Genomic DNA, 57,671 nt, shown 5'->3' on the forward strand with positions numbered 1-57,671 from the left:
CTTAATAAAAAGAGGCGCCTTGATCATGAATCGCTCAGGTATCCTGAAACACGCATTTTGAGGTATCATGGGTATATGTATTGACCATGTACCTATGATAAAAGTATTTATGGTTAATGTTTATCAATTTTCCCTTTAGGCAATTCACCTACTCGAGTAATCAGAACTAATGGCATCATCTGCAAAAACAAGCGCCTTACCTTCAACTATTGCACCAAGCACGGCCACTACTTGGCAAAACTTCAAACGTCTGGTTAGTTACGCGAAACCCTACAAAAGCGGTTTTGTTGCGGCGATTATTGGTATGCTTGCTTACGCCTCTATTGACGTCTATTTTTTATCAAAATTACAACCCCTAGTGGATGAAGGTCTTGCGGGGGCAAATGCTGATTTTATGAAGTGGGCGCCTTTATTTATCGTCTGCGCTTTTATTATTCGTGGTATCGCCCATTTTATTGCTAACTATTGCCTTGCTTGGGTGGGTAATCATGTCGTTGCCGATTTAAGGCAAAACCTTTTTGAACATATCATGTCAATGCCGGTGGCTTTTCATGATCAACAATCAACCGGCGCACTTATTTCAAAAATAACCTTCGATACCGAGCAAGTTTTAAATTCGGTCAGTAAGTCTATTTTAGTTATGGTGCAACAAAGCGCTTTTGTCCTGGGTTTATTGGGCTTGATGTTTTATATGAGCTGGCAATTATCATTGATATTTTTATTAATAACCCCCGCTATTGCCGTGATTGTTAGTGTGGTATCAAAACGTTTTCGTAAAGTCAGTAAAAATATACAAGGCGCCATGGGGGAGGTTACCACGGTGGCCGAGCAAACCTTTAATGGCCATAAAGTGGTCTTAACTTTTGGTGGTCAGCAACGGGAGTTTGCTCGCTTTGCCAAAATCAATAAACATAATCGTCAGCAACGCATGAAAATGCAAGCAACAAAATCGGCTAGTGTGCCCATTATTCAGGTTATCGCTTCTTTTGCTTTAGCTTTTGTCTTTTATGCCATCACTTCTGATAGCTTAAGTGACACTATCTCGCCAGGTACTTTTGTCAGCGTTATTACCTATATGACTATGTTGTTAAGACCCTTGAAAATGCTCACTAATGTCAATAGCGAATTTCAACAAGGCATGGCCGCTTGTGTCAGTATTTTTTCGATACTCGATCAGGAAAAAGAAAAAGACCATGGTGAAAAAACGCTGATAAGAGCGTCAGGCTCCTTGTCTTTTAGCCATGTTGATTTTTCTTATGACAATAACCACAGTATAAGTGGTGGTGAAAAAGGCCAACAGAGTAAACTCGCCTTAAGTGATCTTACTTTCGACCTAGCTCCAGGTGAAACCTTAGCCTTAGTTGGTCGTTCAGGCAGTGGAAAATCAACCGCTAGTGCATTATTATTACGCTTCTATGATGCCACTAGTGGTGAGATTTTAATAGATAATACCAATATTGAACAGTTTAAATTAAAGGACTTACGTAAACAGTTTTCCTATGTATCTCAACAGGTTGTCTTGTTTAATGATACCTTGGCCAATAATATTGCTTATGGTAAACCTGAGGCAAGTACCGCTGAAATCATTGCCGCTGCAAAAAGTGCTCATGTGATGGAATTTGCTGACCATATGGCACATGGCCTTGATACCAATATTGGTGAAAATGGTGCCTTACTGTCTGGGGGGCAAAGACAACGTGTAGCCATTGCCCGTGCTTTGTTGTGTGATGCACCCTTTTTAATCTTAGATGAAGCGACCAGTGCCCTCGATACCGAATCAGAACGTCATATCCAAGATGCCTTACAAGCCTTACAGAAAAACCGAACCTCAATAGTGATTGCCCATCGTTTATCGACCATTGAAAATGCCGATAAAATTATTGTCATGGAGCAAGGTAAAATTGTTGAACAAGGTAATCATCAAAGCTTAATAGCGAAAAAAGGTGCCTATGCGAAATTGCATAGTTTTCAGTTTGAGTAGGGCCGGTATGTTATGCGTTTAATTGAAAAGGTTTGGTTTAACAGCCATCCCGCCAAGTACTTGCTGGTACCGCTATTACTGCCTTTATCCGGACTTTTTTGGCTACTCAGTACCCTAAGACGACTTAGCTTTAAAGTCGGCTTAGCCCGGTCGGTTAAATTAACAAAACCTGTCATTGTCGTCGGTAATATCGGTGTTGGTGGTAATGGTAAAACCCCAGTGGTTATTTACTTGGTTGAACTTAGCCGTTCATTGGGTTTAACTCCAGGGGTTATCTCACGTGGTTATGGCGGGCAGGCACCACATTATCCTTATTTAGTTACCGCCGAGTCAACCGCTGTAGAGGCCGGTGATGAGCCCGTACTTATTCAACAACGTTGTCAGGTCGCTGTGGCTGTGGGTAGTGATCGTATTGCCAGTGCTGAGCTGCTTATTGCTCAAGGCTGCGACATTATTATTAGTGATGATGGCCTGCAGCATTATCGCTTAGAGCGTGACCTTGAATTAATTGTTGTTGATGGCCAACGCTTATTTGGTAATGGTTTATTATTGCCCGCTGGTCCTTTACGAGAAGGACAGTGGCGCTTATCAACAAGCGATTTAGTTATTTACAATGGTAAGAAGGCAAAGAAAAATGCTAATCAACCTTTAACAATGACTTTGGCCGCCACTGAAGTTGCTAACGTGCAATCGGGCCAGTGCATTAAGTTGCTAGATTTTATTAAGCTAAATCCAAGCGTCAATGCTATTGCTGGCATTGGCGCGCCGCAACGTTTTTTTGATACCCTAAAAACAAACAAGTTTAACGTGAAAAAGCAGCAAAGTTTTGTTGACCATCATAGTTTCACTCTAGCTGATTTTAGTGACTTTGATGATACTATAGCGCTAATAATGACTGAAAAAGATGCGGTTAAGTGCCAAGGTTTTTGTCAGAGTCATTGGTGGTATTTACCTGTTGACGCCACCTTTAGTGACGTCGACCGAGCTTTGCTCACTGATAAAATTAAAGCGTTACTATAAGCGTTGTTCATCTATTAAATAATTAACCAAAGAGAAATTAACATGGCTTTTGATACTAAATTAATGGAAATTCTTGCCTGTCCAGTATGTAAAGGTAAGTTGGATTATGATAAAGCAGCGCAAGAGCTTATTTGTCATTTTGACCGACTTGCTTATCGCATCGATAAAGATATCCCGGTGCTACTGGAAGGCGAAGCCCGCGAAATTAAAACCGACCAGCAAACAGAGCAAGGTAATTAGCCATGTCTGTTTGTGACGGTTCACCGCACAATACGCCAACCAAGGTTGACTTTATCGTGGTCATTCCAGCCAGATACCAATCTTCGCGTTTACCGGGCAAGGTGTTAGCGGATATTCATGGTAAACCTATGATCCAGTGGGTTGTGGAAAAAGCAAAATTAAGTGGTGCCAGCAAGGTAATTGTTGCTACGGACAATGATGAAGTTGCTGCCGTCGTGCGCAGCTTTGGTGGTGAAGTGTGTAAAACACGTGCCGATCATCAATCGGGCACTGAGCGCCTGGCTGAAGTTATGCAGCAATACCAGTTTAGTGATGATGAAATCATCGTCAATGTGCAAGGTGATGAACCTTTTATTCCCCCAGAAAATATTGCCCAAGTAGCCAATAACTTAGCAAACCAGCAACAAAATCGTCATGTTGCTCGTATGTCGACTTTGGCTATTAAGATTGACAGCGTTGAGGAAGCGTTTAACCCCAATGCGGTTAAAGTACTAGTTGATAAAGACGGCTATGCCTTATACTTTTCGCGGGCAACTATCCCTTATGATAGAGAGCGCTTTTTAACGGCTAATGCCAGCACCGAGGAAAACATTCGTGCCATCGGCGATTTTTATCTAAGACATGTCGGTATCTATGCTTATCGTGCCGGTTTTATTAAGGATTATGTTAATTGGCCAACCAGTGAATTGGAGCAAGTTGAAGCCCTTGAGCAACTTAGAGTGCTTTATCAAGGGGAGAAAATTCACGTGGCGGTAGCCAATAGCCATGTACCGGTTGAAGGTGTTGATACCCCAGATGATTTAGCCAAAGCCCGGGCATATGCCGCCAGCTTAGGCTGATTTTAGCAGTGCACTTGGCCAATATGGCCAAAGACTTCTGTCATGTCGGTGGCCTAACATCAGCGTGCGCTACTACCGCTAAAATAACTAACAGAGAAAAATGAGAACACTATGTATAGCTTAAACTTGCAGCAAATGACTCAACAAGAATTCCTCGATCAATACTGGCAAAAAAAGCCCGTGGTCATTCGCCAAGGGTTTAAAGACTTTGTCGACCCGATTACTGCGGACGAATTGGCCGGCCTTGCCATGGAAGAACAAATAGAGTCGCGTTTGGTTCATAAAAAAGACGGCCAATGGCAAGCGGATTTTGGTCCCTTTGAAAGCTATGAACACTTAGGCAAGGAAAACTGGTCACTAGTAGTACAAGCCCTGGATAACTTCTCTGAAGAAGCGGCTGAAATGCTGGAAGCATTCCGTTTTCTGCCCCATTGGCGCCTAGATGATTTAATGGCAAGTTTTGCTATGCCAGGCGGCAGTGTTGGTCCACACATGGATAACTATGATACTTTTATTTGCCAAGGCTCAGGTAAACGTCACTGGCGCGTTGGCGATAGTGGTGACCATGTAGAGTTTGCTGCTCATGAATCCTTATTACATGTCGAGCCCTTTGAGGCTATTATCGATGTAGAACTCAACCCTGGCGATATCTTGTATATTCCGCCAGGCTTTCCTCATGAAGGCATATCCCTTGACACCTCGATGAGCTTTTCTATTGGTTTCCGCGCTAATTCAGCGGTAAGTGTGCTCAGCGCTTTTGCTGATCATTTAATTGATAATGAAAAAGGTAGCCAGTTATTAACCGATCCTAATAGACAGGTTGTTAGCCATAGTGGTGAAGTAAGTAACGAGGATTACGCCAGTATTAAAGGCCAAATTCAGCAGTTACTTGATGACGATGCTAGCTTTAAAAGCTTTACCGGCCAGTTTTTAACCACGGCTAAACATGATCTCGATGTGTTATTACCCGATGAACCCTTTGAGCTGACTGAAGTGAGTAACTTACTTAATAGCCATGCTATTAAACGTTTAGGCGGCTTACGTGCCTTTTATTTTGAAGATACCATTGAGCAAGGCTTGTGTTATATCAATGGCACAGAATTGGCTTTTTCGGCCGAAATAGCCAATGGCGTGAAACTGCTTTGCGATAAGGTGATGCTATTGCCTGACGATCTCAGTGAATGGAGTCATAATGCCGCCTTTGTTGAACTTGCCACTGAACTGCTTAACCAAGGTTATTGGTATTTGGCCGAAGTCGAGTAAAACCGCAGTTAAAGGCGCCATATTTTCCCCAGTTAACAACAAAGTGATATTAGTTATTGCTTGTTGAGCAACATTGCGGATAATGGCGCTTTTCTTTATTATTTTAATAGCCTGATTCAGATTATGCGCCTAGATAAATTTATTTGTAAAAGTACTGAACTGACCCGAACCGAAGCTAAAAAAGTACTAAAAAGCGGGGAAGTGCGGGTTAATGGTGACGTTGCTAAAAATGCCGCTATGCAAGTCCATGAAAATAATACTGTTACCATTGATGGCCAACAGCTCACTGCACGTGGCTCACGCTATTATATTCTACATAAAGTTGTCGACAGCATTTGCTCAAATGTTGATGAAGGCTATCCATCGGTGCTCAATTTTATTGAGGTCGATAAGGCCTTTGATTTGCATATCGCCGGGCGTTTAGATGCCGATACCACAGGTTTAGTCTTGCTCACCGATGATGGCCGTTGGTCGCATAATGTTATCTCGCCGAAAAAACAATGCCAAAAGACTTACCGGGTATGGTTACGAAATGCTATTGACGATGATAAATTAGCGGTTTTAGTGACTAAGTTTGCGCAAGGCTTGCAGCTACAAGGCGAAGACTCACTAACTCGACCGGCTATCTTAACGCGGGTCGCCGAAGAGGACTTACTTGATGAACAGTGTTATAAAAGTGAAGTATTACTGACCATTACCGAGGGTAAATATCATCAAGTTAAGCGTATGTTTGCCGCGGTCGGTAATAGGGTAGTGGGTCTACACCGAGAGCAAATAGGGGCCATAGTACTGGGTGATTTAGCGCCAGGTGAGTGGCGCGCATTAAGCCCAGATGAAATAGCCCTGTTTTCATAACCCAGCAGCTGGTGTTTTTTCTTCAGATAAGATGTTGGGCAATAAACAGGGATAACGTGCTGGGAAACTAGCTCGGTGATTTAGCCACTCACTTTGTTAGCAGCTAATGACTATTTTTTATTTAGCTCATTAAACTTAGCCATTTGCTCGTCCGTTGCCGGCAATTGATGTTTCTCTTTCCATTCACTGTAAGGCATGCCGTAAACCTGTTCACGGGCCGTATCTAGATCAACATCAACACCTAACTTCTCAGCTTCACTTACCGTCCATTTGCTAAAACAATTACGGCAAAAGCCCGCTAAGTTCATTAACTCAATATTTTGTACGTCTTTTCGTGCATCTAAATGGGCAAGTAAACGGCGAAATACCGCTGCTTGAACTTCTATTTCTTTATCCATGTTGCTAACCTTCTTATGGTAATTGTTGGTTTGATATTGTTGTTGCTTATCTTTATTTTTTCGATTGCGTCACTGCTTGTTTAGCAGGTTTACTTGGATCAAAGCGTCTGATCTGCACTATCATACCTATGTATGGGTGGTCAAAATAATGGATTTCGCCGGTGATCACTCGACGACTTTGCTTAAAAGAGATGATCTTATCTTTAGCATTTTTATCAGTGTTGCCCGCTATCATTGATGGCTGATTTGACGTCTCGACCATATTAAATTCACTATTAATATAAAGGTAATGCTCTAGGTGTACTTTAAATAGCCCATCAAGATACCAAGGTTGCAGTGGTGGTGTTGCTACTGGCTTTTCTTGCTCGTCCTTGGCGGTCAATTGTCTGCGTTGTTGCTGGTTAATGTCAGCAGAGAGTTGGGCTACAATAGTTTTAATTACTTCTTCAGTGTCAGTAGCTTTAGCACCATTGACACTCGTATCGCTAGCTTCGGCCTTATTTAACAAAGACGCGTTTAACAAGGCCGAGTCTAATGCGGCAAACTGCTGATAGATACTGTCAAGTTGTTGCTGCTTGGCTTGTTGGCGTAGTTGCTCTGTGATTGAAAGTTCATCTAAGCTTGCCAGCTTGATTAAGGTACTGCCAGACGCATCTAAGTTGCTTTCTATATTGGGGTTTGTGTCGGCATTGATAAGTGTCTTATTCAGCGCAGTTGTGGCGTTAGCTCGCACTAGCATACTTTCGCTGTCACTCTCAACCATCAGCATTTGGCTGTTAATAAGTGCTTGTTGTCGTTGCGCTAAAATAGCTTGTAACTGCAGGGTATTTTGCTCCCCTTGCTGTTGAGTGAGTGCTTGTTGGTAGCCAAGCTCTAAATGCTCACCAGCGAATAACTGCATCGCTTGTGCTTGTCTTCTATTGGCGCCAATTTGGCGCCAGCCCAGATGTAATAACGGTTTATAATCACGAGAGCGCTTGATGCGGTTAGCGATAGATTTTAACCGTAGCGAATCTTGGCTAATTAAGTAGGGCTTATCACTGGCCCAAATGATGGCACCATTTTCATCGTCTCGCCATTGTTCAATGCCATTGATTGTGGTTGCTAATTTCTCTACCTCAAAGCCATCGATACTAAAGTGTGCAAGTTGCTCAGCGCTTAGGTGCTGTTGGAAAAAATCGGCTGGAATGACACAAAAGGCGGCCTGACTAGAGCTCGGATATTGAGTATAAACAGGCAGTTCCATGTGAACATATTGCCCTTGTTCACTCCGTTCGGCCAAGTTGGCTGCTGTTTCTGCCGCAAGCCCAACTGCTGCACTATCATGGCTGGCATCGGCCAGCACAATTACCGACATATTCGCTGATGAAAATACTGCTGCATTATTTTCTTTGTTAGCTTGAGTGTTATTTTGTTCACTTGCTGTGTCGACACTCTGCTCATCAGTAATTTTTTCATTACTCACTTGTTTATCAGCAACAGTTGGCCATAAGTGATATGGGGTCAGAGTAATGTTATAGGGTAACTTGCTCTGTGGTTGTTCACAGTTGGGCAGTAATTGCTTTAATGAGGCAATGTTAGGTTGTAGGTAGGGTGTTAATAAATCAAAGGCGACACGTTTTTTAGCGCTGAGATCTCTGGCGGTAAATTGCTCTTTATTGTCGGAGTTTTTTGCGAGGTGTTTAAACAGAATGACTTCAATCTCAAACCAGCGTGCTGGCTTTTCTGCAGGTACTTTAGTGCTGTTAGCCGCTAGTGCTGTGTTACTGCTTAACAAGCATAATGAAGTTAATGCTGAGGTAAGAAGAAAGTGGTATTTCATTAAAAGTCCGTATTTTAAGGCAAAATTATAGCTATCGAGCAAGGCTGGTGACCTTTATTGCTATCAATAAAGGTCACTTGTAAAGCGCGTGAACAAGGTAAGCCTGCTAAAACATTACTGGTTCAAGTTTACCATTATAAGTCTTTATTTGGCTAAGTCATTTAAGATATTGGCAATTAAGGTAAAGCGAGCTTGCGCATCTTCGGTTGCTTTGACAAACTTTAATTTACTAGCGCCAGCCATACTATAAACCGCCGGATGTTTTTGAATTAAGCCAATAATTAACCTAGGGTCAACGTTGGTTTTATCACTAAACTCAATGGAGCCACCTGTGGTGCTTGCTTCAATACGTGATATGCCAATGGTTTGCGCTTTAAGGCGAATTTTGGCTATTTGCACTAAATTTTTACTTGGCTGTGGCAGTAAACCAAAACGGTCAATTAGTTCCACCTGTATATCATCCAACTCTCTTTTGTTTTTACAACTGGCAATACGTTTATATAAACTTAAGCGTAAGCTAACATCAAAAATATAATCATCGGGCAGTAGTGCGGGTACCCTTAATTCTATTTCGGTTTGGGTAGACATCACTTGATTCAGTGATAATTCTTTACCTTCTTTTAGTGCTGCTACGGCATGATCGAGCATCTCCATATACAAACTAAAGCCAATTTGACTCATTGAGCCTGTTTGATCTTCACCGAGTAATTCTCCAGCACCACGAATTTCTAAATCATGGGTAGCAAGGGTAAAACCCGCGCCTAAATCTTGCAGTGAGGCAATAGCGTCTAAGCGTTTTTTTGCATCTTTACTCATGATTTTTTCATCGGGCGTTAATAAATAGGCGTACGCTTGATGGTGTGAACGACCAACTCGACCACGCAGTTGATGCAGTTGTGCTAAACCAAGACGGTCGGCTCTGTCCATGATTATGGTATTAGCACTGGGCACATCAATACCGGTTTCAATAATGGTGGTACAGACGATGACGTTAAATCGTTGATGGTAAAAGTCACTCATAATACGCTCAAGATCACGCTCACGCATCTGTCCATGAGCCGTGACTACACGTGCCTCAGGGACTAAAGCTTGAATATCAGCGGCGGTTTTTTCTATGGTGTCGACATGGTTATGTAAGAAATACACCTGACCACCACGTAAGGTTTCCCTTAGAATAGCCTCGCGAATCAAAGCGACATCGTATGGGCGCACAAAAGTTTTTATCGCCAAACGTTTTGCTGGTGGTGTGGCAATAATAGATAAATCACGCATACCGCCCATGGCCATGTTTAAGGTCCGTGGGATAGGTGTTGCCGTGAGCGTTAAAATATCTACATTGCTGCGTAATAGTTTGATTTTCTCTTTTTGTTTAACACCAAATCGATGTTCTTCATCGACAACAAGTAAGCCTAAATCTTTATATTTAATGCTATTTTGTAGTAATTTATGAGTACCGATAAGAATGTCAATTTCCCCGGACTCTACTCGAGCGATGATTTCTTTTTGTTCTTTAGCCGTTTTAAAGCGTGATAATACCTCTGTCACTACCGGCCAGTTGGCAAATCTATCTCTAAAAGTTTCGTAATGTTGTTGTGCCAATAGGGTGGTCGGCACCAAAATAGCGACTTGCTTGCCATCATTGACTGCGACAAAAGCCGCGCGCATGGCTACCTCGGTTTTACCAAAACCGACATCACCACAAACCAGTCTGTCCATGCTTTTGGGGGAGAGCATATCGCTGACTACCGCATTAATCGCTTGTTTTTGGTCGAAGGTTTCTTCAAAAGCAAAGCTGTCACTAAACGCTTGATAGTCTTGCTTGTCACGTTTAAAGGCGTGACCGTGATTACTGGCACGTTTGGCGTAAATATCCAGTAATTCTACCGCGACATCACGGACCTTTTCCGCCGCTTTTTGTTTGGCTTTACTCCAAGTATCAGTGCCTAATTTGTGTAACGGTGCATGTTCACTGTCTGCGCCTGAGTAGCGACCAATAAGGTGCAGTGAGGCAACTGGGACATAAAGTTTGGCTTCATTGGCATAACTCAGAACTAAAAACTCAGTGGTAATGCCACCATTTTCTATGGTTTGCAGACCTTGATAACGGCCAATGCCATGCTCAATATGTACTACGGCTTGGCCAATACTGAGTTCAGCCAGGTTTTTAAAGATGGCATCTGCTTGTATATCTTGTGCTTTGCTTCTCCGCCTGGCTTGGGCAACATGATCGCCCAATAACTCTGCCTCGGTAATTAAAGCAATGGCGTTTTTGGCACTCGTGCCTTTCGCTTGAAAGGTAAAACCCTGGCTTAAACTATTTACCGTTATGCCTATGGCGTCGCTGGCATTGATAAAGTCATCGAGGCAGGCAAATTGTGTCAGTTTAATATTATCGCGTTCCAGTAACTCCAACACGCTTTCTCGTCGGCCTTGGCTTTCGGCGATAAAGAGTATTTTGCTTGGGGTTTCTTTACTGCTAATAAACTGGTTAATTAACTCAAAGGGCTGTTTTAATTTATGATTGATGGTTAAATCTGGCAGGGGCTTAACATCAAAGTATATTTGACTGGTTTTACTTTTAGCTTTAGCGGCCAGTTCAACACTGTCTTCAGCGCTGGTTTGGTCGTCACTTTTGTTAAGGTCTGGCTCGACAGCAACAGTTTTTGCAATGGTGATACGGTCAAAAGGTTTAAGCGCACTGTATAGACCCGCTTCCGTTAAAAAAAGTTGCTCGGGTGGCAATAAAGGCCGCGTTGGATCATAGCGTCTGTTTTCATAGCGAGTATCAATATCAAGCCAATATTGTGCTAAAGAGTGTTCTATATCACCACTGATAACGATAAGGGTATTATCGGTTAAATAATCGCACAGGGTATTGTTAAGGCCAATATTATTAGGCTTAGCTTTGACGGTATTAGCACCTTGCTTGGCAGTTTTTTTATTATCAAGCTCTTTATTATCGAACTCTTTATTATCGAAGAAAAGCGGCAGATAATATTCAATGCCTGGGGGTAAAATGCCATTGCTGACTTGATGATAAATGGACTCTTTATGAATGTTGCCACTAAATTGCTCACGGTATTGGCGACGAAATAAATTAATCCCGGCTTCATCGGTGGGGAATTCATGAGCGGGTAGTAAGTTAATTGCCGATATTTTATCTTTTGAACGTTGGCTCTCGGGATCAAAAAGTCTTATTTCATCAATTTCGTCATCAAAAAAGTCTAAACGAAACGGGGTTTTACTGCCCATGGGAAATATATCGAGAATGGCGCCACGGGCAGAGAATTCACCGTGTTCCATTACTTGCTCAACATGGCGATAACCATTCGCTTCAAGTGTACGCCGCATTTGCTGCAAATCTTTTTTCTCACCCTTTTTTATCACTAAGCTATTTGCTTCAATGTATTGCTTGGGGGCTAATTTTTGTACTAACGTGGTCACTGGCACAATAATAATGCCAGACTCCATCCGTGATAGTTGATAAAGCGTGGCCAGGCGCTGCGAAATAATGTCTTGATGAGGGGAAAAATTATCATAAGGCAGGGTTTCCCAATCGGGAAATAAGCTGATGCTGGCCTTATTTTGCTTAGAACTGAGATTAGAACTTTGACTAGCACTTTTGGCTAAACTGAGTAATTCTTGCTCTATTCTTAGCGCTTCTGGGGTATTACTGGTAATCACTAAAATAGGCGTTTGCGCGGTTTGCGCTGCTTGGTATAAGGCTAAACTACTACTGCTACCATGTAAATTATGCCAGCTTTTCTTATCGGGGTTCTTGCCACGGCGCTTGGCCAATACAGGGGTCAATAGACTGCTTGCTTTACTCATGATTTCCTTACACTAATTAACAGGCGAAACAATAATGACCGCTATTCTAAGGCTAAAGCGCTAGTAGATAAATGCTTTAGTTGTATTTTATTACTTTTCATTCGTTACAGTCATTAGTGGCGGTCATTGTTAATGGTCAATAGGTAGTACTGAATAGCGTTGCTCATTCATTGTCGTCATTGTTTAACGGTAAAATCTATTGTATGATAATGAGAATCATTTGCAATGGGGTTTATGTGTGATTTTTACCTACTTCGAAATACAAACAACGGCGATTAACAGTGTTCGTCAAAAGGTCCGTTATGCTGAGGATGAAGATAACCCACAATTACTTTCTTTTTGGCTCATGGCAGAGCAAACACTGTTTACTGCTAGTAATATCAATGTTAGTGAAGACGCCCGTTGGCAGTTGTATCAAGGACAATTCCGCCTACTGCTTGATGCTATTTGCGATAATTTATTATCTGAGCACTGGCGGCAACTTTGTTTAGATAATATTTACCGCCCTCTAACTGACTTAAATCGTATTAGCCAATGTGAAGCAAGTAAGAAGCGTTTACGGCATTTATGGCTAGAATTAAATATAACCAGTCAATACTTTCATTGTTAACAGCCACTGTTAATGGCTATTACTAACAATCATTTTTAAGACCATGTCTTATTCTTTCACTAAAGCATTTATTCAAGGAGTATTTTATGAAAACACGCATCGAAAAAGATAGCATGGGTGAGCTAGCGGTACCTGCTGAAGCCTTTTATGGCGCGCAAACCCAACGAGCCATTAACAACTTTCCCATCAGTGGTCAGACTATGCCGGAAGAGTTTATCCGGGCATTATTAATGGTGAAAGCAGCTGCGGCCGCGGCTAATATCAAATTAGGTTTGATTTCTAAAGAGCTTGGCCAAGGAATTATTGCTGCAGTGCATGACTTACTTAATTCCGTAAACGTATTACAGCACTTCCCGGTTGATATTTATCAAACGGGCTCTGGTACTAGCTCGAATATGAATGCCAACGAAGTGATTGCTCATTTAGCGACTTTAAAGCTGGGCGAGCCGGTCAGTGCGAATGATCACGTTAATTGTGGTCAAAGTAGTAATGATGTCATTCCGAGTACTATCCATATCAGTGCCGCCATTGCGCTTGAGCGAAAATTGTTGCCCGCTTTAGTGCTATTACAACAAACTATTGAAGTGAAAGCGCAAGATCTGGACAGTTATGTTAAAACTGGCCGTACCCATTTAATGGATGCTATGCCAGTGCGTTTTAGTCAAAGTTTACTGAGTTGGGCTAGTCAGATTGAGCAAAATATTCATTTATTGCGTAGTCTTCAGCCAAAATTACAATTACTTGCTCAAGGAGGCACCGCGGTGGGTACCGGCATAAATGCCCATGTGGATTTTGCCGATGAATTTGCTCGCCAACTGAGTGGCACTACCGGTTTAACCTTTAAAGCAGGTGATAACTTTTTTTTCCTGATAGGCACTCAAGATACCGTTGTGGCTTTATCTGGGCAATTAAAAACCCTTGCTGTTTCTATTATGAAAATTGCCAATGATTTACGCTGGATGAACTCTGGTCCCTTAGCTGGCTTAGGGGAGATAGAGTTAGAGGCGCTACAACCAGGCTCGTCAATTATGCCCGGTAAGGTTAACCCCGTTATTCCTGAGGCGGCAGCTATGGTCGCCGCGCAAGTGATAGGGAATGATGCGGCTATCACCATTGGTGGTCAGTCAGGTAATTTTGAGTTGAATGTTATGTTACCCATGGTGGCGCATAACTTACTTAATAGCATCAAGTTACTCAGTAATGTCAGCAAACTTTTGGCGGAAAAGGCCATTGCCAGCTTTACCGTTCGTACCGATAACTTAAATAAGGCCTTAGCCCGAAATCCTATTTTAGTCACCGCCCTTAACCCGTTAATTGGCTATACCAAGGCGGCCGAAATCGCAAAATTGGCCTATAAAGAAAATCGTCCAATCATTGAGGTAGCTGAAGAACATACCGAACTGTCTCGCACCGAGTTAGAACGATTACTTGAGCCAACCAAACTGACTTATGGTGGCTTATAAATACGGTAGTTATCCGTACTAATTGATGAAAAAACGCTGCGGCGTTTTTTTTATGCCAACAACTTATCACTTGAGCATAATTTGCGGTACTATTTTACCGCATTAACAACGATTAAAGCCATAACAACGACTACATAGGGATTTTACATGTTAAAACAGCTCATTAATAACACCATTAAATTAAGCACACTTGCCTGTTTATGGTTAGTCCTGTCGGCATGTCAAAGCCCAGGTGTATTGGTCAATACTGAGCCCAAGACATTCCCTGAATATATTACTAGCGGGGATATATTACCCATTCATTCGATTACCACCATTGATGGTGTTGAAATGAATTTACATCGCCGAGATAAGAAAAAGTTAATTGTGCTCTTTGCCACCTGGTGTACGGATTCTAACCGCTTACTGGCTGCGTTAAATAACTCGCCTTTACTCGAAGATAACAGCATAGAAATTGTTGCTATTGCTAGAGAAGAAGATGCAGCAACGGTTAAAGCTTGGCGAGATAAACATGGTATTAACGTTGCACTAGCGATTGATGAAGACCGTAGTATTTATAAAAGGTTTGCTGGTGGCGGCATACCGCGATTAATCAGTGTTGATGAAGATAATAAAGTGATACAAATGACTTTAGCTGAAGGGCAAGCGCAATTAAGTAAAATAATTTGGCACTAGGTTGCTGATAAGTTGGCACTGACTGGCGGATGACATCAGCTTACCATGCGGACGTTTTTGTGCTGGTGTCACTGTTTGACCTTGCTTGCCTCTTCATCATGGCGCTGTTAATTTGTTGGTAACTAAACACCAGAATAAAAAGCACTGCCATCAGCAATATTATCGTTGGCGCGGGTGCACTATCAATAAAGAAACTCAGATAAACACCAGTGACTGAACAGCACACTGAAATAAGCACAGCTAACCAGAGCATATGGCTAAATTTATTGCTTAATAAAAAAGCAATAGCACCTGGCGCTATCAATAAAGAGATCACCAAGATCATGCCAACCACTTTTAATGATGCGACGATTGTTAAAGATAAGGTGACCAGTAAGCTGTAATGTAAAAACTTTACCGATAAACCAATGGCTTTTGCATGCTGGTGATCAAAGACATAAACCACTAAGTCTTTACCTTTAATCACGATAAAGCCAATCACAGCTATTGAGATGACGGCTGATTCAATAATGTTTTCCCAACTCAGTCCTAAAAGATCACCAAATAAAATATGGTCCAGATGCACACCCGTTTCAATTTTACTCATCATTACTAGACCTAAGGCAAACAGGCTAGAAAAAACCACCCCCATTACGGTATCTTCTTTTAAACGCGAATTATCCTTAATATAACCAGTGGCTAGCGCACAAAAAATGCCTGCGATAAAGGCTCCTATGGCATAGGGGATTGCCATGATATAAGCGATAACTACCCCAGGTAAGATTGAATGTGAAATGGCGTCGCCCATTAACGACCAGCCTTTGAGTACTAAAAAGCAAGACAATAGGGCGGTTGGTATCGCTATCAGTATCACTAGGATGAAGGCTTGCACCATAAAGGTAAATTGCAGAGGCTCCAATAATAAAGCTAAGTAACTATTGGTTAATAGAGGTTCAAACAATGACATTTTCCACCTCTTGCTCTGGCTTATTATTGTTTAACGCACTTTGGCTCAAGTTCTGACGCTTTTTTTTCTTACTGGCGAGCAAACCATATTTAGGGGCAAAAACGAAAGCTAGCAGAAATATACTTGCCTGTAATAACACGATAACGCCGCCGGTGGCACCATCAATAAAGTAACTTAAATAAGTGCCAAAAAAAGCACTGCTAGTACCGATAGCAACACTCAGTTTAAGTACATTGACAAACCGGTCGCTGAGTAAGTAGGCGGTTGCCCCAGGAGTGACCACCATGGCGATCACTAAAAAAGCACCGACCGTTTGCAACGCCGCCACAGTCGAGGCACTGAGTAAAGTAAAGAACAGTATTTTAAGTGCCCCAGGGTTTAAACCTATGCTACGGGCGTGGTATTCGTCAAAAAAAACCACCATTAGGTCCTTCCACTTTACTAATAAAATTGCTAAAGAAATACCACCGATTAGTACTAATTGCACCGTATCTTGTGGGGTGATTGCTAGGATATTGCCTAGCACTATGGTCTGAATATTGACTGAGCTTGGTGAGAGGGACACCATAAATAGCCCTAAGCCAAAAAAGGAGGTGAAAATCAAACCGATAATGGCATCTACTTTTAGTTTTGATTTTTGTTGCAAAAATAACATGGTGGTTGCCGCTAAACCACCAGAAAAAAAGGCACCAAGGGCAAAAGGTAGCCCTAACATATAGGCACCAGCCACACCGGGTACGATAGAATGAGAGAGAGCATCTCCTATCAGCGACCAACCTTTTAACATTAAATACACCGATAAAAAGGCGCAAACACCGCCAATTAGGGCACTGACCAGCATAGCGGTAACCATGTAATCATAGCTAAAGGGGCTAAGTAGCTCGGCAATCATTGTTCAATAACCTCACTGGCGCTATCAGCATGGCGGCGCAATTTACTGTTATCTTGCTCTCCGTACAGCACTACCGGACGTTCATCATCGGATAAAATAGTCACTTGCCTAGCATCATCATCTTTATGAAGCGTATCACCCGCCAAAACAAAGTGACGTAGGACGCCGCCAAAGGTTTTTTGTAGGTTTTCTTGGGTAAAAACCTGCTTGGTTTCACCTTGCGCCAAAATGGTTTTGTTTATGAATACCGTTCTATCGCAAAACTCAGGCACACTGCCTAAATTATGAGTGGATACCAACATGATTTTTCCTTCGTCACGAAGGCCCCTGAGTAAGGCCATTATTTGCTCTTCTGTTTGTACATCTATGCCGGTGAAGGGTTCATCGAGTAAAATAACCTGGCTTTCTTGCGCGAGTGCTCTGGCAAGGAAAATGCGTTTTTTCTGGCCACCAGAAAGCTCGTTGATTTGACGGTAGCGATATTGACTCATATTAACGCGAGCTAAGGCTTGCTCCACTTGTACATGATCATTTTCTTTCGCTTGCCTAAACATGTTCATATGACCGTAGCGACCCATCATAACCACGTCTTCAACCAAGATAGGAAAATGCCAATCAATTTCTTCACTTTGTGGCACATAAGCGACTAGATTGCTTTTTAACGCTTTTTTAACCGTTAGCCCCAATATTTCGACATGACCCTGGCTAAGAGAGACAAAACCCATAATCGCTTTGAACATGGTTGATTTACCGCTACCATTAATACCGACTAAGGCGGTAATTGAGCCCATTGGTAAGGTGAAACTGGCATTAACTAATGCGCAATGACCATTGTTGTAGCTGACACTAATATTGTTAACTTCTAAACCTTTCATTGCTGGAGTAACCCTTGATGTATAGTCGTTAAAGTCACTTTGAGCAGTTCGATATAACTGGGCACAGGACCTTGTTTATTACTTAAAGAGTCGACATAAAGTACGCCGCCGTAGTGTATGTTAGTAGCCCGAGCAACTTGCTGAGCAGGTTTCGCCGACACGGTACTTTCACTAAATATTGTGTTGATGTTATTCGCGTTGATTTTATCTATGACGTGTCTTATTTGCTGTGGTGTACCTTGAGCATCGGCATTAATCGGCCATAAATACAGCTCTTTTAATTGATAATCTCGGGCCAAGTAACTAAAGGCGCCTTCACTGGTCACTAACCAGCGCTGCTCTGCTGGAATACGGCTAAGTTGCTGCTTTAATGGCGCTAACTCTGCTTGTAACTTAGCGGTGTAGATCTTGGCATTGTTATTATAAGTGGCAGTATTTTTAGGGTCATGTTTCACCAAGGCTGCCCGGACATTGTCAATATAAATAATGGCATTGTCAGCAGACATCCAAGCATGGGGATTCGGTTTGCCTTTATAAGGCCCTAAACCAATGCCTAAGGGAATAATGTTTTTGCTGATCACTTCTCTAGGAACACCCGCTAGGTTATTAAGAAACTTGTCAAACCAACGTTCTAAATTTAAGCCATTGTATAACAGCAAATCAGCATCAACGGCTCGGCGGATATCACTCGGCGTTACCTGATAATTATGAATTTCGGCATTGACTTTAGTCAACGACTCAACTTGAGCTACGTCACCGGCGATGTTTTTTGCTATATCGGCAATAATGGTAAAGCTAGTGAGTACTTTAAACTTTTTAGTCGGCTCGGCCATTGCCATCGTGGTACTCGTTAGTAATATCATCAATGAAAGCAGGTAAAAAATTCGCGCCATATATCTTTCCTTTTTAAGGGGCGTAAAGAGATAAATGAATGCTAGCAGTTAACCATGAAGTTAGCAATGATAATGATTATCATTTGCAATTGTTGTTTGGCTTAGCTATCAAGTCAATGGGGGCGTGCTGATCAGGGCAGGGACGTTTTTAGTGATAAAACGTGCATTTTTTAGTGTTGTTAGCGCTAAATTATTTTTGACTTTAGCAAGCATGACAACTAAACCTAGTGAGTGACTAGCTAAGCTAGCGACTTATTAGTTATACAGTTTAAGGGTTAAATTTTAACTGGCATTCACCCCTATAATCCATATCAAGGAAGAACTATATGAAGAAATCAAATGTACTTACTAGAGCGTTATTTACTGCATCATTAGCTTTACTCTTGTCAATAAGCACGGTCGTCAGCCATGCTAAAGATGTTCCCTCCGTATCAGCGAGTAAAACCGAGGTCAGGCAACAGCAAAGCATGGTTAATATTAATAAGTCAACTTTCGAGCAGTTGCTCAGTCTAAAAGGTATAGGGCATACCAAAGCTCAAGCCATTATTGTTTATCGCCAGCAGTTTGGTAGGTTTAAATCGATAAATGAACTAACTAAGGTCAGTGGTATTGGTGAAAAGATAGTGAAAGCCAATAAATCGCGCTTAAGTATTTAATAGCAGTGGCGATATTATCTTTAAAAGTCAGCCTAGGCTGACTTTTTTTGTACTTTTAAAGGGCAAAAAATTAGCGGCTATAAATGATGAACAGCGGCTTGCAGGACACCTGGTAATAAAAACCTAAGCTAATTATTTCCTTTAGTTATTACTTTTAGTTATTACTTTTAGTTATATTTAATGCGTTTGTTATATAGAAGTTAACTCTATTTATGTCATTATAGCTTTATTGATTTCTCATAGAGTTTGTATTAGCAGATGAATTTAACCCATTTAAAAAAACTTGAAGCCGAGTCTATCCATATTTTTCGTGAGGTAGCGGCTGAATTTGATAACCCAGTAATGCTCTATTCTGTTGGTAAAGACTCCGCGGTATTATTGCACCTTGCCCGTAAGGCCTTTGCGCCAGGTAAAATTCCTTTCCCATTATTACACGTTGATACCAACTGGAAATTTAAAGAGATGATAGTCTTTCGCGATAAAATAGCGAAAGAGTATGGCTTTGAATTGCTTGTTCATCAAAACCCCGAAGGCATGGCTATGGGCATGGGGCCATTTACCCACGGTAGTGCTACCCATACTGACGTCATGAAAACGCAGGGCTTGAAACAAGCGCTTAATAAATACGGTTTTGATGCCGCTTTTGGTGGCGCCCGTCGTGATGAAGAAAAATCACGTGCGAAAGAACGTGTTTATTCTTTTCGTGATGAAAACCATCGCTGGGATCCAAAAAATCAACGGCCTGAATTGTGGAATATCTACAATGGTAAAGTCCATAAAGGCGAAAGCATCCGTGTTTTCCCGTTATCTAACTGGACTGAACTTGATATTTGGCAGTACATCTATTTAGAAAGTATTCCTATTGTGTCGCTTTATTTAGCCAAGGTACGTCCAGTGGTTGAGCGTGACGGTACCTTGATCATGGTGGATGATGATCGTATGCCCATTGGTGAAGATGAAGAAATTCAAATGAAGAGTGTGCGTTTTAGAACGCTAGGTTGTTACCCACTAACGGGCGCGGTTGAGTCAACTGCGGATACGTTACCTGCCATTATTCAAGAAATGTTATTAACCAAGACCTCTGAACGTCAAGGGCGCGTGATAGATAACGATAGCTCTAGTTCGATGGAGAAGAAAAAAATGGAAGGGTATTTTTAAATATTAACAGCTAAGCCTGCATTTACTTTTTAGCACCATTTTTTGACGAGAATTGATAAAAAATTTCCCAAGGACAACTTATGAGTCACCAATCAGACTTAATCGAAGAAGATATTCAAGCTTATTTAAAGCAACATGAAAACAAAGAGTTAGTACGTTTTTTGACCTGTGGTAGTGTCGATGATGGCAAAAGTACCTTAATTGGTCGTTTATTGCATGATTCAAAGTTGATCTTTGAAGATCAGCTTGCTGCCATTGCAAAAGATTCAAAAAAATCAGGTACTACCGGTGATAATATAGATTTAGCGTTATTAGTGGATGGTTTACAGTCTGAGCGTGAGCAGGGCATTACCATAGACGTTGCTTATCGTTATTTCTCTACCGATAAACGTAAGTTTATTATCGCTGATACCCCAGGTCATGAGCAATATACCCGCAATATGGCGACTGGTGCATCAACCTGTGATATCGCCATTATCTTGATTGATGCTCGCTATGGTGTGCAAATTCAAACTCGTCGTCATTCCTTTATTTGTTCATTATTAGGTATTAAACACATTATTGTTGCCGTTAATAAAATGGATTTGGTTGATTATTCACAAGAGCGCTACCAAGCGATTAAAAAAGAGTACCGTGAATTTACTGAGTCGCTTGAATTTTCTGATATCCGTTTTATTCCTATGTCAGCGTTAAATGGCGACAATGTGGTTGACGAAAGTAAAAATATGCCTTGGTATCCGGGCGCAACCTTAATGAAATTGCTTAATACCATAGATATTAAGACCAAAGAAGAGTTCACTCAATTTCGTTTCCAAGTACAATTAGTTAGCCGTCCTAATCTCGACTTTCGCGGTTTTGCCGGTACTGTGGCTTCAGGTCATGTCCTCGTTGGCGATACCATAGTGGCATTACCATCAGGTAAAGAAAGTGTGATAAAAGAAATTGTCACCTTTGATGGTAATTTAGAACGTGCGGATAAAGGCATGGCGGTAACGTTAACCCTTGAAGATGAAATTGATATCAGTCGCGGTGAAAGCATTGTTAAAAAAGGCAGCTTGCCTATTTCAGCGAAAGAGTTTAGTGCCACGGTCGTCTGGATGCATGAAAATGAACTTGAGCCCGGTCGTGAATACTATATCAAGCACGGCAGTAAAATGACGACCGGTCATGCTAAAAGTATTGCTAGCAAGTATGACATTAATACCATGGAAAAATTGCCTAGCTCACAATTAGCGATTAATGACATAGGTATCGTTAACTTTGTTACCAGTGAAACCTTACATTTTGATGCTTATGAAGACAATCGAGCTACGGGCGCTTTTATCATCATCGATAGATTAAGTAACGTCACTGTTGGTGCCGGTATGATTAATCATGCTATTGATGAACAAACTCATGAGTACTCAAGCTTTGAATTAGAGTTGAATGCACTAGTTCGCAAGCAGTTCCCACACTGGGGTGCACGCGACATCACTAAATAACTCAAAGCGCGATTAAAATCCCGCCTACAAGCCTAAAGCGCGATTAAAATCCCGCCGACAAGTTAAATGATTTGTCAGCGGGAACTTGTTCGCGCTACTTTGTTATTTTATGAGGTTTAACAATGACAATAGAGCAGTGGTTGATGATAGCTGTCTTTTTCGGCACCTTTATCAGCTTAGTTAAATACAGCCAAGTACCAGAGCGAGTTTTCTCCGTGACTATACTCGTGTGTTTGGCTTTGTCTTTTGTCAGTGTTGATGACATCCTGAGTAATGCGGTTAACCCGGGTCTAGTGACGCTGGTTTTATTGGTGATATGTTCTTTCGCTTTTGAACGCACCAGTATTTTACGGCGCTTATCTGCCGGGGTTTTTAACGGCTCTGAAACGAAATCCACCTTACGTTTATTACTCGGTACCGCCTTGGCATCGGCTATCATGAGTAACACGGCTGTGGTCGCCACACTCATTAATACTGTGAAAAAAAATAAGCTCATTAACGCCGGTAAGTTATTATTACCACTTTCTTATGCTGCAATTCTTGGCGGAACACTGACCTTAGTTGGCACATCCACCAACCTTATAGTCAATAGTTTATTAATTAAGCAAGGCCATCAAGGTTTTAATTTTTTTGATTTTACCTTAATTGGTTTAGCGGCTTTTGTATTATGTTTGGCGGTTATTTTACTGCGCAGTAGCTCTTTACCCAACATGGTTGATGATGAATTAGTCACCAATGATTATTTACTCGAAGCCGAGGTCGCGCAGACCTCAAGCTTAATAGGTAAAAGCATTGAAGAGAATGGCCTGAGAAATTTAGACGCTTTGTTTTTAGTTGAAATAGTCCGTCAGGGACGATTAATCTCACCAGTGAAGCCAGAAGAAAACCTGCAAGCACAGGATAAACTAATTTTCAGTGGTGATATCTCTAAAGTACTGACCTTACAGCAGTTTGATGGCTTAAATTTATATGCCGAGCAAGGTAATTTACTGCGGGATAACTTATTGCGTGATAATCTAACGGAAGTACTGGTTAAAGCCGATTCCACTATTGCTGGAAAAACCTTAAAAAGTGCCGGTTTCCGTGCTCGCTTTGATGCTGCCGTAGTGGCCGTGCGCCGAGAAGGTTGTGCTTTATCGGGCAAGTTGGGTGATATAGTGCTGCAACCAGGTGATTTTCTGGTATTAGCCGTTGGTCAAGATTTTTCTACTCGAGCGAATCTATCGAAAAACTTTTACATATTATCGGGTCATCAAGCCGATAATATGCTCAATGGCTGGCGTGATCACACCACAGTTTGGGGCTTTATCGCCAGTATCCTAATATCCGTATGTACCCCGTTACCGCTACTTAGCTGCTTATTTGTTTATTTAGCTTTTTTGATTTTTAGTGGCTCGCTTTCGGTCAATGAAATAAAGCGTCGTTTCCCCTTAGAGATATGGATGATAGTTTTAGGGGCGTTAACCTTGGCATCGGCGGTGGAAAATACCGGTATAGCCGCCATGTTTGCGCAAAACATTGAGGCCTTGTTATTCGGCCACAGTACCTACCTGGCTTTTGTGGTTATATTTATCTTGACCCTTATCATGACCGAGCTGATCACTAACAGTGCCGCAGCAGCGTTAGCCTTTCCTATTGCTTACAATATTGCCTTAGGGCTTGGTGTTGATCCTACCCCCTTTGTTATGGCGGTGGCCTTCGCTGCTAGTGGCAGCTTTATTAGCCCTTACGGATATCAAACCAATGTCATGGTATATAATGCCGGTAACTATCAATTAAAAGACTTTGTCAGTTTTGGCTTACCGATTTCCATTATTTATTCTATTACCGTGATCTTGATGATCCCGTTAGTTTTCCCTTTTTAAGCCATTGCAGTACCGCTTGAACGTGTACTTAATGCCGTCAATTACCTAACAAGAGTTTCATAATGAAAACAGAAAACACCGTTTGGCATAACCAACACATCAGTAAAGGGCAACGCGCCGCGTTGAAAAAACAAAAGCCAGCGTTACTCTGGTATACCGGTTTAAGTGGCTCAGGTAAGTCTACCGTGGCTAATGCCGTTGATGCTTTATTGTATAAATATTCCTGTCATAGTTATTTACTCGATGGCGACAATGTCCGCCATGGTCTTAATGGCGATTTAGGTTTTAGTGATGAAGCGCGCATTGAAAATATTCGCAGAATTTCTGAAGTCGCCAAGTTATTTCTTGATGCCGGCCTTATTGTCTCAACCGCGTTTATTTCACCATTTGCCAGTGATAGAGCACTAGCAAAAGCGAAACTTGCCGCCGGAGAATTTATTGAAATTTATATTGATACGCCAATAAGTGTTTGTGAGCAGCGTGATCCTAAAGGTTTATATAAAAAGGCACGAGCTGGGGAGATCAAGGACTTTACTGGCATTGATTCAAACTATGATGTACCTGCTGCACCGCAAATTCATATCAAAACAGCAGAAAACTCAATTGAGCAGTGCGCCGAGCAAATTGTCGCTTACTTAATCGAGCATAATTTTATTAGCGTTGATAACTTGAATTAAGCTGCACTAAAACGGAAAATCACCTCCATGCATTATAATGTTTTTAATGGTGATGCCGATGGCATCATTGCTTTATTACAGCTTCATTTAGCTCAAGGTCATGAGCAAGCACCTTATCAGCTGATCACGGGTGTTAAGCGTGATATTAACTTATTGCAACAAGTCGATAGCAGCAAAGCCACTTCGGTAACCGTATTAGACATCTCTTTAGAAAAAAACAGTCAGGCGTTACAACATTTACTTTCGGCACAAGTGCCGGTATTTTATGTTGATCATCATCGTACCGGTGATATTCCACAATCACCTTTATTCACCAGCATACTTGATACGGATGCCAATACTTGTACTAGTTTATTAATCAATGACTACCTTAACGGTAAATATGTCTACTGGGCAATAGCGGCAGCGTATGGTGATAATATGCATGCTAGTGCCAGAGCTTTAGCAAAAAAAGTTGCTTTATCTGAGTTACAGCAAGGACAACTTAATGAGCTCGGCACGTATATCAATTACAACGGCTATGGACAGGCGCTCAGTGATTTACATTTTCATCCAGCAGAGTTATTTAAGCTATTAACCCACTACCCAGACCCCTTTGAATTAATTGCGCAACAAGACTCTATTTTTAGCCAATTGAAAACAGCCTATTTAGCTGATATGGAAAAGGCTGAAGCGGCTAAAGTACTGAGTGATAATGACTTGGTGCAGACTATTGTCCTTGAAGATGCCCCTTGGGCTCGACGAGTCAGTGGCGTTTTTGGTAACGCCTTGGCTAATCAAGCACCCGATAAAGCTCATATCGTTATCACCCTCAATCCGCCGAAAACACCCCAGAGTGAAGAACGCGAGCAAAGTTATACGGTAAGTTTACGTGCACCGTTAAATAATAAACAAGGCGCCGGTGAACTTTGTGCTCAGTTTCCAACTGGCGGCGGTAGAGCCGCAGCCGCGGGGGTTAATGCTTTACCCAAAAGTCGCTTAGATGAATTTATTAACCAAGTTAGCAGTTATTATCAACAGTGAAACAAATAGCAAGTACCAAGGTCAGAAACTACTATCAAAGTGAAAAACTAAGCGTTAAAATAGTGCTATTAGGTTGCACGGCTTTATTAGCTTTTAACAAGTAAATGATAAGAGTAAGGAATACCATGAGTTTATTAATCACAGGCGGCACCGGTTATATTGGTAGTCATACCATAGTAGAATTACTACAAAGCAGTAATGAGCAAGATATAATTATTGTCGATAATTTATCAAATTCGTCCACTAAAGTGCTTGAGCGTATGGAAACTATCACCAATAAAACCGTGACTTTCATAAAAGCAGATATCTGTGATGTCGATGCCTTAGAGCAAATATTTACCCAGCATGATATAGTTGCAGTTATTCACTTTGCTGGTTTTAAAGCGGTAGGTGAGTCCAATCAAATCCCCTTGGCTTATTATCAAAATAATGTCGCCGGTACCTTAACTTTATTGCAAGTGATGGCCGAGCATAATGTTAAAAACTTAGTGTTTAGCTCTTCAGCGACAGTCTATGGCAATAACGTTTCTCCTTTAACTGAAACCATGGCAACTTCAGCGACTAACCCTTATGGTCAAACTAAGTTAATGGTGGAAAATATCCTCTTTGATTTAGCCAAAAGTGATCCCGCGTGGTCCATTGCTTGTTTACGCTATTTTAATCCGATTGGCGCCCATCAATCGGGCTTAATTGGTGAAAATCCAAACGGTATCCCTAATAATTTATTACCTTATGTTGCCCAAGTTGCCGTGGGGCGTTTAGCGCAATTGCAAGTTTTTGGCGATGATTATGATACCCCAGATGGTACTGGCGTGCGTGACTATATTCATGTGGTTGATTTAGCGCAAGGTCATGTCAAAGCGTTAGAAAGTCTTGGTCATGCGAAAGGCACGGTAACAGGTTGTCAGGCAATTAACCTAGGCACGGGTAACGGTACCTCAGTATTAGAAATTGTTAATACCTTTAAAGACATCAGTAAAAAGCCTATTCCTTATCAAGTCGTGCCGCGTAGAGCTGGCGATTTAGCGACCGTGTATGCTGATGTTTCATTAGCCCATGAACTATTAGGTTGGCAAGCCAAGCTAGACTTAACCGCTATGATCCAAGATACCTGGCGCTGGCAGTCAGAAAATCCTAATGGTTTTTAAAGCTAATAGGCTATCAGCCAGTTAACAATATATATACCCGTTGCCATCATAACGAAAGACTAACAGCTAACTGCTCTTGGTCTTTTTTTTACTCTTTAAATGATAAAGAAAATACATACCGCTAAATATTAAACCCCCGACTGCGCCCCATAAATGCGCATCAATTGCCACACTAGCATCAATCAAGGCCGACACGTCTTCACTGGCCCCGTAAAACTGCTCATGGGCTATTTTCAACCAGACGCCGATGAATAACAGGTAGCCAGTTTTATCTTTATGATGGATATCCATCATGGCACCAAAAATAAAAATTCCGTGTAATACCCCTGAGAGGCCGACATATTGACGGATATCAGGGGAAAAAAAGTACAAGCCGGCACTGCACGTTAAAGCCGAACTGATAAATAACAGGCTGTAATTTTTTAAGCTGTAAAATTGGCCATGCAATGCCCATAACAGTATTAATGCCGCCAAATTCAATAGCAGATGAAAGCCATTAGTGTGCAAGAAATGGCCAGTAAAAATACGCCATAGTTCACCTTGGCTGATTAATTGCTGTTGGTAAACTAAAGGTGTACTCAGGGCGGTATCGAACAAAAAAGCCAGAATAGCCAAAAAGGCAACGGTTAACACGAGCAGGCTGTGTTGCTTGGCAAAAGGTAAGTTTTTAACGGTAAATTTCATGTATTTAATGGCTATTAGTTAATTTTATCAATTGCTTATAAATCACATATCAATTTATAGTCAGCGGTTGGTCGAGTGTTTATTTGGTATTTATAAGATATGGATTTATAAAAAATTAATGAAAGTATACAATGACTGCTTTATTAATAGTGCTTTAATTTATTTACCTATGTCTCGAACGCTTTGCCCTAGCTGTCATCGGCCTAAAATTGCTTGTATTTGTGCTTTTACTACTGATATAGCAAATGATACCCACCTTGTGGTTTTACAACACCCGAGTGAAGAATGCCACACTAAAGGTACGGTTACTTTATTAGCGAAATCGCTACGCAAGTGCCAGGTACTGGTTGGTGAAATTGTTGATACTATGCCTAGTTTTTTATCCGTGATGGCGCAGTATCAGCCAGTCTTGCTCTATCCCGGTGAGCAAGCACATGTTCTGGATATTAACTTACTGGCGCAATTGACTAATCATCGGTCTAGTGCAGAAAAAAATCAGTATATTATTGCAGATAATACTAAGCCTATTTGTCTCGTTATTCTCGATGCAACTTGGAAAAAAGCCTATCGTATGTTTATGTTGTCAACCACCTTGCAACATTTACCGCAAGTGTGCCTGCCTGAGCATTTGGCCAATGCAGGGCAATACCATATTCGAAAAGTCGCGAAAAAAAATGCCTTATCTAGTTTAGAAGCAAGCTGTTATGCTTTAGCCCTTCTTGAACAGGGTAATGAAGATTTGCCAGTGAGCCCGAAACATGCCGGTAAATATCAGCCTTTACTGGAAAAATTTCAACAATTTAACCAATTTCAGTTATCTTTTAGACCTGAGCATAAAACCCCTGAGGAAACTTGATGATACATCATGCATTTTTAAAACGTTTTTATACGCTAACATTGATTGTTGCTCAGCTTCTTCTTAGCCAAGCAGCGCAAGCACAAGGTGAAATTCGTGAACCCGAAGCTGCAACCGGCTTTAATCAAAAAAAAGCGGTTTCTGCCAAGCAATATATGGTCGTTGCTGCTAACCCTTATGCAAGTCAAGCCGGTGTGGACATGCTTGCACAAGGTGGTAGTGCTGTGGATGCCGCTATTGCCGCGCAACTGGTGCTGAGTTTAGTTGAGCCACAATCATCAGGCCTTGGTGGTGGTACTTTTATCTTGCATTGGCATAATAAAAAACAACAATTAACCACGTTTGATGGCCGAGAAACGGCGCCGCAACAAGCAAGCAGTGCCTTGTTTTTAAATAAACAGGGTAAACCCTTAAATTGGGTAGATGCTGTTGTTGGTGGTAAATCGGTTGGTGTACCGGGTTTACTTGCCGCGCTTAATCAAGCTCATCAACAATTTGGTGTGCTGCCTTGGTCGGTGCTATTTCAGCCAGCGATTGACTTAGCCGATAACGGTTTTATTGTCTCGAAGCGTTTAGAAAAATTACTAGGGATGAATTTCAATCCAGGCATACATACCTTGCCAGAAATTAAGCAGTATTTTTCACCCAATGGTATTGGCATAAAAACCGGTGATACTTTGAAGAACCCTCAGCTTGCCAAAGCCTTGCGCAGTATTGCTAAAGAGGGTGTTGAGGTTTTCTATCAGGGCTGGCTAGCGAAAAAAATTGTCGAAAAAGTGCAACATGCAATCATTTCTCCTGGACTGTTAAGTCTTGATGATATGAAAAAATATCAAGCGATAGAGCGAGCTGCTGTTTGTGCACCTTATCATCAATATAAGGTGTGTGGCATGGCGCCGCCAAGCTCTGGTGGTATTACCGTTATTCAAATATTAGCGCAATTGCAATCCTTTGAACTTGCGCAATATCCGCCTAACTCATTACAGGCGGTGCACTTATTAACGCAAAGTGCGCGGTTAGCTTTTGCCGATAGGAATAAATATATTGCCGATAGTGATTTTGTTAGTGTGCCCATTGCCGGTTTACTCGCCGCTGATTACTTAGCGAAACGTGGCGCTTTAATTGATGAAAACAGAGATATGGGCCAGGCCGTTGCGGGTAGTCCACAAAATAGTTTAGAGTTTGCCGATGATAACGCTATTGAAAGACCCTCTACTACGCATTTGGTCGTTGTTGATAAGCAAGGTAACGCCATTTCCATGACCAGCAGTATTGAAAATGGTTTTGGCTCGGCTTTAATGGTACAGGGTTTTATTTTAAATAATCAACTAACCGACTTTTCCTTCGCGCCAAAGCGTGATGGTCAGTGGGTTGCTAATCGTGTTGAACCGTTAAAAAGACCACGCAGCTCGATGGCACCTACTATGGTCTTTAATGAAGATAATTCATTACGTTTGGTGATCGGTGCCCCCGGTGGTAGCCGTATTATTAATTATGTCGCGCAAACCATTGTCGGTGTTTTAGATTGGCAGCTCAATGTACAACAAGCGATTAACTTACCTAAAGTGACTAACCGCAACTATGTCACCACGTTAGAGCAAAATACCGCTATAGCCAAGTTAAAGCCAGCCTTGGAAGCAAGAGGACATAGGGTGAACGTTAGGCCACTAAATAGTGGTTTACACGGCATTGAAGTGACCAAAGACGGACTTGTCGGTGGTGCAGATCCGCGCCGTGAAGGACTGGCGTTAGGGCGTTAAACCTAGCGTTGAAATAATATCAATATGCCGACGCACTAGGCTACTTTGTTAACCGCAGGGGAATATACGCGCCCAGCGTATGGTCATAGCCCCGAAACCATGATTAATTCTAACAGCGCACCTTATTTTGGTGCGATTTTTGCTTAACTCTATTTATATGTTGTACCTCTAATACCGACAAATTGTTGGCAGGAGTAAAATAGTAATGGCGAAAAACCTTCAGTATATCGCACAACTGTTGTGCCTTTTTATGGTCATCTTTCATGGCAATAGTCATGCACTTGAAAGTTCAGTGCAATTGCATAAAGTCGATCAAGAGACCAGTTTTGGTTATAGCCTTTCAATTGGCGATGAATTTTTTCAGCAAAAGGCGTTTAATTGGCAGGTAAGTTACCACCGTTTTGAACATGTAACGATTGCCGATTTAGATGATATCAGTGATGTTTGGGATAAAGCCGGTTTTGAATTTAGCTTGCAAACAATCGACTTAGCTTTAGGTTATCGTTATTACCCAAGATCTTACGACAAACTCATTAATAGTCTGATGTTTGAGTTGCAACTAGGTGCTTCGGTTAACCTCAGCGAACATAAACTTGTCTTTAGACCCGACTTTGACCGGGATGATATTTTCTTTGCTAAGCAAGGTGATATCAATCCGGTGCTCTCTATCTCTTTACAAAAAAGCTTCAGCAAAAACTCTGCTATGCACATCGGCTTTAAGCATTACCCAAGTTTTTCTGACTTCGGCAGTATCAGTACCTTATTCATTGGTTTTAATTATCGCTTTGGTCGCCAGATAGGCTATTAGTTGGCAATTCACTGTCAGTAAAGGGCAGTACTTTACCAGTATAATTTAAATTTTAATAATTCAAGTCAGTTTTTTGCAGCTAAACTTAGCGCTATATCCTTACATACTCAGGATACTTAAAGATGCGATTTTCAGTCATTCCAGCTGAAAGTTGTATCTAAGGTTAATTGACATAAATACCTAGAGTTACTCTAGGTGCCACTTTTTTTGGAGAAGCGTGTGTTGAAGTATAAAATACGTTGCTTTAAATTTTTAAGCATAGTTTTACTTATCATCAGTAGTAGTGCCTTTGCTATTGATACCGATGGTGATGGCTATGATGATGCCATCGATCTATTTCCTAATGACCCACTTGAATGGTTTGATACCGATCTCGATGGTATTGGTAATAACAGCGATCCTGATATTGATGGTGATGGCCTTGATAATGGTTATAGTTTTCCTTTTGGCCCCGACAATAACGATGATGGCGATCTTGTTATTAATTTTTATGATCCTTTTCCGAAAAACCATCATGAATGGTTAGACACAGACAATGATGGTCTAGGTAATAATGAAGACACCGATGACGATAATGATGGTGTGCCTGATTTGCTCGACGTATTTCCCCTAAATCCCCTTGAAAGTATCGACACAGACAATGATTCTATCGGCAACAATGCTGATAGTGATGATGACAATGATGGTGTTATTGATGTTTATGATGTCTTTCCCCTAGACCCTTTAGAAACTATTGATACAGATTTTGATGGTATTGGTAATAACGCTGATTTAGATGATGATGGTGATGGCGTTTTAGATGTCGATGATGCCTTTCCCCTAGATGCGAGTGAATCACTTGATATTGATGGTGATGGCGTGGGTAATAATGCCGACGCCGATAGAGATGGCGATGGCGTTATCAATGGTAATGATGTTTGGCCCGATGACCCTAGTGAATGGTATGACACCGATGGTGATGGTATAGGTAATAATGCCGACCTTGATGATGATGGTGATGGCGTTTTAGATGTCGATGATGCCTTTCCCCTAGATGCTGCTGAAAGTGTAGATACCGATAATGATGGCATAGGGAATAATGCCGATGCTGATGATGACGGTGATGGTGTATCCGATGCTTTAGATAAATGCCCACTTGATCCACTAGAGCGCCTTGATACCGATAATGATGGTATATGTGATGGTCCAGATCTTGACGCTGATGGTGATGGCACCCTTGATATCAATGACGCGTTCCCTTTGGATGCTTTAGAGCAATTTGATACCGACAATGACGGACTAGGTGACAATAGCGATAATGATATTGATGGCGATGGTGTCGATAATGCGACTGATTTTGCGCCGTTTGATGCCACAGAATTTATTGATACTGACGGTGATGGCATTGGTAATAATGCCGATTTAGATGATGACGGTGATGGTGTACCAGATGTAAGTGATGTATTTCCATTAGACAATAGCGAAGATACTGACACCGATGGCGATGGTATTGGTGATAATAGTGATGCTGATATTGACGGTGATGGCATTGCTAATGGCAGCGATGCTTTTCCTTTTGATATGTTAGCAACAACAGATACCGATGGTGATGGTATCCCTAATGTTACCGATACCGATGATGACGGTGATGGTGTACTCGATGTTAATGATCTATTTCCATTAAATCCAGCTGAATGGTTAGATACCGATGGTGATGGCATAGGCAACAACAGTGATGCTGATGATGACAATGATGGCATTGTTGATGGCAGCGATGCTTTTCCGCTAGATGTTAGTGAGTACCTAGATACTGATGGTGATGGTATCGGTAATAACAGTGATACCGATGATGATGGTGATGGTGTACTTGATAGCCAAGACGCTTTTAGGTTAGATGCAAGTGAGTGGTTAGATACCGACGGTGATGGTGTTGGCAATAATACTGACAGTGATGACGACAATGACGGTTATCCTGATAGTAACGATGCTTTTCCTACCAATATTCTAGAGTGGTTCGACACTGACGGTGACGGTATCGGTAATAACGCCGATACTGATGATGATAATGATGGCGTTTTAGACGCTGATGATGCCTTTAGATTAGATGCTCTAGAATGGCTAGATAGCGATGGTGATGGTATAGGTAATAACGCCGACAGTGATGATGATAATGATGGTTATATCGATAGTGAAGATGACTTACCGCTAGACCCACTAGAGTGGCTTGATACCGATGGTGACGGTATTGGTAATGTGAGAGACCAAGACGATGATAATGATGGTGTTATCGATGCGTTAGATTTATTTCCGCTCAATCCTAACGAATTTGAAGACAGTGATAACGATGGTTTAGGCAATAATGAAGACAGTGATGATGATAATGATGGTATCCCAGATCACCTAGATGAATTTCCTTTTGACCCCAGTGAGCAAAATGATACTGATGGCGATGGTATTGGTGATGTCCTAGATACCGATGATGATAATGATGGTTATTTAGATTTTGAGGACCAACTGCCACTAGATGCCAGTGAACATATTGATACCGATGGTGACGGTATTGGTAACAATGCCGATCTTGATGATGATGGCGATGGCATGAGTGATGAATTTGAAATATTGTATAATTTTAATCCACTGGATGCTAATGATGCACTGCTTGATACTGACTTTGATGGCGTTACCAACGCAGCAGAAGCGTTAGCACACACAAATCCATTATTGGATGATTATGCCCCTATTATTACCCCGCCACAGGCGCTGCATATCAATGCTGAACATACCTTTACCCTACTAAATTTACAGCAGCTAATCGATTTGACCCAAATATCCGTACGTGATGGCTTAGACGGTATCAACTGCTGTGGTTTAACGGCGCTGGGTTTTGAAACCGGCCCTAAGAATGTTAGTTCAGGTTTACAGACCATAATTTGGCGAGCAGTAGATAAGGCCGGTAATATTGCCACCACAGCGCAAGTATTAAATATTCACCCCTTAGTGAATTTTTCATCGGCGCAAGTGGTGGCTGAAGGTGGTATTGCCCGAGTTGAGGTCATTTTATCGGGTGAAGCACCTGCTTATCCAGTGACGGTACCATTCACCATTACCGGCACGGTCGATAATGCCGATTATAATGTGCCCGATAATAAAATAGTGATAACGCAGGGCACGGCTGGTTATATCGATATTCAGCTCAATAATGATTTTCAACGTGAAGCTGATGAACAGCTCATTATTAGCTTTGCACCAGGGGTTAATGCCGGCGTACAGGCAAAACATATTATCACGGTAACAGAAGGTAATGTTGCCCCTAATATCAAGATAGCGGTCTGGCAAAAAGGCATAAGAGTCCCTAGCATTGCTAAAAATGATGGTGAGGTGAGGGTGGTGTTAACCATTACCGACTCGAATAGCCAAGATACTCATCAGATAGAGTGGCAAATACCTGACTATTTAAATGCAGTACTTACCAGTGATGAGCTACAGCTAGTTTTCCCTGCTGATGGCGTTAATTTACCTGAGATAAATAAAGGCTTGATAAATATCACGGTCACGGTAACTGACAGCGGTACTAGTAGCAATAGTGGTAGTGCCGAGTTGTCGCAAACTAAACAGCTTTTCTTGCCTTTATTTGTCAGCCAGAAAATATTAACTAGCGAAGATAGTGATAGAGACGGTGTTAGTGACATTGTTGAGGGTTATAGCGACGATGATTTAGATGGCTTACCTGCTTATATGGATAACTCAACCATTCCGTATCTACAGCCACTCCATGTGAATGCTGCGGTAGTTAAATTGGCAGAAACTGAGCCCGGCTTACACTTAAGACTGGGTAAATTTGCTCTGCTACAAAACTCCGATGGTCTGCAACTATCACAGCAAGAAATACTCGCCACTGGCTTAGTTGAGCAAGACAGCTTAGTCAATACCATGGGATATTTTGATTTTGAAATACACAATATTTACCCTTTTGGTCGTTCAGTTGCTATTGTTTTACCGCTTAGCGAAGCCATCGTTGAGTACTCTGTTTATCGTAAAGTCAATGGCGAGCTACAATGGGGTGATTTTGTTGAAGACAGCAATAATGTACTTGCCACTAGTGCCGCTGTTAATGGTGTTTGTCCGCCGCCACACAGTGAACTTTATCAAGTAGGTCTCAATGTTGGTGACACTTGTTTAAAATTAATTATTGAAGATGGCGGTGCCAATGATAGCGATGGTATTGCTAATGGTGTCATTGATGATCCCGGAGGTATCGCTGTGGTTGACAACAATACTATTTCATTGGATGTTACCCCGGAAAAAGTGAGTAGTGGTAGCGTCTCTTTCTGGGCACTGCTAACGCTAATGCTGTTACTTTATTTACGTACTTTGAGTTTGAAAAAAACAGCTGAAATTTAACCTTTAACTGAATATGGCAAGGCTCTCATTTTGAGGGCCTTTATATTTACCAGTAAATCACAATAAGTTAATCAAAGAAGAAAATTTGCTTTAATTGACCGTAGATTATCGATAAAATCATATTTGGGGTTGAATCCTTGGCATATTCTTGCTCAAATGGCGCCCCATAGTCATAAATAATTAACATAGGTTAATTAACTTGCATGTTTAGCGCAATTTATCGAATAAATTGTACAAGGGTGTAAGAATTAACCAAGAAAATAAGCAACCGCCATCTAAATGAAATATTCCCGCGTTTTTATTAATAGCTTAGCGTATGAGCTGGCCCCTGAAGTGGTAACCAGTGCAGAGCTTGAATCTCGTTTGACCCCCTTATATCAAAAGCTTCGTATTCCTATGGGCCAGCTCGCTGCCTTAACAGGAATTGTCGAACGCCGTTGGTGGCCAAAAGATCACATGCTTTCCGATGGTGCTATTGTCGCCGCGCAAAAAGCAATGCATGAAACTGGCATTTCTGCTGCTGATTTAGGTGCTGTAGTGTATACCGGTGTTTGTCGTGATCAACACGAGCCGGCCACGGCTTGTCGTATCGCAGCAAAACTTGGCGTGTTAAAAGACACGGCAATTTACGATATCAGTAATGCCTGTTTAGGGGTACTCTCGGGTATTTTAGATATTGCGAATCGTATTGAACTAGGACAAATTAAAGCCGGTTTGGTGGTTTCATGCGAATCGGCACGTCATATTGTTGATGTGACCATAGATGACATGCTGGCCGAGCCAACCATGCAGAATTATGCTAGCTCTTTAGCAACCTTAACCGGTGGCTCAGGTGCAGTAGCTGTGTTACTGACTGATGGAAGTTTAAATTTAACCACCGACCGTAATCATCAATTATTAGGGGCAAGTCACTTATCGGCACCCGAGCATAATAATTTATGTCAATGGGGCTTAAAAGAAGTGGGACCGCAATTATTTCGTGAATTTATGCGCACCGATGCCGTCAATTTACTGAAAGAAGGTGTATCTTTAGCAAAAGATACCTGGCTACACTTTTTAGAGCAACGTCAGTGGGTTGAAGAGCAAGTTGATAAGGTTATTTGTCATCAAGTTGGCGTGGCCAACCAAAAGAAAGTATTAACCGCCTTAAATATTCCGGTAGAAAAAGAATTTCCTACCTTTAAGTATCTCGGTAATATGGGCACAGTTTCTTTACCCGTTACCGCGGCAATGGCGCATGATCAAGGCTTCTTACAAAAAGGCGATAATGTCAGCTTTTTAGGCATAGGTAGTGGTTTAAATTGCATGATGTTAGGGCTTAAGTGGTAGTTATGCTAGAAAGTCAGTCAGAAAACAAGCTAGATAAATTGTTAACAAAATCTTTTCCTTTTACCCGCAACTATATCAATCGTAATGGTCATCAATATCATTATGTCAATGAAGGCCAAGGCTCGCCCGTTGTTATGGTTCATGGTAATCCTAGCTGGTCTTTCTATTACCGTAATCTGATCAGCGCATTAAGTGAAAATCATCAATGCATAGTGCCAGATCACATTGGTTGTGGTTTGTCTGATAAGCCAGGGGACAAAGACTATGATTACACCCTAGCTAATCGTATCGATGATCTAGCCGCATTACTTGCGCACTTAAACGTAAAAGAAAATATTACTCTGGTCGTACATGACTGGGGCGGCATGATAGGCATGGGCTATGCTGCGCGCTATCCGGAAAGGATCAAACGTCTGGTTATTTTAAACACCGGCGCCTTTCACTTACCTAAAGCAAAAAAATTACCTTCAGCGTTATGGCTGGGTCGAAATACCTTTATCGGTACTGTCCTAGTTCGAGGCTTTAATGCCTTCTCTAGCATTGCCTCGATTATCGGCGTTAAGCGCAAGCCGATGGCTAAAGAGATTCGTCAAGCTTATGTGGCGCCTTTTAACTCATGGCAGAACCGTATTTCAACCTTGCGCTTTATTCAAGATATCCCGTTAAAACCAGCTGACAGAAACTATCAACTGGTTACTGACATTAGCGAAAATCTAGCGCAGTTCAAAAAATTACCTATGTTGATTTGTTGGGGCTTAAAAGACTTCGTTTTTGATAAACACTTTCTAGATGAATGGCAACAACGTTTTCCTCATGCAAAAGTACATGCTTTTGATGATTGTGGTCACTATATTTTAGAAGATGCCAGTGATGAAGTCGTGCCGCTAATTAATAACTTCTTAAAGACCAGTGAAGCGTCCTTATCTTCATAAGTAATAGCTCAATAAGACCCTAACTTAAGTAGGAAACGACACATGACAGAGACAATGGCTGCTTCCAAAGAAGCAAACTTGTGTCGCCACCTCGCACATGCCGCCATAACAACACCTAAGGCGTTAGCGGTTGCCGTACAAAAATACCAACGTGGCCAACTTAACTATCACGAAATTGATTTTGTTACTTTGCACCAGCAAAGTGATGCCATTGCTTATGCGTTAAATGCTTACGGGCTAAAAGCTGGCATGAAAGCAGTGCTGATGGTAACGCCAAGTATTGAATTTTTTGCCCTAACCTTTGCCCTATTTAAAGCGGGTATTATCCCTATTTTAGTTGACCCTGGTATGGGCATTAAAAACCTTAAGCAGTGCTTTGCTGAGTCGGCACCGGATATTTTTATTGGTATCCCCAAGGCCCATATAGCGAGAATGTTATTTGGTTGGGGTAAAGCCAGCGTTAAAAAATTATTAACGGTCACTGAAAATGGCATTGGCGCAGATGTGTTGGCTACACTTATTGGTGGCATGAGTTTAACCACCTTATTAAAGCGTTATCCGGTAAAACCAGGGCAAGCGTTTACTATGGTAAAACTTAGCGATGATGAGATGTCAGCCATTTTATTTACCAGTGGTAGTACCGGTATACCTAAAGGTGTGGTCTACAGCCATAAAATGTTTGAGGCGCAAATTACCGCGCTAAAAGAAGACTATGGGATTAAACCTGGCGAGCGTGATTTAGCAACCTTTCCGTTATTTTCATTATTTGGTCCGGCATTAGGCATGGCCTCTATTGTCCCTGATATGGATGCCAGTAAACCGATCACCGCCAATGCTGACTTTATCTTTGCCGCCATTGAAAAATATCAATGTACTAACTTGTTTGCTAACCCAGCACTGATTGAAGTGTTAGGGCAGGCGGGAGTACCCGATAGCTCAGCTAATAAACCTTTGCTCAAGGCTTCAGTTAAGGAAATAGTTAAGCTAAACAGTTTAAAGCGGGTGATCTCTGCGGGCGCGCCAGCAACCTTATCGTCAATAGCGCGATTTACTCAATTACTGAGCGACAATGTGCCCGTGTTAACTTCATATGGCGCAACCGAATCACTACCACTGACTAAAATTAGCAGTGCAGATCTACTGGCAACCAGCCATATCACCGACAATGGTGGCGGTATTTGTGTCGGTAGTCCGGTTAAGGGTGTTGAACTGAGCATTATTGCCATCAGTGAAGATATTATTGACACTTGGTCTGATGAGCTAGTATTACCCGTCAACACTATTGGTGAAATAGTGGTTAAAGGCGACATGGTGAGTCATCAATATTATCGTCGAGAGTTGGCGACAGCACAGGCTAAGATTCGTGATGGCCAAGGGGTTCGTCATCGTATGGGCGATTTAGGTTATCTTGATGCATCTGGTCGACTGTGGATGTGTGGACGAAAAGCCCATCGTGTTACCACCGAAACGGATGTGCTCTTTTCTATTCCTTGTGAACGAATATTTAACATCCATAGCGCAGTGAAACGCACCGCTTTAGTGTCGGTAACGATTTACCAGAAAAGTGTGCCTTTGCTTTGTGTTGAGTTAACCGATGAAGCCAAAAAAGATGATAAATTTGATGAGACTATGCTGTTTTCAGCGTTAAAAGTGCTAGCACTTGCTCATAAACAAACCTCCGCGATTTCCCACTTTTTAATACATGATGACTTTCCGGTTGATATACGTCATAACGCCAAAATATTCCGTGAAAAGCTTGCCGTTTGGGCACAAGCAGAGCTTGACTAATTTTGCCGATAACTAGAGCTAAAACATGATAGAACAAACCCACAACAATACAGCTAGTGAAATTAGTTCATCAATGACAGCCGATTTTAACCAAGCTGTGCAAGCGCCACTGAGTGAGCTAGCCAGGCAAACACAACATGTGTTTGTCACCGGTGCTGGCGGATTTTTAGGTACAGCCATTTGTCGATTACTGCGTTTGGCAAATATCAGCGTCACCGGCTATGCTCGGGGTCATTATCCAGAGTTAAGTCAAATGGGCGTAACTATGGTGCAAGGCGATATTGGCGATTATTCTCGCCTTAAAGAGGCGATGCACTGCTGTGATCTGGTCTTTCATGTCGCCGCTAAAGCGGGCGTTTGGGGCAGTAAAGACGATTACTTTCAAGCGAATGTGCAAGGTACAGAAAATATTATCCGCGCTTGTCAGGAGCTCGGCATTACCCGCTTGGTTTATACCAGCACCCCTAGTGTTACTTTTGCTGGCGTGGATGAAGCCGGTATTGATGAATCGCAGCCCTATGCAGATAACTTTTTAAATTACTATGCTGAGTCAAAAGCACTAGCAGAGCAGCTGGTCTTGGCGGCATCAACAGACTCTAATCAAGATGTTCAGCAAAATCAGTCGCTGAAAACCGTTGCCTTACGTCCGCACTTAATTTGGGGGCCAAATGATCCTCATCTTGTGCCCCGCGTCCTAGAACGTGCTCGTGCCGGTAAGCTCAAACTTGTCGGTAAAGAAGATAAACTTGTTGATACCATCTATGTTGATAATGCCGCCTATGCGCATATTTTAGCTGCTATTGCTTTGGCAAAACCTCAAGCGAATTGTCTTGGCAAGGCTTATTTTATTAGTAATGATCAGCCCATCACTATGGCGGCTATGCTCAATAACATTCTTAACTGTGCGGATTTACCGCCAGTTACAAAACGCGTCCCCAGTGGTGTTGCTTATGCCGTTGGCGCAACGTTAGAGTGGCTTTATACACTGTTGAATAAAAAACAAGAGCCTATAATGACGCGTTTTGTTGCCAAACAACTTTCTACCTGTCATTACTTTGATATCAGTGCCGCGAAAAAAGATTTAGGTTATATGCCGCTTATTAGCATTGATGCCGGCATGAAACAACTTAAATTATCTTTAGAACGTCGTTAGAAAGTCGCAAGTAAAGGCTTAGTTATCGTTAGCTATTCGCTAGCCAATTACCGAGCAGTTCGGCGTTTAATAAAATAGCATTAAATAAAAAATCATTAAGTAAAGTGAGTATCATGAGTAAAATTTACCATCATCCCGTACAAATATATTATGAAGATACCGACCACTCGGGTGTCGTTTATCACCCTAATTTTCTCAAGTATTTTGAGCGCGCGCGTGAGCATGTTATCGACAGTGATAAGCTGGCCACCTTGTGGCAAGAAAAAGGCTTAGGCTTTGCGGTTTATAAAGCAAATTTGATTTTTCAAGACGGCGTTGAATTTGCGGAAATTTGCGACGTGCGCACTAGCTATCAATTTGAGGGTAAATATAAGACCTTATGGCGACAAGAGTTATGGCGTCCTAATGCCAGCAAAGCCGCGGTTATTGCTGACATTGAAATGGTTTGTTTAGATAAACAAAAACGTTTACAACCTATTCCTGAAGAAATTCTTACGCCACTCTCTACCCGATAAAGCTACAAGTAAACTAGTGAGTAAGTTACAGGGGGCTATTTCAGCGCCCTAATAGGGTTCATGGGCGATTACGAACAATCTATTTAGCTTCCCTTAGCATTTATTGGTTTAATGTTTTTTAATGTAGAGCTAAATTTTCATAGATGAAAATATCAGGTGTGTACATGGGGGTTTGCTTTAATAGATTTGTATTGAGATAACTCCGCCCGAATTTACCACATTGTTGACTTTAACATTTGAGAACTTTCACTAAAATTTGTGTATGTTTTGATCTACAGCGGACATGGCTAAACAATCAAATTACACTGGTAGTTTCCCGATAGCGGACGTTCCCCATAGATAAAACATGAGGCTTTTGATTATAACTTTTGCAAATGAGTCGTTCAGCCTGCAAATCACCAGACACCCACTTAAAATAATTAATACCTAAGTTCAATAAATTGCAAATCACCAGACACCCACTCAAAATAATTAATACCTAAGTTCAATAAATCATCGTTTCTTATTTACATTGGGCCGAATTTTACTTTGATTTTTATGGTGTCGAAGAGGGTCTGCAAACAAATGCACAAAAACAGGTGTTTTACCCAATTTTGAAATCACCAGACACCCACTCAAAATAATTAATACATAAGTTCAATAAATCAACGTTTCTGATTTACATTGGGCCGAATTTTACTTTGATTATTATGGTGACGAATAGAATATTTATAACAATGCAAAAAAACAGAGAATTCATCAAATTAAAGGCACAACTAGCCTTAAGTAACTAATGTATCTAGATGAGTTATATGGATTATTAAGCAAGCAACTTTTGGCAAATTGACACCGTTGCGCGTTTTTTTAAGTGCTGATGCTCACAAAAATCCGTGAGTGCTTGCGCTCTACCCACTGCGCCATGGAAACACTGCCTAAATTGTGTAGTTAACACCAACCAGTTTTCGTGACTTATACCTAAGCGGGTTAATATTTCAGGTTGGGCTTTGTCAATATAACCGCGTTTATCGGCTCGAATACAGCGGCCGGTTAAATCAACCAATTGGATATAGTCACTTAATTCAAACGGTAAACCTGTAGGCATGTTCTTTCTTGGGTTACCGATAAAGGGCAGTAGTTGTTGGGCTTGTTGCCCTTTAATTTCGGCTTTTATCCGTCGTTGAATACTGGTGTAGTTTGATGTTTCTGGGGTTTTAGCACTCTTAGCTCTAATTGGATTTAAATCAACATAAGCCATACAAGCTATTAACGCGGCTTCATCAAGCAAGGCTTGAGATTTAAAACGTCCTTCCCAAAACCTGCCGGTACACCCATCTTCAAGATTGGCTTGTTTAGCGATAGTTTCATTTAAAATACGCATAAACCAACTGATATCCATCAAGCGCTGACGATAAACCTTGGCAGTTTCGTTTACAACCTGTTGTAAGGTGTCAATAAGTGGCTCACCCCGTAAATATTGTTGCGTTAGCAAGGTCCCTTTAAATAACTGATGCCAACGGCTAATCACTTCATGCATTGTCCATGACTTCGCTTGCTGCTCATCAATAAATAATACCAAATGGGTATGATTACTCATGACCGCATACGCACAGACATCAATTGCAAATCACCAGACACCCACTCAAAATAATTAATACATAAGTTCAATAAATCATCGCTTCTTATTTACATTGGGCCGAATTTTACTTTGATTTTTATGGTGTCGAAGAGGGTATGCAAACAAATGGACAAAAATAGAGATTTCATCCAATTTAAGGTACAACTAGCCTTAAGTGAGTAATGTATCTAGATGAGTTATACGGATTATTAAGCAAGTAACTTTTGGCAAATTGACATCGTTGCGCGTTTTTTTAAGTGCTGATGCTCACAAAAATCCGTGAGTGCTTGTGTCCTTCCCACTGCGCCATGGAAACACTGCCTAAATTGTGTAGTTAACACCAACCAGTTTTCGTGACTTATGCCTAAGCGGGTTAATATTTCAGGTTGATCTTTGTCAATATAACCGCGTTTATCGGCTCGAATACAACGACCAGTTACATCAACCAATTGTATATAGTCACTTAATTCAAACGGTAAACCTGTAGGCATGTTCTTTCTTGGATTGCCAATAAAGGGCAGTAGTTGTTGGGCTTGTTGCCCTTTAATCACTGCTTTTATCCGTCGCTGAATACTGGTGTAGTTCGATGTTTCTGGAGTTTTAGCTACCTTAGCTCTAATTGGATTTAAATCGACATAAGCCATACAAGCGATTAACGCCGCTTCATCAAGCAAGGCTTGAGATTTAAAACGCCCTTCCCAAAACCTGCCAGTACACCCATCTTCAAGATTGGCTTGTTTAGCGATAGTTTCATTTAAAATACGCATAAACCAACTGATATCCATCAAGCGCTGACGATAAACCTTGGCGGTTTCGTTTACAACCTGTTGTAAGGTATCAATAAGTGGCTCACCGCGTAAATATTGTTGCGTTAGCAAGGTCCCTTTAAATAACTGATGCCAACGGCTAATCACTTCATGCATTGTCCATGACTTAGCTTGCTGCTCATCAATAAATAATACCAAATGGGTATGATTACTCATGACCGCATAAGCACAGACATCAATCGCAAACACCTCACTTAATACCTGTAGTTTATCGGCGACCCAACCACGTCTATGCTCATAACTTTGCCCGGTGTGCTTATCTTCACCACACAGATATGCCCGCCGAACACAACGAGATACACAATGATAATAAGGCGTGTCAACTAAGCTTATTTGTTGTTTTCTTGCCGTGGCCATAATAACTCTCAATGGAAATTTATTGATTATTATTTAAGCATAGTCGAGTCACTCATTATTTCCATTTGAGTGGGTGTCTTTTAAATTATTTTAAATTATTAAATTATTTGAGTGGGTGTCTTTTAAATTAAGTTATATTATCGAACATTATTTAGTTGCTAACACCATAACCTTTGGTATCTAAGACACTTGAATTACTTAATAAAACCAGATATCTTTAGAATACACCAACCATTGTAATCATGAAAATTTAACAAGGAAAACTAACAAATGAAATTTTTAATTTTACCGCTGCTATTACTAAGTAGTACAGCATTTGCAGCAGAGCCTTTAACAAAAGTCGAAAAAGGTGAAGTTGAATTATTACTTGCAGAAGCAGCCAGTAAATTATTATACCTAGAGCGCGACTGTGGTAAGCCGATGGATGTTGAAAAATTTAAAGAATTAGCTAAAATCAAAGCTTTTTCAGAAGGTTATATGACTATTGAAGGTATCAGTTGGGAACGTGTTAAGAAAAAAGCACACCAAGGTTACGGTATGTTAAAAATTGAAGCGCCACTAGGCGAACTTTGTGATGATTATCGTGCACAAATTAAAGGTAATTATAGATTTTTAAAAGAGATTTAATGCGCTAAGAGTAAATATTAGCAAAAGAGCGGTAGTTTTAGCTCTTTTTTTTTGCCTAATTTTAAGCTTTGTCTTAGGGGGGGTGATATCAGTTGGCTATATTTTACTTTAGCTTTATTTAGTTAAGTTTTTACTAGCAGATTAAAAATAAGTCTTATCAAAGATATAGTTCAACCTTAAATAAATTTCACGTTGATTAGTATAAATTTGGTCATAGGTAGCATTGTGGGTTTTAGTTATTTTAGCTCCTAGCAATAAATTAAGCTGTTTGGTTAGTTTACGGGTATGGGTGAACTCTATTTCCACATCTCTTTCAAAAGCAGGTTCATTACCGAGAAAACGTTGGGTATCTCGTTTAGTACTGTCATATTTTATCAAAAGCCGATTACTTGTGCCCTTTGAACTACGGTGCTTTATGATGAAAGTAGAAAAATTTTCTAAGTAGAGCATTTTTTTATCTAACTGGTAATCTCTATATACATGTGACAACTCGACCTGAATGTCTTGGTAAATAAATTTAACTCTTGGCTTGAATTCATACATGGTTCCTAGTACTAAATTATCAGCATCGGCGATGTCGCCAACTCTACCATCTAAACCAACCGTTAACGGTGAGAAAGGTGATGTTTCAAAGTACCACTGTAAATATCGTTCATCGAACAGGGGAGCGTTGTCACCTAAAGCTAATGAAGCTTGATTAATTCTATTTACTGCCCGTTCCTTTATACGTATCCCAGGTCTAAAAACGGTTTGATAACTCCCTCTAAACTCGGCCCAAATATCGGCACTACGTTCTATTTTCTCACCTTTTTGTGAGTTTAATGCACTAAGTACTAAATAGGCCCTTCCTCTAGATTTTCCTTCATCTTGCTTAAATGTTTGAAAGTACCAGTTTCGACCATAGGCGATATTATAAAGTTTATAATCCACTCTTTTTACAAAACCTAGATCGGCTCTAAAATCAGCACCGACATCAAAGTAGTTGGCCCAAAATAACGTCTTTTGCCCGGTGTGTTTATACTTAATTTGTAAGGCATGATCTTCCAAGGTACGATCAGCATCAGCCCTGAGCACACTTGTATTAGTAGCACAGTCACCTAATAAACATTCTTGCTCAGGTGGAATTTCGGTACAACCGTTATCATTACATAGGTCTTCTGCAAAGAGAGTGGTGTAATTGCTTTTAGAATATGCTAGTTGGTATCTAAGTTTATCATCTATGCCTAAGTTGATTAGCCCGTCGGTAGAGATAAGAGTATTCTGGTATGAATTTCCTGACCTACTTGTTGCCAATACTCCGTAAGCACTGCCTTTGTTCGCGGTAATATAACGAAATGCAGCGGTTTCATTGCTAAAATCTGTTAACTCTACTTTTTCAGAACCTAGATTATCTGGCATAACCAAAGTAGTCTGTAGATCTTTCACCCATAAAATATTACCGCTCGCTTGTATACCTTCATGAGAAAAACTAGCGCCAAAGCTTGGTTCTATTAAATTTCGAGTGTATACCAGAGGTAAAAGCGTTGAATATTGCTCCATGCTCTCTTGAAAAAAGCTTCTTTTTTCTGGTTGAAAAACATTAAACGGGTTGTTGATACTGTCCCTAATGATATCAGCTTCAACTTCAGTGAAATTTGGATTAACAGTAATCGACAGTTTAGTCGCACTGGCTATTGTTAAACTGGTATCAAAACCCACATTAAAACTATCTTGATCAGCGACTTGTTTGAATTGTTCACCAAATTTTCTTTTCTGATTTGGATGGGCAATCGCATAACCTTTTAAGTTAAACGTTTTTTTTTGTTGAAAGAATTCTTCGAATGGCTCATCACTTTTTTCTGCTAATTGTTTTGCCTGTAATTCTGCGATGTTGGGCGGATGAATAATATAAACACCTCCCATAGTTCGGCTTATATTTCTTGGATAGCTACGTTTAAGAATAAGCATCCAGGTGTTTTTTTCATTGATATTAGCTTTGGGTTGTTTTAATGAATCAATAGGAATAGCAATTTCAACCAAATAACCCGTAGGAGTAATTTTAGCTGCAGCCTGCCATTCGGTATCCCAGTCATAAATATATCGATCACTGATGGTATTTTGCAAAATGTCTGATATAGAGCCGCTAGGGTTAACTCTAAATTCATATTTTCTTCTTAAATTTCCGGTAGGGTCAATAACAACTGAAATATAATCATCATTCTTAATACCGTCTCTTTCTCTTATGGCCGTTCTTAATTTTGAAACATCGGGGTCATAGGCATTAAAGGCAAAATAAACATGAGTGCTGGTAGTGCCTATTAATACATCGGTATCAACTACAGCCTTACCAAAACGCTCTGGATAAAGCTCCATCGTTAATTTTAGTACCTCAGATTTTGCCCAAAATGCATCCTTTAATTCACCATCAATCACTGGAGGGTTTTCTATCACGGATAAAGAGATAGTTTTAATGTTTTTAGGATCGAAGGAACGAGCTGCCGAATCGATAGCGTCCAGATCGTGTCCTGGCTCATCTTCAACAGCATAGGCCGGAAAAAAAGCTATAGAGGTGAGTAATATGCATTTGAAATAAAAAATAATGAATAATTTTCTTTCAATAAACAATTTTACCTCCTTGTTTCTTAATTTGTAGTTAACAAATGTTACTAAATAATAACAAAGTGTCAACAGTATATTACTTGAAATAAGGCTAAAGGGGATAAATAAAGCATTTTGGCTGGTAGCACAATACCCGCAGACGTAGAGTTCCACCTTTGAGTGGGTGTCTGCTATATTTCGTTTGAGTGGGTGTCTGCTATATTTTTTTGGCTGGTAGCACAATACCCGCAGACGTAGAGTTCCACCTTTGAGTGGGTGTCTGCTATATTTCGTTTGAGTGGGTGTCTGCTATATTTCGATATTTCGTTCCATTTACTAAATAATGACTCTTCACTAGAGGTAATCGACATACCGTTCCTTTACTCATAACGAGGTTGTAGAATAACTCGTTTATTATGAATCACCCCCTAAAATCGGGGTGGTAAATGCATTACCTATATAGAGTTAATCCTCTACAGTTCGATACAGGAGCACGAAATTTTAGTAGTTTTGGCGGAATTAGTTATTCTACAGCCTCAACGCCATTTTAAGCGGCAATTAATAGTGGGCTAAAATGTGTGAGAGACGAACAACAGCCCACTGTTAATTGTCCGTCTTGAAAATACTTATAGGCTTTTATTACACAAAAACGGCAGATAGGAATTCTAATATAGAATCGTGATTTCGATATAAGCTTAAGCCTCCCATAAAAACAGGGATCCCCCAATCAATTAGGTATATTCGCCCTAATTGAGCAAAATTAACAATTTTGATTTGTGACTTTAGCTGGTTGAGGGAATTTACATAGTTTGTTATTTCATCATTAGCTTTATTTACAATTCCATCTATTACACCAGCTTGGCTTTTTATTGCTTCAACAACAGAATCATCATCAGAGGTCATTTTACCTCTAATATACCCTAGTTGGTCTTGCACTTGTCTTGTGTATTTACTGACATCATTTAAAACGCTTGCAGCTGAACTATGCAAAATGGAATTAGCCTTTAAAACCCAAGACCTATGATCAATAGCTGCGTATACAATAAAAGAAATAAGCTCATATAATGCAATTACCGCAATTGCACCTATAGCTAATTTTGAAGTTGTAGCATCTTTAAAATCTATACCAAAGAATGTCCCAAATTTAATACCATCTACCGACAGCGCTATTCCAATAGAAGCAGCTATCAACAAATTCCTGCGAACTGTCCGTGTGCTCCCAGTGAATTGGTCACTTAATTTCTCGATTTTAAACTGAGTGTATTTATCTTCCATTGAACTCTCGAAAAGCTTAACAGCTTATTATGGAGCCGGCTCAGTAATGTCCGTTCCATAATTAAAATTTAATTTACATTAATGTCCCACAAATTCAAAGAATTAGAAACTACTGCAACCAATTATTTAATAAAATATAGGATGTTACTAAGCCCGCCCAGTAATACCCATCATAGAAAACGCTATAAATCACACTAAGATCAATCAAATAGACGTTTATTGGTGTTTTTTAGGAGTGTTACTGAGCCGGCTCAGTAACATGACATAAAATATTCATTAGAAAATATAGGACAAAAAACTTATTGCTAATGACGGCTTAGCGCACAAAGTGCCCCTTAAATAGAACTCTGTTAATGCAAGTTTTAGGCTCACAGTTGCCATTACAGCTATTAAACCCAGCGATAAGTTGACCCTAATAAAAATTCTATTTTAAGACTTCTATTCCACTTTCGCGGGCACATAGCGCCGTAGAAATAATATTAAAATATAAAAATTACTCGTCACTAAAATTAAGTTTGTAGTCATCATAAGGTTTGACTTTTTGGTTAATCGTTTGGCTGATATGGTTCAATATCTCGTGCTTAACAAATTCCTTCTATAGTACACATCAATATAACAAGTTGATAATTATCAACTAATTCATATCTAAATTCTTGTTGTTGACTTTTTTTTTAAAGTGTGGCTATACTTTGAATTCGAAATGTGAACGTTTGTTCGTGTTTATATTTGTTTATCTTTAGTGTTTATTTGGCCTAGAACAAAAAGAGAATTTAATATTTATAGGGTTGTTTATGGATTTTATTGATTTAGTCGTTATTGGTGTATATTTTTGTGTGTTAATAGGCATCGGTCTATATGCAGGCAGTAAAATAAAAAATGCTGAAGATTATATGGTCGCTGGGCGGTCATTAGGTTTTCCTGTATTACTAGGAACTTTGGTTGGTTCGGCTATTGGTGCTGCGGCAACATTTGGTAAAGCAGGTAAGGCCTATGAAGTAGGTTATGCGATATTGATTGCTACTGTTGCTTATGTCTTAGGTTACATTGTCCTTTGCTTTTTAGCGCCAAAACTTCAACAAGCTAAAATTGATACCATTCCTGGAGCATTGGAACGTCGTTTCGGCAAACCTATGCGTATTATTGCGGCTGTTGTTTTAGTACTTGCTGTTATTGCATTGTTTGGCGCGCAGTTAATTGCCATTGGCCTAACCGCAGAGGCGGTATTCTCTGATTTTGGTATAACGTTTGAGTACGCTGTTGTTATCGCAACTGTCGTCATTATTGTTTATACCCTTGTCGGTGGCTTATTAGCGGTAGCCTATAATGACTTATTTCAAACTATTATTATGTTAATTGGTGGTGGTTTACTCTTACCTATTTTTTTAACGATAGATCTTGGTGATCAGTTTAGCAGCGCGCTAGTTTCTCCTGCTATTGATTTTTTAGGAGGCATGCATTGGGGCTATGTACTGTCATTCTTTCCTATTTATTTCGCTTTTGTATTAATCGACCCAACTATTTGGCAAAGAATTTCAGCCTCTAAAAATAGTGCTGATTTAAAACCTGCATTTATAGCAACAGCTTGTATCTTTATGTTCTGGAGCTTAATTGTTGTCACACTAGGCGTAATTGCCTTTAATATTTTGCCTGACTTAGCTCATCGCGATAGCGTTATTCCAACACTCGTTTTGAATCATATGCCTCCTTTGGTTAAAGGCATTTGTTTAGCCGCAATTATGGGGATTATAATTTCGACTGCAGATTCCGCTCTTTTAGTTACTGGTACAACGGTTAGTACCGATTTAGTTAAAGTGCTGAAGCCTGAAATATCAGATAAACAACAGCTTCTTATTACTCGAATTACTATTTTTGTTGTCGGTATATTTGGCCTTATTTTTGCTCTACAAAAAAGCAATATCTTTGAAATAATGATGCTTTCTTTAGCCATTTTTGTTTCCGGTTTATTTGTACCTGTTATGTCTGCCTTATTTTATAAAAAAGCCACTGCAACCGCAGCATTAACTTCTGCCATTGTTGGCGCAGTCGTGCAGTTATCTGCTTTTTTTGCAAAAATGCAAGGTTACTTGCCCGAAGGTGTTGAGCCCATTTTATTAGCCTTGGTGAGTAGTAGTTTCGCCATGTGGTTAATGAGTCAACTTACCTATAAACCATCATTAGCTACCCAACCTTTGCTCATTAATCTTAAAGCTAAGTAGTGAGCTGGTTACTTTTATTTTCTCTCTGTTTGAATCAAATTATATCTGAGGACATCTGTTATGCCTGTTAAATATCACCTTGAAGGGAATGTTGCCGTTTTTACTATAGATAATGGCAAGTTAAATCTTTTTACCATGGAAATGCACGAACAATTTTATCGTAGTTATTTGCAATTTATGGATGACGATAATGCCAAAGTTGCTGTGCTTACTGGCGCAGGCGAAAACTTTAGTGCTGGTGACGATTTAAAAGAATCAGATACTGAGATAAAGTCACGAAAAAACTTACGCTGGGATGAGTTACTTCTTAATCAACGCAGAACTAAGCCGATGATCAGCGCCATCAATGGTTGGTGTTTAGGACAAGGTATTGTTTATAGCTTATTACTTACCGATATTCGTATTGCTGGGACCAGTGCTCGCTTAGGCTTCCCTGAAATAGCTTATGGCATGGGCGGTATTAGTGGTGCAACCCGTTTAGGAATACAAATACCCGCAGTACATGCGGCTTACTTAGCATTAACAGGGGAAAAAATTAACGCGCAGCAAGCTAAAGAATATTTTTTAGTGAATGAAGTAACCAGTGATGGAGAGTGTTTCTCCCGGGCGATGGAGATTGCTAATCAAATTGCCCGTCATCCACTTATCGCCATTAAAACTGAACTTGATGGCTTACATCGTGGTACTGAGCTTTCACGCTCAGGTGCTTTGCAACATGCTACCGAGCAATATATTAATCAACGTAAGTGGCACTTGGCAGCTGGTCATAGTGCAGTTGAAGATTTAAAGAATCGTTCAAGCAGTGAAAAAGGTAAAAAATAATGTCATTAGAAGCTGAATTACAAGCCTATTTCACTAAGAAGCAGCATATTGAAACGGGCATTAACTTCCCCGAGAATTTTCGTGAATTATTAGCTTTTGCTAATGAAAATTATGGCGATAAAACTGCCGTCAATTTTTTTGAACAAAAATCAGTAAAAGGTGTAGGCGTACAGTTAACCTTTGCTGAGTTGCATGATAGCGTTTATCGATTAGCTCATGGTTTAACACTGAAAGGTGTGAAAAAAGGTAGTCATGTTGCCGTTATGATGACTAATAGGATTGAATTTCCTATTACTTGGTTAGCACTTGCTGTTTTAGGCGCAGTAATGGTGCCAATTAATACCAGTTATACCGGTGAAGAACTGGACTATATAATTAATGACAGCGATGCTGAGTACATTGTTACTGAAGATAAATTTTTAACTGTGTTTGACGATATGACAGCAATGCCAGCAAGCATTACCGCTGCTCAAATTATTGTTGCTAGCTCTTTAGAGAACCCTCAAGACGCAGTTTTTCAGTCTTGGCATGATGTTTGTGCATCAGGACAGGCTGATTTTATTCCTGATTGGCCTTTGCACAGTACTGATTTACTCAATATTCAATATACCTCAGGCACCACTGGTTTTCCTAAAGGTTGCATGCAAACACAAAAATATTGGATATTACTTGGTTGTGTTGTTGAGTCGATGATGGACTATACCATTAATAACATTCTTACTGACCATTCGTTTTTTTACATGGATCCCCAGTGGCAACTGGTGATGGCACTGCATTGCGGTGCTCGCTTAAATGTAGCTGGGCGTTTATCCGCATCAAAATTCATTGAACGTATCAAAACCTATGATATTGAAATGGCGTGGGTCCCTAGACCATTACTTAGCCAAGCAGCATCACCTGAAGATGTTAACTTACCATTGAAAAAACTCTTTATCGGCGGTGCCAGTGCCGAGAACATTGTTAATTTACAACAACGTTTTGGCATTAAGGTAAGTAACGCCTATGGTATGACTGAAATAGGTCCTGGCTTAATTGTCCCTGAAGAAATTTCAGATGCTGATGTACTTGGCACTTGTGGCCTAATGGCACCTTTTAGGCAATGTAAGGTGGTGTTAGAAAACGGTGAAGAAGCTAAGCGTAATGAAGCGGGTGAGTTATGGATCAAGGGCGACGGCATTTTTAATGGTTACTATAACAAGCCAGAAGCCAATGCAGAGTCTTTTGTTGATGGTTGGTTTCGCACTGGCGACAAGTTTATTCAAACTGAAAAAGGTTACTTTAAAATAATTGGCCGCTTTAAAGATATGATTCGTCGCTCTAGTGAAAATATTTCAGCCATGGAAGTTGAACATGTTTTGTCACTACATCCCTTAATCGAACAAGCCGCTGTTGTACCTATAGCGGATGACTATCGTGGTGAAGAAGTTAAAGCCTATATCTTGTTTAGAAATGAAGATAAAAGATTATCGCCTGAGCAAGTTATTGCACACTGCCAAACGCGGTTAGCTGCGTTTAAAATACCTCGTTACATTGAGTTTGTAACCGACTTCCCTTATACACCCAGTAAAAAAATTGCCAAACATAAGCTTGTTGCTAATAACAAAAATGTGACTGGAAACTGCTGGGACAGTAAGCAATTAAATTAACCACTCTATCAATAACAATAACAATAAATAAAAATAAAAAATCAACAATAAATAAAATTATTATATAACAAAAAGGTGAAACACTATGAGGATTACAACAAACAATTTAACAAAAACTACGTTAGCGATAGCTATATCAATAGCATTAAGCACAACAATTAATGCCCAAGAGCAACAAAAATCCGATGATTATTCTGGCATAGAACGTATTAACGTTACCTCACAAAAGCGTATTCAAAGTATTCAAGAAGTCGGTATTGCGTTAACGGCATTTAATGGCGATTCATTGCGTGAGCAAGGTATTAATAACCCAACCGATATTGACAAGGTGATGCCTAATTTTTCCGTTCGTAATGTTGGTGGCGGTGGTGTTCCAGTGGTTATTATGCGCGGTATCGGTTTGCAAAACTTTAGAATTAACGACTCGCCAACTAGCTCGTTTTTTATTGATGAGGTTTACCAAACGTCAATAGCTTCTGCTGAATTTTCAATGTATGACTTAGAGCGTCTTGAAGTTTTAATGGGGCCGCAAGGCGGCTTATACGGTCGTAATACTATTGGTGGAGCTATTCAAATAATTTCAAGCAAGCCTGAAATCGACGGAGACTTTTCTGGTTATATTGATTTAGTTAGTGGTAGCTTTGAGTCAAAAGAGCTTGAGTTTGGTGTTAATGTGCCGATTTCTGATAAGTCAGCGTTAAGAATATCAGGTCGTGTTGATAGTAGTGGTGATAAAGATTATTACAGTATCCCAGATGATGTTCACCATGGTGCCTCAGAACGCTGGGGTTTAAGAATGCAATATATGTATCAAGCAACTGATGATGTGGAATTATTGTTTAAAATTCATGGCGGTGATGATGATACCGAGTTACCTCTGCAACGTGCGTTGGGTTTATATGCGAATATTGGTGATGGCACCGACTTAGGTGCTCCTAATGTTTCTTTAGGTTTGCTTAATGGCTTGTTTGGTGCTGGCTCTGCGGGTTTGTGTCAATCAATTCTTGATGGTAAGGGTAGCGATCCGACAACGTGTGCAACACTTACCGGTGTTACGCCTAATGATTATGGTTTAAATGACGATAATATTTATGATTCAGCCACCGGTGGGCGTTTATCGTATTTAAATAATAAGTGGTTTGGCGCTAGCTTAATTGCCAATATTGATTTTGATTTTGGTACCTTAACCAGTATTAGTGCTTATGACAGTATTGATTATTTCCGTTATATTGACTCTGATGCCACGATAATTGAATTCCAAGATGTAGAATATGGCTCTGACATTAGTTTTTACTCACAAGAGTTTCGTTTAACTTCTCCCGAAAATGATAGTTTTAACTGGGTTGTTGGTGCTAGTTACAGTCACGATAAAATTATTGAAGACTCAACGTTATTAGGTGGCGAAGGTATTTTACCGCTACTTTTTGGTGGCGGCACCTATTCAAAGCAAGATTACACTCAAGAAACCAGTGCTTATGCAGTATACGGGCATAGTGAATATGCCCTTGCTTCACGCGTTAATTTAGTGACTGAGCTTCGTTATACCAGTGAAACAAAATCGTTTATTGGTGGTTCAACTGTTGGTTTTTCAAATGGTGTTGAAGCGCCACTAGTTTATATCGATGATGAAATAGATTTTTCCGCATTTTCTGGAAAAGTTGGCTTAACGTGGCAGTTAGATGAGCAAATGATGCTATTTTCTAATATTTCTAGAGGCTTTAAAACGGGTGGTTACTTTGGTGGTTTTGCCACCGATGCTGATCAGCTTGCTCCTTTTGAAGAAGAAACTATATTAGCTTACGAATTAGGTTTTAAATCAGACTTATTCGACAATACGCTGCGCGTTAATGGTTCTGTTTTTATATATGATAGACAAGACGTGCAGTTAAATGCGGCTAACCCAGATGACGTTATTAAAATTGCTCGTTTAACCAATATTGGTGATGTTGATACTCACGGTGGTGAGTTATCAGTAATTTGGGCCGCCACCGAAGATTTAACTTTTCAGCTTGGTTTAGGTTATACCGACGCTAAAATTTCTAAAAGTGATTTTACCGTTAACTCTGTGCTTCCTTTATTAGGTAGTGCGCGTTTAGAGGGTTTAAACTTGCCTAATTATTCCAAATTTAGCAGTAACTTTTCAGCACGACACGAGCATGAACTAACGGATAACTTACAGGGTATGTTACAGCTTGAATATAGCTACCGCTCTCAGCAAGATTTATCACTAATTACTAACCCAGAGATAGAAACGGCTATTTTTCAAGAGCCAGCAGTGTCACTGGTTAATGTGCGGTATCGTATCGGTGATGCTAATGAACAGTGGAGCATAATGGCATACATCGATAATGCACTAGATGAAGAGTATCGTTTAGAAGCTCGTGGTGATGGTTTATTTGGTGTACGTGAGCGTTATGCACTTGGCAGAACGGCAGGGCTTAAACTTACCTATAACTGGTAACACGTTAACGTCGAAAGTAAGCTAAAAGAGCCATACTTGAATCTCTCGTATGGCTCGATTGATTTTATTTATAACCCCCTCATTTTTATCAAGTACTTGTTGGTAAGGAAATTTATGTCATCATCTTATACTCCGCTCAAATCATTGTTAAATTATCTATTGTTTGCTTTGTTTATTTTTACTAGTGATTTATCGTTTGCAAAAACACTTGAGGAAAAGTTAGCTAAAGAGCAAGCTGCAGCGACTAGTTTTTCTGTCTATGTCACCATGCGTGATGGCGTACGTATTGCGGTGGATATACATTTACCAACATTTTATCGTAAAGGTGATAAATTACCGGTATTACTTTATCAAACTATTTATCAACGCTCTTCTAGAATTCCACTAGTTGACAAACCCAATATCTCCCAAAAAAATGATTGGCAAAATATGCCAAAATTGGATCATAAAGCCAGCAGCCCAATAGAGTTTCAAGCATTAAAGCAAGGTTATGTCGTCATTAAAACAGATGTCCGTGGTACGGGTGCTTCCTTTGGCCACAGAAACTCTCCTTTACCACCAGCCGAGATTCAAGATACCTATGACTTACTTGATTGGATAATTGCTCAACCATGGTCAAATGGTAAAGTGGGTGCTTATGGTATTTCTTATACGGGTATGACCGCTGGTATGGCCGCCACGGTTCAACATCCTGCGCTAAAAGCGATTGTCATAGGGTGGTCAGGTATTTACGATGAATATAAAAATGCTATGCAACCTTTTGGTTTTGTACAGCCGGGAGTTTTGTGTAAATGGAGTGATTATTTAGCCGCTTTATGGAGTAATAATTATAAGGTAACCGGTAAAGCCATTATGCCCGTTGATGGCGATGAAAATGCGGTGTTATTACAACAAGCTATTAAAGATCATCAACAAAATGAAACGGTTTGTGATTTATTATCATCAGTAACCTTTAGTGATGACAAAATTGGTCAACAGCAGTTAAACATCCAAAGTTTTTCTCAACGTGGCTTTAAAAAAGAAATTGAAGCTTCAGGCGTAGCAATATTGTCATTAGCAAGTTGGTATGACACTGGGGCTGTGGATGCTCATTTTGTTCGTATGCTCGATTTTTCTAACGAACAAAAAATATTCATAACGGGTGCTCAGCATGGTGCCCGATCTCATGCTAGCCCTTATACGGTAAGTGATAAAGTATTACCTCCTATACCATCAGGCGAAGTGACTTGGGGTAAAGCGATTACCTTTTTTGACTATTACTTAAAAGGCATTAAAAATGATTACCCTTCGTGGCCGAAAGTAACTTACTGGAACTTAGGTGAAGAAGCCTTTCATAGTTCAGATGTATGGCCGTTAAAAAACAGTAAAAATGTACGTTTTTACTTTGATGAACAGCATTCATTAACTCGTATACGTCCAAAATATTCATCGCAAAGTGATCGGTATCAAGTTGATTTTTCGGCCACCACGGGGAAAAACTCTCGCTGGTGGTCTGGTATGGGCTACCCTATGTTAAACCTTAACGCGCGCCAAGAAGAAGATAAAAAGTTACTGATTTATACCAGTGCACCACTCACTGAAGATATGCAAATTACCGGTTGGCCTATTGTGTCATTGACCATTTCTTCAACCCATAGTGATGGTGCCTTTATTGCCTATTTAGAAGATGTTGATGAACAAGGTAATAGTATTTATGTTAATGAAGGTGGCTTAAGGGCTATTCATCGAAAAATAAAACCTAATCCAGTTAAAGGTTTAGCACATATTCCTTATCATAGTTTTGAACGGGCAGATGCTGAGCTACTTACGCCTAATATGATCACCGAAATAAAATTTGAAATGATCCCAACGTCAGTAAAAATAGCCAAAGGTCATCGCATTCGTATTGCTATTGCGGGTGCCGATAAAGACAACTTTGTTCGAATTCCTGCTAAAGGTCAGCCAATTATTAAGCTATATCGCGGTGGTGATAAACCATCGTATGTTGATTTTCCAGTAATTTATTAAATAGTAGGATTACATGCTCGAATTACTAATGAATGAAATGGCAAGGTTATCTTTAGGAACGATAATGTTGCTTTGCGCCATTGCTATTATTGCAGGTTTTTTACGTGGTCTTGCCGGGTTTGGCTCGGGTATGTTAATGGCAGGACCAATGGCATTGCTTCTTGAACCGACCATTGCTGTTGCCACTATTATCATATTAGAGACATGTATTTCTCTACCGTTAATGAAAGCAGCTAAACAAGATGTCAATTGGTCCTTGGTTAAACGTTTACTTTTAGGTGCTATTTTTATCGCGCCTTTTGGTGTGCTCTCGTTGCAAGTGCTTTCAGCTAAATCAGCAGGGCAAGTTATTTCTTTATTGGTAATTATTGCTGCGTTAGCATTGTTATTCGGCTATAAACGTAAAGAATCATCAACAAAAGTAAAAGAAATTACCGTAGGAGGAG

General features: G+C 40.5%; 44 protein-coding genes (1 of these 44 running past the window's edge). 32 read left to right on the forward strand and 12 right to left on the reverse strand.

Translation table 11 applies throughout. From position 1 onward, the window contains the following. Window positions 1–169: 169 nt before the first annotated feature. The 6 genes from msbA to MTCD1_RS03645 all read left to right on the forward strand — a co-directional run bounded on the left by msbA (window position 170) and on the right by MTCD1_RS03645 (window position 6,198). A complete protein-coding gene (gene msbA / locus MTCD1_RS03620) occupies window positions 170–1,981 on the forward strand; it encodes a lipid A export permease/ATP-binding protein MsbA (protein ID WP_082606514.1) in 1,812 nt (603 codons plus the stop codon). Window positions 1,982–1,993: 12 nt separating this feature from the next. After that, complete coding sequence (gene lpxK / locus MTCD1_RS03625; RefSeq protein WP_057181252.1) at window positions 1,994–3,001, forward strand: tetraacyldisaccharide 4'-kinase; 1,008 nt, start codon at window positions 1,994–1,996, stop codon at window positions 2,999–3,001. A 42-nt stretch (window positions 3,002–3,043) separates the two neighbouring features. After that, window positions 3,044–3,241, forward strand: a complete 198-nt coding sequence (locus tag MTCD1_RS03630) for a Trm112 family protein (protein WP_057181251.1) — start codon at window positions 3,044–3,046, stop codon at window positions 3,239–3,241. A gap of 2 nt (window positions 3,242–3,243) precedes the next feature. Next, window positions 3,244–4,080 carry a 3-deoxy-manno-octulosonate cytidylyltransferase gene (gene kdsB / locus MTCD1_RS03635; RefSeq protein ID WP_057181250.1) on the forward strand — a complete coding sequence of 279 codons (837 nt, stop codon included), beginning with the start codon at window positions 3,244–3,246 and terminating at the stop codon, window positions 4,078–4,080. Window positions 4,081–4,191: 111 nt separating this feature from the next. After that, window positions 4,192–5,343, forward strand: coding sequence for a cupin domain-containing protein (locus MTCD1_RS03640; protein WP_057181249.1), 1,152 nt, complete (start codon window positions 4,192–4,194; stop codon window positions 5,341–5,343). A 123-nt stretch (window positions 5,344–5,466) separates the two neighbouring features. Continuing rightward, window positions 5,467–6,198, forward strand: a complete 732-nt coding sequence (locus MTCD1_RS03645) for a pseudouridine synthase (RefSeq protein ID WP_057181353.1) — start codon at window positions 5,467–5,469, stop codon at window positions 6,196–6,198. A gap of 110 nt (window positions 6,199–6,308) precedes the next feature. On the opposite strand, the gene MTCD1_RS03650 is transcribed toward MTCD1_RS03645, so the two are convergent. From MTCD1_RS03650 to mfd, 3 genes are all read right to left on the reverse strand, one after another. Next, the gene (locus tag MTCD1_RS03650; protein ID WP_057181248.1) at window positions 6,309–6,596 is read right to left on the reverse strand and encodes a DUF1244 domain-containing protein; all 288 of its coding nucleotides are present in this window, start codon (window positions 6,594–6,596) and stop codon (window positions 6,309–6,311) included. Window positions 6,597–6,648: 52 nt separating this feature from the next. Next, a complete protein-coding gene (locus tag MTCD1_RS03655) occupies window positions 6,649–8,418 on the reverse strand; it encodes a CsiV family protein (RefSeq protein ID WP_057181247.1) in 1,770 nt (589 codons plus the stop codon). A gap of 144 nt (window positions 8,419–8,562) precedes the next feature. Then, the gene (gene mfd, locus MTCD1_RS03660) at window positions 8,563–12,249 is read right to left on the reverse strand and encodes a transcription-repair coupling factor (RefSeq protein ID WP_057181246.1); all 3,687 of its coding nucleotides are present in this window, start codon (window positions 12,247–12,249) and stop codon (window positions 8,563–8,565) included. Between the two features lie 238 nt (window positions 12,250–12,487). Here mfd and MTCD1_RS03665 point away from each other — a divergent pair, with 238 nt between their 5' ends. The 3 genes from MTCD1_RS03665 (at window position 12,488) to MTCD1_RS03675 (ending at window position 14,997) form a co-directional block, all read left to right on the forward strand. Then, a complete protein-coding gene (locus MTCD1_RS03665) occupies window positions 12,488–12,859 on the forward strand; it encodes a hypothetical protein (RefSeq protein ID WP_143760084.1) in 372 nt (123 codons plus the stop codon). Window positions 12,860–12,945: 86 nt separating this feature from the next. Further along, window positions 12,946–14,322: a class II fumarate hydratase gene (locus MTCD1_RS03670; protein ID WP_057181244.1), complete on the forward strand. Its 1,377-nt coding sequence runs from the start codon at window positions 12,946–12,948 to the stop codon at window positions 14,320–14,322. Window positions 14,323–14,469: 147 nt separating this feature from the next. Then, on the forward strand, window positions 14,470–14,997 hold the full coding sequence (locus tag MTCD1_RS03675) for a TlpA family protein disulfide reductase (RefSeq protein WP_057181243.1): 528 nt from the start codon (window positions 14,470–14,472) through the stop codon (window positions 14,995–14,997). Between the two features lie 40 nt (window positions 14,998–15,037). Here MTCD1_RS03675 and MTCD1_RS03680 read toward each other — a convergent pair whose 3' ends face one another. The 4 genes from MTCD1_RS03680 to MTCD1_RS03695 are packed head-to-tail and all read right to left on the reverse strand — an operon-like array spanning window position 15,038 to window position 18,603. Continuing rightward, entirely contained in the window at window positions 15,038–15,943 is a 906-nt protein-coding gene (locus MTCD1_RS03680; RefSeq protein ID WP_057181242.1) for a metal ABC transporter permease, read from the reverse strand. Further along, window positions 15,930–16,835 carry a metal ABC transporter permease gene (locus tag MTCD1_RS03685; protein ID WP_057181241.1) on the reverse strand — a complete coding sequence of 302 codons (906 nt, stop codon included), beginning with the start codon at window positions 16,833–16,835 and terminating at the stop codon, window positions 15,930–15,932. Before MTCD1_RS03685 ends, MTCD1_RS03680 begins: the two co-directional genes overlap by 14 nt. Further along, window positions 16,832–17,710 carry a manganese/iron ABC transporter ATP-binding protein gene (locus MTCD1_RS03690; RefSeq protein WP_057181240.1) on the reverse strand — a complete coding sequence of 293 codons (879 nt, stop codon included), beginning with the start codon at window positions 17,708–17,710 and terminating at the stop codon, window positions 16,832–16,834. Before MTCD1_RS03690 ends, MTCD1_RS03685 begins: the two co-directional genes overlap by 4 nt. After that, window positions 17,707–18,603, reverse strand: a complete 897-nt coding sequence (locus MTCD1_RS03695; protein WP_057181239.1) for a metal ABC transporter substrate-binding protein — start codon at window positions 18,601–18,603, stop codon at window positions 17,707–17,709. The genes MTCD1_RS03690 and MTCD1_RS03695 overlap by 4 nt, the downstream gene beginning before the upstream one ends. A gap of 326 nt (window positions 18,604–18,929) precedes the next feature. Here MTCD1_RS03695 and MTCD1_RS03700 point away from each other — a divergent pair, with 326 nt between their 5' ends. From MTCD1_RS03700 to galE, 7 genes are all read left to right on the forward strand, one after another. Then, on the forward strand, window positions 18,930–19,259 hold the full coding sequence (locus tag MTCD1_RS03700) for a ComEA family DNA-binding protein (protein WP_057181238.1): 330 nt from the start codon (window positions 18,930–18,932) through the stop codon (window positions 19,257–19,259). Window positions 19,260–19,517: 258 nt separating this feature from the next. Then, window positions 19,518–20,417 carry a sulfate adenylyltransferase subunit CysD gene (gene cysD, locus MTCD1_RS03705; protein WP_057181237.1) on the forward strand — a complete coding sequence of 300 codons (900 nt, stop codon included), beginning with the start codon at window positions 19,518–19,520 and terminating at the stop codon, window positions 20,415–20,417. A gap of 80 nt (window positions 20,418–20,497) precedes the next feature. Then, complete coding sequence (gene cysN, locus MTCD1_RS03710) at window positions 20,498–21,898, forward strand: sulfate adenylyltransferase subunit CysN (RefSeq protein WP_057181236.1); 1,401 nt, start codon at window positions 20,498–20,500, stop codon at window positions 21,896–21,898. A gap of 122 nt (window positions 21,899–22,020) precedes the next feature. After that, entirely contained in the window at window positions 22,021–23,763 is a 1,743-nt protein-coding gene (locus MTCD1_RS03715) for an SLC13 family permease (RefSeq protein ID WP_057181235.1), read from the forward strand. Window positions 23,764–23,825: 62 nt separating this feature from the next. Continuing rightward, window positions 23,826–24,440 carry an adenylyl-sulfate kinase gene (gene cysC, locus MTCD1_RS03720; RefSeq protein ID WP_057181234.1) on the forward strand — a complete coding sequence of 205 codons (615 nt, stop codon included), beginning with the start codon at window positions 23,826–23,828 and terminating at the stop codon, window positions 24,438–24,440. A gap of 27 nt (window positions 24,441–24,467) precedes the next feature. Further along, on the forward strand, window positions 24,468–25,463 hold the full coding sequence (locus tag MTCD1_RS03725; protein ID WP_057181233.1) for a hypothetical protein: 996 nt from the start codon (window positions 24,468–24,470) through the stop codon (window positions 25,461–25,463). A 125-nt stretch (window positions 25,464–25,588) separates the two neighbouring features. Continuing rightward, the gene (gene galE / locus MTCD1_RS03730) at window positions 25,589–26,611 is read left to right on the forward strand and encodes a UDP-glucose 4-epimerase GalE (protein WP_057181232.1); all 1,023 of its coding nucleotides are present in this window, start codon (window positions 25,589–25,591) and stop codon (window positions 26,609–26,611) included. Between the two features lie 66 nt (window positions 26,612–26,677). Here the strand turns inward: galE and rrtA are convergent, their stop codons facing one another. Continuing rightward, complete coding sequence (gene rrtA / locus MTCD1_RS03735; RefSeq protein WP_057181231.1) at window positions 26,678–27,295, reverse strand: rhombosortase; 618 nt, start codon at window positions 27,293–27,295, stop codon at window positions 26,678–26,680. Between the two features lie 118 nt (window positions 27,296–27,413). Between rrtA and MTCD1_RS03740 the strand changes: the two genes are divergently transcribed. From MTCD1_RS03740 to MTCD1_RS03780, 9 genes are all read left to right on the forward strand, one after another. Further along, window positions 27,414–28,151 carry a tRNA-uridine aminocarboxypropyltransferase gene (locus MTCD1_RS03740; protein WP_231733036.1) on the forward strand — a complete coding sequence of 246 codons (738 nt, stop codon included), beginning with the start codon at window positions 27,414–27,416 and terminating at the stop codon, window positions 28,149–28,151. Further along, entirely contained in the window at window positions 28,151–29,911 is a 1,761-nt protein-coding gene (gene ggt / locus MTCD1_RS03745; RefSeq protein WP_057181230.1) for a gamma-glutamyltransferase, read from the forward strand. The genes MTCD1_RS03740 and ggt overlap by 1 nt, the downstream gene beginning before the upstream one ends. A 205-nt stretch (window positions 29,912–30,116) precedes the next feature. Beyond that, window positions 30,117–30,719 carry a hypothetical protein gene (locus MTCD1_RS03750; protein ID WP_057181229.1) on the forward strand — a complete coding sequence of 201 codons (603 nt, stop codon included), beginning with the start codon at window positions 30,117–30,119 and terminating at the stop codon, window positions 30,717–30,719. A gap of 219 nt (window positions 30,720–30,938) precedes the next feature. Continuing rightward, complete coding sequence (locus MTCD1_RS03755) at window positions 30,939–35,099, forward strand: thrombospondin type 3 repeat-containing protein (RefSeq protein WP_057181228.1); 4,161 nt, start codon at window positions 30,939–30,941, stop codon at window positions 35,097–35,099. Between the two features lie 279 nt (window positions 35,100–35,378). Beyond that, on the forward strand, window positions 35,379–36,428 hold the full coding sequence (locus MTCD1_RS03760) for a 3-oxoacyl-ACP synthase III (protein WP_057181227.1): 1,050 nt from the start codon (window positions 35,379–35,381) through the stop codon (window positions 36,426–36,428). Window positions 36,429–36,430: 2 nt separating this feature from the next. Next, window positions 36,431–37,360 carry an alpha/beta fold hydrolase gene (locus tag MTCD1_RS03765; protein WP_088568902.1) on the forward strand — a complete coding sequence of 310 codons (930 nt, stop codon included), beginning with the start codon at window positions 36,431–36,433 and terminating at the stop codon, window positions 37,358–37,360. 42 nt (window positions 37,361–37,402) lie between these two features. Then, on the forward strand, window positions 37,403–39,148 hold the full coding sequence (gene oleC, locus MTCD1_RS03770) for an olefin beta-lactone synthetase (RefSeq protein ID WP_057181226.1): 1,746 nt from the start codon (window positions 37,403–37,405) through the stop codon (window positions 39,146–39,148). Between the two features lie 25 nt (window positions 39,149–39,173). Continuing rightward, window positions 39,174–40,301: a 2-alkyl-3-oxoalkanoate reductase gene (gene oleD, locus MTCD1_RS03775; protein WP_082606513.1), complete on the forward strand. Its 1,128-nt coding sequence runs from the start codon at window positions 39,174–39,176 to the stop codon at window positions 40,299–40,301. 113 nt (window positions 40,302–40,414) lie between these two features. Then, on the forward strand, window positions 40,415–40,816 hold the full coding sequence (locus tag MTCD1_RS03780; protein WP_057181225.1) for a thioesterase family protein: 402 nt from the start codon (window positions 40,415–40,417) through the stop codon (window positions 40,814–40,816). 799 nt (window positions 40,817–41,615) lie between these two features. Here MTCD1_RS03780 and MTCD1_RS03785 read toward each other — a convergent pair. Both MTCD1_RS03785 and MTCD1_RS03790 read right to left on the reverse strand, forming a co-directional pair. Then, window positions 41,616–42,389 (reverse strand): transposase, encoded by a 774-nt coding sequence (locus MTCD1_RS03785; RefSeq protein ID WP_088568903.1) that lies wholly within the window; start codon window positions 42,387–42,389, stop codon window positions 41,616–41,618. A 230-nt stretch (window positions 42,390–42,619) separates the two neighbouring features. Beyond that, on the reverse strand, window positions 42,620–43,594 hold the full coding sequence (locus MTCD1_RS03790) for a transposase (protein WP_057181224.1): 975 nt from the start codon (window positions 43,592–43,594) through the stop codon (window positions 42,620–42,622). A 270-nt stretch (window positions 43,595–43,864) separates the two neighbouring features. On the opposite strand from MTCD1_RS03790, the gene MTCD1_RS03795 reads away from it, so the two are divergent. Further along, window positions 43,865–44,221: a hypothetical protein gene (locus tag MTCD1_RS03795; protein ID WP_057181223.1), complete on the forward strand. Its 357-nt coding sequence runs from the start codon at window positions 43,865–43,867 to the stop codon at window positions 44,219–44,221. 141 nt (window positions 44,222–44,362) lie between these two features. On the opposite strand, the gene MTCD1_RS03800 is transcribed toward MTCD1_RS03795, so the two are convergent. After that, complete coding sequence (locus tag MTCD1_RS03800; protein ID WP_057181222.1) at window positions 44,363–46,825, reverse strand: DOMON domain-containing protein; 2,463 nt, start codon at window positions 46,823–46,825, stop codon at window positions 44,363–44,365. 612 nt (window positions 46,826–47,437) lie between these two features. Then, on the reverse strand, window positions 47,438–48,073 hold the full coding sequence (locus MTCD1_RS03805; protein ID WP_057181221.1) for a hypothetical protein: 636 nt from the start codon (window positions 48,071–48,073) through the stop codon (window positions 47,438–47,440). A 791-nt stretch (window positions 48,074–48,864) separates the two neighbouring features. Between MTCD1_RS03805 and MTCD1_RS03810 the strand changes: the two genes are divergently transcribed. The 6 genes from MTCD1_RS03810 to MTCD1_RS03835 all read left to right on the forward strand — a co-directional run. Beyond that, the gene (locus MTCD1_RS03810; RefSeq protein ID WP_057181220.1) at window positions 48,865–50,289 is read left to right on the forward strand and encodes a sodium:solute symporter family protein; all 1,425 of its coding nucleotides are present in this window, start codon (window positions 48,865–48,867) and stop codon (window positions 50,287–50,289) included. A 60-nt stretch (window positions 50,290–50,349) separates the two neighbouring features. Beyond that, window positions 50,350–51,111, forward strand: coding sequence for an enoyl-CoA hydratase/isomerase family protein (locus MTCD1_RS03815; RefSeq protein ID WP_057181219.1), 762 nt, complete (start codon window positions 50,350–50,352; stop codon window positions 51,109–51,111). Next, window positions 51,111–52,757 (forward strand): class I adenylate-forming enzyme family protein, encoded by a 1,647-nt coding sequence (locus MTCD1_RS03820; RefSeq protein ID WP_057181218.1) that lies wholly within the window; start codon window positions 51,111–51,113, stop codon window positions 52,755–52,757. Before MTCD1_RS03815 ends, MTCD1_RS03820 begins: the two co-directional genes overlap by 1 nt. Before the next feature lie 85 nt (window positions 52,758–52,842). After that, window positions 52,843–55,218, forward strand: coding sequence for a TonB-dependent receptor (locus MTCD1_RS03825; protein ID WP_057181217.1), 2,376 nt, complete (start codon window positions 52,843–52,845; stop codon window positions 55,216–55,218). Window positions 55,219–55,332: 114 nt separating this feature from the next. After that, window positions 55,333–57,225, forward strand: a complete 1,893-nt coding sequence (locus tag MTCD1_RS03830) for a CocE/NonD family hydrolase (RefSeq protein WP_057181216.1) — start codon at window positions 55,333–55,335, stop codon at window positions 57,223–57,225. Window positions 57,226–57,238: 13 nt separating this feature from the next. Continuing rightward, window positions 57,239–57,671, forward strand: partial view of a sulfite exporter TauE/SafE family protein gene (locus tag MTCD1_RS03835; protein ID WP_082606512.1) — the 5' portion only. Its footprint extends 335 nt past the window's final position; the window shows 433 of its 768 coding nt (coding positions 1–433); its start codon is at window positions 57,239–57,241; the stop codon falls past the right edge of the window.

It is taken from the genome of Colwellia marinimaniae (assembly GCF_002207865.1).
GTDB classification, from domain to species: Bacteria; Pseudomonadota; Gammaproteobacteria; order Enterobacterales; family Alteromonadaceae; genus Colwellia; species Colwellia marinimaniae.

Excerpts from the sequence above, each read along its gene's own strand:
- MTCD1_RS03655 (WP_057181247.1), bottom strand. The coding sequence starts at position 8,418 with ATGAAATACCACTTTCTTCTTACCTCAGCATTAACTTCATTATGCTTG.
- kdsB (WP_057181250.1), top strand. The coding sequence starts at position 3,244 with ATGTCTGTTTGTGACGGTTCACCGCACAATACGCCAACCAAGGTTGAC.
- MTCD1_RS03700 (WP_057181238.1), top strand. The coding sequence starts at position 18,930 with ATGAAGAAATCAAATGTACTTACTAGAGCGTTATTTACTGCATCATTA.
- cysD (WP_057181237.1), top strand. The coding sequence starts at position 19,518 with ATGAATTTAACCCATTTAAAAAAACTTGAAGCCGAGTCTATCCATATT.
- MTCD1_RS03725 (WP_057181233.1), top strand. The coding sequence starts at position 24,468 with ATGCATTATAATGTTTTTAATGGTGATGCCGATGGCATCATTGCTTTA.
- oleD (WP_082606513.1), top strand. The coding sequence starts at position 39,174 with ATGATAGAACAAACCCACAACAATACAGCTAGTGAAATTAGTTCATCA.
- MTCD1_RS03670 (WP_057181244.1), top strand. The coding sequence starts at position 12,946 with ATGAAAACACGCATCGAAAAAGATAGCATGGGTGAGCTAGCGGTACCT.
- MTCD1_RS03785 (WP_088568903.1), bottom strand. The coding sequence starts at position 42,389 with ATGAGTAATCATACCCATTTGGTATTATTTATTGATGAGCAGCAAGCG.
- cysN (WP_057181236.1), top strand. The coding sequence starts at position 20,498 with ATGAGTCACCAATCAGACTTAATCGAAGAAGATATTCAAGCTTATTTA.
- MTCD1_RS03740 (WP_231733036.1), top strand. The coding sequence starts at position 27,414 with ATGAAAGTATACAATGACTGCTTTATTAATAGTGCTTTAATTTATTTA.
- cysC (WP_057181234.1), top strand. The coding sequence starts at position 23,826 with ATGAAAACAGAAAACACCGTTTGGCATAACCAACACATCAGTAAAGGG.
- MTCD1_RS03810 (WP_057181220.1), top strand. The coding sequence starts at position 48,865 with ATGGATTTTATTGATTTAGTCGTTATTGGTGTATATTTTTGTGTGTTA.
- MTCD1_RS03760 (WP_057181227.1), top strand. The coding sequence starts at position 35,379 with ATGAAATATTCCCGCGTTTTTATTAATAGCTTAGCGTATGAGCTGGCC.
- MTCD1_RS03780 (WP_057181225.1), top strand. The coding sequence starts at position 40,415 with ATGAGTAAAATTTACCATCATCCCGTACAAATATATTATGAAGATACC.
- MTCD1_RS03805 (WP_057181221.1), bottom strand. The coding sequence starts at position 48,073 with ATGGAAGATAAATACACTCAGTTTAAAATCGAGAAATTAAGTGACCAA.
- ggt (WP_057181230.1), top strand. The coding sequence starts at position 28,151 with ATGATACATCATGCATTTTTAAAACGTTTTTATACGCTAACATTGATT.
- oleC (WP_057181226.1), top strand. The coding sequence starts at position 37,403 with ATGACAGAGACAATGGCTGCTTCCAAAGAAGCAAACTTGTGTCGCCAC.
- MTCD1_RS03685 (WP_057181241.1), bottom strand. The coding sequence starts at position 16,835 with ATGATTGCCGAGCTACTTAGCCCCTTTAGCTATGATTACATGGTTACC.
- MTCD1_RS03825 (WP_057181217.1), top strand. The coding sequence starts at position 52,843 with ATGAGGATTACAACAAACAATTTAACAAAAACTACGTTAGCGATAGCT.
- lpxK (WP_057181252.1), top strand. The coding sequence starts at position 1,994 with ATGCGTTTAATTGAAAAGGTTTGGTTTAACAGCCATCCCGCCAAGTAC.
- MTCD1_RS03830 (WP_057181216.1), top strand. The coding sequence starts at position 55,333 with ATGTCATCATCTTATACTCCGCTCAAATCATTGTTAAATTATCTATTG.
- MTCD1_RS03650 (WP_057181248.1), bottom strand. The coding sequence starts at position 6,596 with ATGGATAAAGAAATAGAAGTTCAAGCAGCGGTATTTCGCCGTTTACTT.
- MTCD1_RS03645 (WP_057181353.1), top strand. The coding sequence starts at position 5,467 with ATGCGCCTAGATAAATTTATTTGTAAAAGTACTGAACTGACCCGAACC.
- MTCD1_RS03795 (WP_057181223.1), top strand. The coding sequence starts at position 43,865 with ATGAAATTTTTAATTTTACCGCTGCTATTACTAAGTAGTACAGCATTT.
- MTCD1_RS03820 (WP_057181218.1), top strand. The coding sequence starts at position 51,111 with ATGTCATTAGAAGCTGAATTACAAGCCTATTTCACTAAGAAGCAGCAT.
- galE (WP_057181232.1), top strand. The coding sequence starts at position 25,589 with ATGAGTTTATTAATCACAGGCGGCACCGGTTATATTGGTAGTCATACC.
- MTCD1_RS03715 (WP_057181235.1), top strand. The coding sequence starts at position 22,021 with ATGACAATAGAGCAGTGGTTGATGATAGCTGTCTTTTTCGGCACCTTT.
- msbA (WP_082606514.1), top strand. The coding sequence starts at position 170 with ATGGCATCATCTGCAAAAACAAGCGCCTTACCTTCAACTATTGCACCA.
- MTCD1_RS03695 (WP_057181239.1), bottom strand. The coding sequence starts at position 18,603 with ATGGCGCGAATTTTTTACCTGCTTTCATTGATGATATTACTAACGAGT.
- MTCD1_RS03680 (WP_057181242.1), bottom strand. The coding sequence starts at position 15,943 with ATGTCATTGTTTGAACCTCTATTAACCAATAGTTACTTAGCTTTATTA.
- rrtA (WP_057181231.1), bottom strand. The coding sequence starts at position 27,295 with ATGAAATTTACCGTTAAAAACTTACCTTTTGCCAAGCAACACAGCCTG.
- MTCD1_RS03640 (WP_057181249.1), top strand. The coding sequence starts at position 4,192 with ATGTATAGCTTAAACTTGCAGCAAATGACTCAACAAGAATTCCTCGAT.
- MTCD1_RS03815 (WP_057181219.1), top strand. The coding sequence starts at position 50,350 with ATGCCTGTTAAATATCACCTTGAAGGGAATGTTGCCGTTTTTACTATA.
- MTCD1_RS03675 (WP_057181243.1), top strand. The coding sequence starts at position 14,470 with ATGTTAAAACAGCTCATTAATAACACCATTAAATTAAGCACACTTGCC.
- MTCD1_RS03690 (WP_057181240.1), bottom strand. The coding sequence starts at position 17,710 with ATGAAAGGTTTAGAAGTTAACAATATTAGTGTCAGCTACAACAATGGT.
- mfd (WP_057181246.1), bottom strand. The coding sequence starts at position 12,249 with ATGAGTAAAGCAAGCAGTCTATTGACCCCTGTATTGGCCAAGCGCCGT.
- MTCD1_RS03790 (WP_057181224.1), bottom strand. The coding sequence starts at position 43,594 with ATGGCCACGGCAAGAAAACAACAAATAAGCTTAGTTGACACGCCTTAT.
- MTCD1_RS03630 (WP_057181251.1), top strand. The coding sequence starts at position 3,044 with ATGGCTTTTGATACTAAATTAATGGAAATTCTTGCCTGTCCAGTATGT.
- MTCD1_RS03765 (WP_088568902.1), top strand. The coding sequence starts at position 36,431 with ATGCTAGAAAGTCAGTCAGAAAACAAGCTAGATAAATTGTTAACAAAA.
- MTCD1_RS03750 (WP_057181229.1), top strand. The coding sequence starts at position 30,117 with ATGGCGAAAAACCTTCAGTATATCGCACAACTGTTGTGCCTTTTTATG.